Here is a 49616-nt window from a genome sequence, read left to right on the forward strand (position 1 = left end):
TGGAGAAGGACATTACCAACGTGCCATCGCTTTACCTAGCAGGCGCGCTCTCCCGCAGACGCAAGGGCCGGGAGGAAGAGGCCATGTCTTACCTCAAGAGCGCTTTTGATGAAGGAATTCGCCAGGACTTTATCCCCGAGAACCTTGTCTTTATCGCCAAAGAGGCTGCTCAACTCAACCCTGAAAAAGCTTTTGACTGGCTGACTCCAGTGGATGGGCCCTTCAATACCGATCACGGCCTCAAACTCCTCGAGGAACAGGCCAAGCAGCTATATGGAGATGAGGCACCCGCACCACGGGTCGTACGGGCGCTGCGGCATACCCGTCGGGTAGCCCGCACCGCAGAGGCTGCTATCCAGCAGCTGAAGCAGCCGGTTGTTGAGCTACTCTCCGGTTTTGATATTTTGCAGACAATGATGGGAGAGAACTATGTCCAAAGGTAGTAGACTCACCGATGTCGAGTACTTGGAGTCTCAGCTTCATGAGGTTGAAAATCGCTTGCAGGAAGCTGTTGGGCTGCTGGACGGCCTCAAGGCTATCCAGGAAAAGTTCAAGCACCTTGCCACCCTTACCCAGCAATTACAGGCTCACGGGGAGGAGGCGCAAGGGCGGCTTCAAGATGCCCAGTCGCGCTTCAAGTCGTTAGCAGACGATGTAAACAGCACCCTCAGCTACTTGCAGAGGAGCTTCGAGGAGCTTAAGGCTCAAAACGAAGCGCAGTGGATGGAATTCCGTGGCATCCTAGTTAAGGCACAAGAGGATCTGCACACCGCGCAGCGTAACCTGCGAACCGAGCTTGGGTTACAGGTCAATGAACTGCGCGGGGATGTGGAACAGCGCCTCGAGCAGTTCTCCCAGCGCCAGCAGAAGGCGCTCGAGGAAGTTAACCATAAGACCAAGGAAGTGGTTGATGAGGTTCACCGGCTGCTCGAAGAGCAAAACAGAGAGCTGAAGAACCAGCAGAAATTGCTAGCTCAACTTGCCAGCAACCAGGACATGCTCGAGGGTAAAGTGAGGCTGGCTAGCAACATTGCTATCGCGGCAGTTGCTATGGCAGTGGTTGCCATCATACTGACTTTCGTGCTAGGTCGTTGATAGGTACAGCAAAACGCCAGACAACGCCAGGTCGCTCCCAGGGAAAATTTTGGAAGGCATTCGCAGGTCGAACCAAGCCAGCGGTAGGGGAGCCGCTGGGCCTTATGTTCTTGTGTTCTTGCGATACCCAGCAAGGTGTGCAGACAGGTGCCTCCTATCGCAATATTCAAAGGAGTGGCGCCTGTGTTCTGCCGGCCGTCATCTCCTTGCGGGATGTGGCACAAGTATTGCGGTAGGGGTGATACCGGTTTCCCTTCTTCTCCTTTTAGTGCAATCAAATACGAATACGAAGGATTCAAGCTGACGAAAGGGGGTAGGAGTGCATTCCGATAGCATCGTTAATTTTTGAAAGCTAAACGAGACTGCTGGAATGTGTTCTAGAGGAATAGAACCTCTGGAGTTTTTCTATGAGCCCCTCGAGGCAAACCGCGCCCGCAGGGTTTTGAGCCGCTCGCGCACCCGCTCTTCCCAGCCCTCGCCGGTGGCCTGATAGAGCTCGAGGCCCTCCAACGCCTCGGGCAGATACCGCTGGGCGAAGCTGCCCTCGGGGTCGTCGTGGTAGTAAGCGTAGCCCCGGCCATAGCCCATCTGTTGCATGAGGGCGGTGGGGGCGTTGCGCAGGTGCAGGGGAATGGGGGCGGTAGGGTGTTCGCGGGCGGCCTTCTGGGCCTTATGCCAGGCTACATAGACGCTGTTGGACTTGGGGGCCAGGGCCAGGTAGACCACCAGCTCGGCCAGGGCCAGCTCGCCCTCGGGGCTACCTAAAAAATCGTAGGCTTCCTTGGCGGCCATGGCCAGGCGCAGGGCGTTGGGGTCGGCCAGGCCCACGTCCTCCACGGCCATGCGGGCCAGCCGGCGGGCCAGGTAGAGGGGGTCGGCGCCGCCCTCGAGCATGCGGGCCAGGTAGTAGAGTGCGGCGTCTACATGGTTGCCGCGCACCGACTTGTGCAGGGCCGAGATCAGGTCGTAGAAGTAATCGCCCCCTTTGTCGAAGCCCAGCACACCGCGGCCCAGCGCTTCGCGGGCTGCTGCCACGCTGACGTGCCCCTCGCCGAGGCTGGCGGCGAGCTCCAGCGCCGACAGGGCCCGCCGGGCGTCCCCCATGGCAGCCTGGGCGATCAGGTGCAGGGCTTCCGGGTCGGCCTGGGCTTGCAGGCCCTGGGGGTGCTGAAGTGCTCGCTCCAGAAGCCTGCGGGTGGCTGCCTCGTCCAGGGGCTCGAGCACGTAGACCCGGGCGCGGGAGCGCAGGGCCGGATTCACCTCGAAGGAGGGGTTCTCGGTGGTGGCCCCAATCAGGGTCAGGAGGCCCGACTCCACATGGGGCAGGAGTGCGTCTTGCTGGGCTTTGTTGAAGCGGTGAATCTCGTCCAGGAAAAGCACCAGGCCGCTCTGTTCCTGGGCCTGGGCCACAATCTCCTTGATGTCCTTCACGCCGGCACTGACCGCCGAAAGCGCCACCATCGCCCGCCCCACGCCCTGGGCCATCAGCCGGGCCAGGGTGGTTTTGCCGCTGCCGGGCGGCCCCCACAAAATGAAGGAGGAAAGCCGCCGGGTCTCCAGCATGCGCCGCAGGGGTTTTCCCGGCCCGGTGAGGTGTTCCTGGCCCACCACCTCGTCTAGGGTCTGGGGACGTACGCGCTCGGCCAGCGGGGCTATGTTCACAACAAAATCGTACCAGAGGGCGGGGGTTTGCCACCCCGGTTATTCTTGACGCAGCCTGGTGAGCTGTGATCGTATGCTAGGAGTTATGTGGTTGTCGCTGCTGCCCTGGGGCTTCGTCCTGTTGGGCCTGTTGCCGCTGTGGCTGTTTCCCCGGCAGGCGAGCCTTTATCCCGGTCTGGTATTCTTGCTAGCCGCTCTGATGCTGGCCGCCGCGGCCAGCCTGTATGCCCGCGTACCGTTGGGCCCACAGGCGCGTTTTTTTTGGGTGCTGGGGCTGGCTCTGATGAGCAGCGCTATAGCTGTAGCCGCCAGTCGCGACCTGGCCCAGGTTCCCGACGATGTAGCGGTCATGGCTTCGGTGGCGAGTTTGATGGGAGCCGGTGCCTTCTTGGTAGGATTGTTTTTCTTGCTTCGGCGCGAGGTGCCAGGTCTGCCACCCCCCACACAGATGGGTTTTCGCCATGAGGGGGGTGTTCTATCTCATACCGCTTTGCAAGCCCTGGCCCCCAGCCTCGAGACCCTCTCGGCGGTGCGGCCCGTTACGCTTTTGTTGCTGCACACCCGCACCGACCAGCCGGGAACCGAACTGCTGCAATACCTGCGCCAGCCCGACATGGTGTTTCAGCTTGGGCCGGGCCAGTTTCTGATTGTTTTGCAGGGGAGCAGCCTCGAGGGAGCCCAGGCCGTTTTCCGTCGCATCCGGCAGAACCTGGCGATTCTGGCTTATGGCTTCCTGCCTCTTCAAGGCATCAGCGTCCAGCAGGCCCTCGTGCAGCTCGAAGGCGAGCTCGAGCACTACTACCTGACCCAGCACTAGAGGGCCACCAGGCCCAGCCGCTCCTCGAAGGCCCGCTCGAGGCCGCCCTTGCCCAGCACCTCGCCCAGGGCCTTGAAGAACACCCGGTAGTGCTCGGGCCGCGCACTTTCGCCCATCAGGCCCAGCCGCAGCACCTTACCGGCAGTGGGGCCGATGCCCCCGGCCACCGAGACCCCCCGCGCATACAGCCCCTTGCGGATCTCGGCCTCGTGCAGGCCCTGGGGCGGGCGCACCACCAGCACCGTGGGCAGGCGGGCTCCTTCGGCGGCATAGGCACTAAAGCCCAGCTCTTCCAGGAGCGACAGCACCGTGGCGTATAAGCTTTCGGCGCGCTTCTGGCGGTTCTCCAGGCCTTCCTCGAGGGCCAGCTTGAGGGCTTCCTCGAGCGCGTAGTGCAGCAGCACCGGCGAGGTGCAGAAGTAGCCTTCCTGCTCCCAGTAGACCGCTACCCGCGACAGGTCGGAGTACCAGCCCCGTACCTGCCCCAGGCACTCGCGCCCGCGTTGGGAGAGGGCAAAGGGGGCCAGCCCGGGCGGGGCCGAAAGGCATTTCTGGCTACCGGTGAAGGCGTAGTCAATGCCCAGCTTCTGCATCGAGAGCGGCATCATGCCGGCGGTGGTCACCGCGTCCAGCATGAACAGCGCCCCGTGGGCCTGCACCAGCTTGGCAATCTCTTCTACCGGGTTGAGCACGCCGGTGCTGGTCTCGCCGTGCACCAGGGCCACCAGCTTGTAGGGGCGGTGGTTCAGCTCCTCGGCCACGGCCTGGGGGTCAATGGGATGGCCCGGCTCGGAGCGCAGCACCTTGTAGTCGAACTGGTAGGCGTGGGCAATCTCCACCATGCGCTCGCCGAAGGTGCCGCTCACCAGCAGCAGCACCGCGTCGCCCTCGTCGGCCAGGTTGGTGAGGCCGGCCTCCATCCCCAGGCTGCCCGAACCCGGCATGGCGGCCAGCAAAGCGCCAGGGCCGGGGTCGAACAGCTTACCGAGGTGCTCGCGAATGCGGCGGTTGGTGGCCAGCACCTCGGGGTCGAGGTGGCCGCGCATCTCCTTGCCGAGCGCGGTCTGTACCCTGGGGTGGATGGGGGTGGGGCCGGGGGTCAAGAGAACCATGCGTTTCCTCCAAACAAAAAGATTCTCCGCTGGGCAAACCCCTACGGCCTCTTCCGAAGAAGAGCGCCGTTAGAGGATAGCTCGAGCGGAGAATCGCATCTGGTTTGAATATACAGGGGTATATACGTTTTGTCAAAAAGCCGATGGGCTGGGCAGTACCGCCTCGTGTTTAAAACCACAAGAAAAATACCTAAGCCTGATAGACTAAACTTCGATGAACGACTACTACGCAACCCTGGGTGTGGACAGGAATGCCAGTGCCGACGAGATTAAGAGGGCCTACCGCAAACTGGCCCTGCAGTATCACCCCGACAAAAACCCCGGTAACAAAGAAGCCGAGGAGAAGTTCAAGCAGATCAACGAGGCCTACGCGGTGCTTTCCGACCCCGAAAAAAGGGCCAACTACGACCGCTACGGCACAGCCACGCCGGGCAGTGCGGGAGGCAATTTTGGCGACATCTTCGACCTGTTCGAGCAGGTGTTTGGCTTCCGTACGCCGGGGGGTGCGGGCCGTGCGCCGCGGGGGGAGGACCTCGAGGCCGAGGTCGAACTGGAGCTGGTAGACGTACTGTACGGTGTGCAGAAGGAGTTCGAGTACGACCGCCTGGTTCCCTGCGAAACCTGCCACGGACAGGGGGGTAAGCGCCAGACCTGCCGCTCGTGTGGGGGGCGGGGCACGCTCGAGCAAATCCAGCGCACCTTTTTTGGCAACATGGTGGCCCAGGTGCCCTGTACGGCCTGCCGGGGCCGGGGTTACACCCTTTCCGAGACCTGCTCAACCTGCAAAGGCCAGGGCCGGGTGCGGCGCAGGGAAAAGATACAGGTAAACATCCCCGCCGGTATAGACGAAAACCAGCTCCTGCGGGTCTCGGGGATGGGCAACCTGGGGCCGGGGGGGCCGGGCGACCTGTTCGTGCGCCCGCACATTCACCCCCACCCCCACCTCAAGCGCGAGGGCTCCAATCTGATTTACGAGCTACGGCTGGGGCTGGCCCAGGCCGCACTGGGGGCCAGGGTGCAGATTCCGGGCCTGGAGGGCGACCTCGAGCTCAGCATCCCCCCCGGCACCCACGATGGCGAGGTGTTCGAGCTCGAGGGCCAGGGTTTACCCCACCCCGGTAGCCGCAGCCGGGGTAAGCTGCAGGTGATCACCCAGATCGCCGTGCCGCACAACCTTTCCAAGAAAGCCCGCGAACTCCTGCGCCAGTACGCGCAGGAGGTGGGCGAAGAAGTTGCACCCGAGGGCTTCTGGGACAAGGTGAAGCGGGTGTTCAGGGGCTAGCGCACCTGCGGGAAGCCCAGATCCACCTTGCTGGTGCTGGGGTCGGGCCAGCGGCTGGTGACTACCTTGGCGCGGGTGTAGAACTGCACCCCTTCGGGGCCGTACATGTGCAGGTCGCCGAACAGGCTGGCCTTCCAGCCGCCAAAGCTGTAGTAGGCCACCGGTACCGGGATGGGTACATTGATGCCCACCATGCCGGCCTCCACGTCGAACTGGAACTGCCGGGCGGCCCCCCCGTCGCGGGTGAAGATGGCCGTGCCGTTGCCGTAGGGATGCTCGTTGATGAGCTTCAGGGCCTCGTCGTAGGTCTTGACCCGCACCACGCTGAGCACCGGGCCAAAAATCTCGTCGTCGTAGCACTTCATGCCGGGCTTAACGTGGTCGATCAGGCTGGTGCCCAGGAAAAAGCCCTCGGACTGGGCGATGGGATCCTGCCGGCCATCCACCACCACGGTGGCCCCTTCCTTGGGGGCGTTTTCGATGTAGGAGGCCACCTTGTCGCGGTGCTCGCGGGTAATCAGGGGGCCCATCTCCACGCCCTCCTCGAGGCCCGGCCCCACCTTGATTCTGGGCATCCGCTCCTTGATGGCGGCAATCAGGCTATCGGCTGTCTGATCGCCCACCGCCACCACCACCGAGATGGCCATGCAGCGCTCGCCCGCCGAACCATAGGCCGCGCTCACGGCGGCGTCGGCGGCCATGCCGATATCGGCGTCGGGCAGCACCACCATGTGGTTTTTGGCCCCGCCCAGGGCCTGCACCCGCTTGCCGTTTTTGGTGCCGGTCTCGTAGATGTACTTGGCGACCGGGGTAGAGCCCACAAAACTAACGGCCTTGATCTCGGGGTGCTCGAGAATGCGATCCACCGCCACCTTGTCGCCGTGCACCACGTTGAACACCCCATCGGGGAGCCCGGCTTGCTGCAGGAGCTCGGCCAGGAAGAGGCTGGGGGAGGGGTCTTTTTCCGAGGGCTTCAGGATGAAGGTGTTGCCGCAGGCGATGGCGTTGGCAAACATCCACATGGGCACCATGGCCGGAAAGTTGAAGGGGGTGATGCCCGCCACCACGCCCAGCGGCTGGCGAATCTGGTACACGTCCACCCCCCGGCTGGCCTGCTCGGAGAAGCCCCCCTTCAAGAGGTGGGGGATGCCGGTGGCGAACTCCACGTTTTCCAGGCCCCGCGCCACCTCGCCCAGGGCATCGGCCAGGGTCTTGCCGTGCTCGATGGTAATCAGCTCGGCAATTTTGCGGCGGTTCTGGTCTACCAGATCGCGGAACTTGAACATGATCTCGGCCCGGCGCGAGAGGGGGGTCTGCCGCCAGGTTTTGTAGGCTTCCTTGGCTACCGCCACCGCCGCATCGAGCTCCTCCACCGAGGCGAAGTCCACGGTGGCCTGCGGCTGCCCGGTGGCAGGGTTCCAGACCACGCCGCTCCGCCCAGACCTGCCCTCGACCGGCTTGCCGCCGATCCAGTGGGAAACGCGCTTCAGGGTGACTTGAGGTTCCTTGACTGCCATCTGCTACCTCCGTATGGGCTGGGCAATGAAACAGGGTTGAGGCCCGATAGGTTCATGGTAGGAGCCTGGGCCCTATAAGGCAATGGACAGTCTGTCTAATTACTTCGCGTACTCCACGGCCCGGCTTTCCCGCACCACCGTGACCTGCACCTGGCCGGGGTAGTTCATGTCGCGCTCGATGCGCCCGGCAATCTCGCGGGCCAGCAGGGTGGCCTTGGCGTCGGAGATGCGGTCGGGCTTCACAATCACCCGCACCTCGCGCCCGGCCTGCACCGCGAAGGCGTTGTCCACACCGGGGAACGACAGGGCGATGCGCTCGAGCTGCTCCAAGCGCTGAATGTACTCTTCCAGGCTCTCGCGGCGGGCGCCGGGACGGGCCGCGCTGATGGCGTCGGCGGCGGCGGCCAGCACCGAGTAGAGGGTCTCGCCGTTTTCCGGGTCGTGGTGGTGGGCGATGGCGTCAATTACCTCTTTGGGCTCGCCAAAGCGGGTGGCCAGGGTGATGCCAATTTCCACGTGGGTGCCCTCGATCTCGCGGTCTACCGACTTGCCCAGGTCGTGCAGCAGCCCGGCCCGGCGGCCCAGGGCGGCGTCCAGGCCCAGCTCGGCGGCCATGATGCCGGTCAGGTGGGCCACCTGCACCGAGTGCTTGAGCACGTTCTGGCCGTAGGAGGAGCGGAAGTGCAACCGGCCCAGCAACTGCACCAGGCCCGGCTTGAGGCCCACCACGCCCGCTTCCAGGGCGGCCTCCTCGCCGCGCTCGTAGATGAAGGTTTTCATCTCGTTTTTGGCCTTTTCCACCACCTCCTCGATGCGGCTGGGGTGAATGCGGCCGTCGGCCACGAGCTGCTCGAGGGCCATTTTGGCGATCTCGCGGCGCATGGGGTTGAAGCTGGAGAGCAGCACCGCCTCGGGGGTGTCGTCGATGATCAGATCTACCCCGGTAAGGGCCTCGAAGGTGCGGATATTGCGGCCCTCGCGCCCGATGATGCGGCCCTTCATGGCGTCGGAGGGGATGGGCACCACCGAGACGGCCAGGGCCGCGGCGGTCTCGGAGGCCTGGCGCTGGGCGGCCTGGGCTAAAAGCTTCTGGGCTTCGCGCTTGACCTCGAGCCGGATGCGCTCGAGGTTGGCCTTGACCCGCAGGGCTTTTTCTTCCTCCAGCTCGGCGTCCAGGCGCGACAAAAGCAGGCTCTGGGCCTCCTCCCGGCTCATCCCGGCCACCTCCTGGAGCTTGAGGTCTATCTGCCGTTCGCGCTGGGCCAGCTCGGCCTGGCGGGCCTCGAGGGCTTTCTCCAGGGCGTCCAGCTTTTCCTCCTGCTCGTCGAGCTTGGCCGCGCGGGCGTCGAGCTGCTCACCCCGCCTTGCCAGGCGCTCGGTCTCGCGCTTGAGCTCCTCCCGCTCGGCCCGGCTGGCCTGCAGGTCGGCCTGCAAACGTTCGCGCTCGGTCTGGATGGAGGCGCGCTCGCTTATGAGGGCCTCGCGCTCGGCCTGTAGGCTGGCCTGCAGGCGCTCGCGTTCCTCCCGGAGCTGCTGGCGCAGGCGCTCCTCGCCTTGCTGACGGAGGCGCTCGAGCTCGGCCTGGGCGCTTTGCCGCAGGTTTTGCACCTCGGTCTGGGCGCTCTGGCGCAGGCTCTGGGCTTCGCTGCGGGCGGCCTCGAGCAACGCCTGGGCCTGGCTCTGGGCCTGCTCGAGGGCGGTCTGGGCCTGGCGGCGGGCGGCTTCCAGGGTCTGCTGGGCCTCGCGGCGGGCGGCCTCGAGTTCGCTTTTGCTAACTTCGGTCTGGCGGTTGCTGCGCTGCAAAAGCACCACCACCACCACCGCCAGCACAATCACGATCAGGGTAAGTATCAAATCTAGGGGAGTAAAGGCCATCGGTACCTCCAAGGGTTGCATGGAGGTTCTCACAGTTTCTGATCGGCGTTTGGCTAAATACGTGTTCCAGTTTTCTCAGGCATACCCCTGCGCTGAACGGCTTTTGAAAACAGCCCGCGCACCCGGCGGGGTTGTTTTGAAAGACCCACCGCGCCCATCCTGCGGGGCACAGCGAGAACCGTAATCAGACTGGCCCAAGTCCGACGCCAAACCAGAAGTAGACCATTACCAAGCTCTACTGCGCACCACCCCCTGGCCCAAAGCGCCATTGGACGGATGCTGAGCATTTGGGTTGCCTGGCCTTTCATCCTGGGAGAACCCCACCTAACAAGCAGTCTATACCTCGGCAGCCACAGCGGAAGACTCTTCGTCCTCTCCGGAGGGTGCCAGTACCGATAGCTTACCAGCTTGGGCCAAAACTTTCTCGCGGATCTCCTGAACCAGCCGCGGCTCGCCCCTCAGAAACTCGGCGGCTTTCTCCTTGCCCTGGCCCAGCCGGGTGTCGCCATAGGAGAGCCAGGAACCCGATTTATCAATCACCTCGGTGGCGATGGCTACCGTCACCAGGTCGGCCAGGGGGTCAATGCCCTTGCCGAAGTACAGCTCAATCTCGTGCTCGCGGAAGGGCGGGGCCAGCTTGTTCTTGGTCACCTTGACCCGCACCCGGTTGCCCACTGCGTCGTTGCCCACCTTGATGGGCTGGCCCTGCTTGCGCACATCCAGCCGCACCGAGGCATAAAACTTGAGGGCCCGCCCGCCGGGGGTGGTCTCGGGGTTGCCGTACATCTGCCCCACCTTTTCCCGGATCTGGTTGATGAAGATGGCGGCGGTGTTGCTCTTGGAAAGCGCTGCCGTGAGCTTGCGCAGGGCCTGGCTCATCAGGCGGGCCTGAATGCCCACGAAGGCGTCGCCCATCTGCCCCTCGATCTCGGCCTGGGGCACCAGGGCCGCCACCGAGTCAATCACAATGACGTCTATCGCGCCGCTGCGGGTCAGAAGCTCCACGATTTCCAGGGCCTGTTCGCCGGTGTCGGGCTGGGAGACCAACAGGTCGTCAATGTTCACCCCCAGGCTTTTGGCGTAGATGGGGTCGAGGGCGTGCTCGGCGTCCACAAAAGCTGCCACCCCCCCGGCCTGCTGGGCCTGGGCGATGATGGAGAGGGCCAAGGTGGTCTTGCCACCGGACTCAGGCCCATAGATCTCGATGATCCGCCCTTTGGGAATCCCACCGATGCCCAGGGCCATATCCAGGCCCAGACTGCCGGTGGAGATGACATCTACCTGCTGCCTGGGGGCCTCGCCCAGGCGCATCACGGCCCCTTTGCCGAACTGCTTTTCGATGGACTTTAAGGCCCCTTCCAACGCTTTTTGCTTTTCTTTATCCATATACACTCCTGCTGTCAGAGACTATTTCAGAGGAAACTGCTCCAAAACCTGGTACTGCGAACCCGAACGCGCCAGCTTGGATTCCACCAAGCATACCGCTTTGGCCTGAAACCGGATATTCATCACCAACGGCCCGATGCGAGGGGCCGGGCCTTTTTTGCGGGCCAGGGTCAGGTGGGGCTTGAAGGGGGCCGCTTCAATGTCCGGCAGGGCTTGCTGCAGTCCCTGGGCGAGGGCCTCGAGCCCCTCCCCGCTGGCCTTGACGAACCAGACCCGGGGCCCGCCGGTGGGGGGAAAGTAGCCGGTACCGCCCAACGTCACCTCAAAAGCCTTGACGCAAGACGCCACCTCGCGCCCGATGCGGCGAAACTGCGGCAGGCGCTCGGGGGGCTGCTCCCCCAAAAAGAGCAGGGTGATGTGGAGCTGGTGGGGGGGGCTGGGCTTCCAGCCCCGGTAGCTGCGCACTCGAGCCTGGGCCTCGGCGAGGGCGGCCTGCACCTCGCGCGGGGGGAAGATGGCATAAAAAAGCCTCATTGCAGCTCACTCACCAGAAAAGCCAGGGCCGCGTGGGCTGCCCGCTGGCGTATCATCTCGCGGCTGGCCCCCGGCAGCCGGAAATGCCGGGAGCGAACCCCCCGGGGGCCGGCCAGGCCCACAAAGAGCGTGCCCACCGGCTGGCCCTCCAGGGGCTCGGGGCCGGCCACGCCGGTGGTGGCGAGGCCGTAGGTGGCCCCCAGCAGGCTGCGGGCTGCCACGGCCATGGCTTCGACAAAGGCCGCCGAGACCACCCCGTGCTGGGCCGCAACCTCGAGGGGGATGGGGAGCTGGGATTTGGCGAGGGGGCTGTAGGAGACCAGGCCCCCCAGGTAGCTTCTGGAAGCGCCCGGTACCCCCGTCAGGAGCGCGCCCAGCACCCCCCCGGTCATGGACTCGAGGGTAGCCAGGGTGGCTTTCTGGTCGTCCAGTCGCTGGAGGGCCAGCGCCGGGAGGGTGTCGCCGTCCTGGCCCCAGACCGCCTCGCCCAGCAGGGGCCGGATCTGCGCGGCCAGCGCTTCGACCGGGCCGGGCTCCCCCCGCACCACCACCGCCACCCCGTCCATCTTGGCGTAGGTGCCCACCTCCACCGCCCCGTTGCGCCGGAACAGATCGCCCAGCAGCTCCACGATGCGCGACTCGCCCAGGCCAAAGGTTTTGAAGGCCACCTGCCGGTAGGGTTTTGCGGGCAGCCCCAGCCTGGGCAGCAGCTCGGCCCACATCGGGCGCCACTCGGCGGGCGGGCCGGGCAAAGCGACCAGGTCTTTGTCTCCCCGGTGCACCCACCAGCCGGGCGCGGTGCCGCGGGGGTTGGCGATCCAGGTGGCCGAAGGAATCTTGAGGGCCTGTTTGCGGTTGGCCTCGGGCATCTTCCAGCCCCGATCCGCAAAAATGCCCTCCAGCCAGGCCAGCACCTGGGGGTCAATTTCCATGCGCTCGCCTAGGGCCGCTGCGATGGCCTCGCGGGTGATGTCGTCGGGGGTGGGGCCCAGCCCGCCCGAGAGCACCACCAGCCGGGCCTTCTGCCAGGCCTCGCGCACGGCCTCGGTCAGGGCCTCGAGGTGGTCGGCCACGCGCAGGGTGCGGCGGATCTCGAGGGCGTAGGGCTGGAGGCTCACGGCAATTTCGGCGGTGTTGGTATCCACCGTTTCGCCGTACAGCAGCTCATCCCCTACGCCGATTATTTCTGCTAAAAACATAATAGCTCCTATACATTACAACAACTTATTAAAAACGTCAAAGACCCGCACCTCTATCATACGGACTGGTCTCGAGGCCGCGGACGCTTTTACGGCATTGGCAGGCCCGAAACGGTGGCCGACCAGCCCTCGATGTGTACCTGGTCGCCGGGGGCCAGCTCCTTGCGCAGCAGGGCCAGGGCGATGGCCCCAAGCCGGGGCGACTCCACGGCGGTGCCCACCCGGCCGACACGCCTGCCCTCGCGGAAGATGTCGGCCCCGCTGGGGAGTTCCTTCTGACCCAGCAGGCCCATGAGCTGGTAGCGGGTGTTGCCCCGGGCCTCGAGCCGGGCCATTATTTCCTGCCCCAGGTAGCAGCCCTTCTTGTAGCTCACCCGGCCCTCCAGCCCCGCTTCCTGGGGCAGCTCACCCAGGGCCTCGGGCAGGTCGGGGATGCCGCGCTCGACCCGCCAGATGTGCCAGGCCTGGTGCCCTACCGGGCTGGCCCCGGCCTCCAGTATCGGCTGAACCAGGGTGTGCGCCTGGCTGGAGGGGGTCAGCAGCCACAGGCCGAATTCGTCGCGCGCCATTACCCATTGCGGGGTCTTCCCCAGGCCCCAGCGCGGGGGGAGGGGGGCCAGCTTTTGCGCCACCGCCTCGGCCTCCGGGCCGTGCAAGCGCAGCAACGACCAGGGCAGCGCTTCGATCTCGACCTGGTCGAAGACAATAAACTTGCGAAAGCGCTCGGCCAGGGCCCTGGCGCTGGGGGAGCTAACCCAGAAGGAGTTGCCCAGGTTGAACACCAGGCCCAGGTGCTCGATCTGGCCTCGGGCGTTCAGAAAGAGGGTCTCGAGCCAGCTATCCGGCAACATTGCGCGGATATTGGAGGTGCACTGGTTGTGCAGGAACTCGGTGCCATCGGGCCCTCTAAGCTCCAACAGACCATGGTTGGAGAAGTCCAGCAGGGCTGCGCCTTGCTGGAGGGCCTCGAGCTCGGCCTCCACATCACCGTAGTTCCACGGGATGCGAAATTCATCCTGGTCGCGCCAGCTAACCTTCAACGATTCGTGTAAGTCTTGCAGATGCACATTTTTAGTCTAAGGCCAGACCCGCTTGAGTTTCTGGAAGAGGGGTCAGGTTTTGCAACGTGCCAATAAAGGGGCGTAGCTTTCTGTGGGGTGCTCAGTTCACCTGTACCCGGTACACGAAATACCCACCCTGACCGGGCAGCAAGGCCGGGGCGCTGCCGCCACCAGGCTGTGGGGCGGTGGGTAGGGGGCAGAGCGCGGCCAGGTTCAGGCTGAGGCTGCTGGTGCTGCCCAGGTCGGGCCGTACCACCGCACCACCTGGACAGACCAGCTCCACCTCGCCGGTGCCGCCGTAGGCGTTCTGTACCAGGGTGCTGAAGAAGGGGATGGGGTCGTAGAGCACCACGTTAAAGATGGGCTGGCTGCCGATGTTCTGGTACTGGATGCGGTACTCCAGCACCTCGCCGGGGCGGCCCTGGGCGCTGGCGGCGAAAGCGGTGTTCTGGCTCACGTTGCGTACCTGCTTTTCCAGCCGCAGCTCCCCACCCCGTATAACAGTGGTGGTATCGGTCAGGCCCCGGGTTTCCTGGACGGCAGGGTTGTTGCCCCAGGCCAGGCCGGCGCTGAGGCTGGCGATATCCACCTGGCCGGCGCTCACCCCTGCGGGCACCAGTACCTGCACCTCGAGGGCACAGGCCGCCAGGCTGCCGTCCGGCTCCCGCGGCCAGCCAGAACCCACGCTAAAGCTCTGCGGCAGCCCCTGGAAGCCCTCGCCAGCGTCGTCGAAGTCGCCGTCGCAGTTCACATCGCGGCGGAGCTGGTAGCCGAACTGCGGGGTGTTGGCCAGGGCCAGACCAACCGTGCCCAGGGTGCCGGGCTTGAACTGGTGCAGGTAGCGCCCCACCCCGGGGCTGGTGGCCTGGCCCGACTGGTCGGGCCGGAAGAGCGAGTTGCGCACCACCCCAAAGTTGTGGGTAAGAATCGAGCCGGCCAGGCTGCTGGCCGAACCCAGGCTGACCACGGCGCCTGTGGAGGTGGGGCCTGTGGCATCGGCCCAGCTTCCCACCAGGGTGGCGGTGCTCCCGTTGTTCCAGCCGGTGGCCGGGCGCAGGGGGTGGGTAAGACTGACGCTGCCCCAGCCCGCGGGTACATACAGGGAATAAAACCCGCTGCCGTCGGTGCTGGCGCTGCGACTGGAAACGCCATCGCTGGCCGTGACCGTTGCACCGCCCACGCCGCGCTCCTGGCCGTCCTGCAGGGCGTTGTTGGCCGAGCCGCCGCCCTCGCCATCGTCGTAGAAGACCCGGCCCTCTACCTGTGCGCCGTGGAAGAGGCCGAAGTCCTGGTTCAGCAGGTTGCTGGCGGCCACGGTGATGGCCCGGCTTCCACCGGTTGGGCTAATAAAAAGCCAGCCAGCGGGGGGGGTTGGGGTGGTGTCGGCGGTGCTGTTGTTGTTGTCCAGCACCAGGCTGTAGCTGCCGGGGGCCACCCCGCTAAAGCTGTAGGCGCCGGTTCCGGGGCTCACGGTCTGGACGGCCAGAACCGTGCTGCCCAGCACCAGCTTGACGTAGACCGTCGTCCCGCTGCTCCAGTCCTCGCTGTTCCTGGCCCCGTTGGGCTCCTGGTCGTGGTAGACCTGGCCGCTCACGTTGACGCCTATCACGTTCAGCGTTGCGCTGGCCGGGCTCTGGTTGCTGCCGTGGTTGGTCTGGAGGGCGCCAGCGGCCAGGGTGTTGGTGTAGCTGCCCGGTGTGCTGGCGGTGACGCTCGCGCTTACAGTGCAGCTCCCGTTGGCCGGTATCTGGGCCCCGGCGGCCAGGGTTACGCTGCTGTTACCGGGGGTGGCGCTCACGCTGCCGCCGGTGCAGGTGGTGCTGGCGTTGGCCGGGCTGGCTACCACCACCCCAGCGGGCAGGTTATCCACCAGGGCCGCGCTCAGGGTGGCGGGGGTGGGGTTGGGGTTGGTAAGGGTGATGCTGAGGGTGCTGGTGCCGCCCGTAGGGATGCTGGCCGGGGAGAAGGCTTTGCTAAGGGAAGGCGGGCTGGAAACCTGGCTATTGGCCGAGACCTCGGCCGTCTGGCTGAAGCTGGTGCCCAGGGTCTGGCTGTTGTAGTTGATCTGGGCGGTGTTGATGATGGTTTGCCCGCCGGCGCTGGGCAGCACCTGTACCCGGAAGCGTACGCTGGCACCCTGACTCGGCAGGATGAGCCCGCCGCTCGAGGCGTTGGCCCCGGTGCCCAGGCGGAAAACCACCCGGTTGTTGGCGCTATCAAACTCGGCGATGTCGTCGCCGGCGGCATCGGTAAAGGTGCCGGTGGGGGCACCGACGGCGTTGGTGAGCACCTGCAAACTCCCCGGCACGTACTGGGTGCCGGCAGGGATGGGGTCGCGCACGACCACATTGGTGGCCCCATCCCCCCCAGTGTTGGAAAAACTCAGGGTGTACTCGAGGATATCGCCCGGCAGCAGGTTTCCCCCGTTGATGTCCTGTCCGGTTTTCGTGAAGGTAGTAGTAAGGTCGGGCACGAACACGTTGACGGCGAAGCTCAGCACCCCTGGTAGGTAAGCGTCCCCGGTGCTAACAAAACTTACGGTGGCAGAGGTTTGGTTGTTGCCGAGCAGCCCTGTGCTCTGAGTCCGATCCAGGTCGAAGCCGAGCTGGTCAATGTAGTTGGGGTTTTTCCCGCTAGCGTGAACACCCAGATCGCTGATGGTGGAGTTGAAGAAGTTGGTTGCAGGATTGTTTGCATCGGAGACATCCGCTCCATTCAAACGCAAACGGTCGCCCGTAATACCCCGGTCGCCCTCGTAAGCCAGAGCACCCAGCCGTGTGGTCACTGTGCCGATGGCAGGGGTCAAAAAACCGGAAACGGTTATATTGACGGTAGTGGTACCGCTGATGTTTGCAAACCCGTCAAAGACATTTAGGTGGCGTAGAGGCTCGCTACTGTGTTGGTAAACCACCACCAGACCCCATCCGGCATAGCGGTCGGAGTTGTTGGGGGAGCCCTGGACGTTGGCTACCCAGTAGGTGCCTGCACCGCCAGCTTGTACGAGTGCGGTCACCTCCACGAACCCTTGGTAGCGTACTCTATTTGGCGCCACGGTGAAGGAGTCGGTCTGGCTGGCGGTAAGGGTGGTATAAGTGGGAAGGGCTGGGGTGCGGAAGCGCACGGTGTTGGGGCTAGGTAGGCTGGGTGCTTCGGCGCCCCAGTAAAGGCCCGCCCAGAGTATGTTTGCCCCGCTGGGCAGCGTTAGATTGGCGCTGGAGGAGTTGAAGGTGCTGGGGTCGCTGTCGGCGTCCACGTAAATCATGGTGAAGTTGTTGTTGTAAAGCGATCCAGATCCATTTCGTGTGTTGACGCACTGGCTGCCGTTGGTACCGCTGGTGGAGCAGGTCATCAGGGTGTTGCCGATGAGCAGGATGTCGCCCTGGGTGTTGGTGCTGTAGCGGCTGGTAAAGTTACGCACCACCTGGGCCTGGGCCAGGCTCAGTGAAAGCATCAGGAAAAGGAGCAAAGTGCGTTTCATCGGCTACCTCCCAGGAAGTCGAGGCGCAGGTAGAAGCCGGGGGCGGTGTCGGGGGTGAGGCCGGTGAAGCCGCCGAAGGTGTAGCCCGCGTTGAGCCACAGGCCCTCTACGACCCGGAAGCTGGCCTCGAGCGAGAAAGCAGTAGCGCTGGTCTGGGTGCCCGGCTGGAACTGGTAGTAGAGAGCGGCCCCCAGGCCCAGCCAGTCGGTGAAGTAGTGGTTGCCGCCCAGGCCGAGCTGGTAGGTGTGGCCGGCGGGGTCGTCGAGCTTGAGGCGGTAGGCGCTGCTGGGGCGGAGCTGGAGGCTTGGGCTGGGGTGGTAGCTGGCGGCCAGGGCCCCCTCGAGGACAAGCTCACCCACGTTGCTCAGGCGGTGGTAGGTGAGCAGCGAGGCCTCGCGCCCGCGCAGGGCGTAGGCCAGGGTAAAGCGGCCCTCCGGGGTGGGTACCACCTGGTAGCTGGCATCCAGCGAGAGGGTCTGCTGCTCGTCGAGCTGCCCGCTGGCCCCGGCCCGCAACACCACCTTGGGCTGCCCGGCGCTCCAGGCGGTCTCGCCCCCCAGGGTGGCGGTGAAGCCCTGGGCCTGGTAGCGCAAGGCCAGGCCAAAGGCACTCTGGTCGGCGCCGGTGGCAAGGCTGCGCTCGTAGCCGGCGCTGGCGTTCAGGCTCCAGTTCTCGGACAGGGGGAGCGGGGCTTCCAGGCCAAAGCGGGCCCGGTTGCCCTCGCCCGCCGCGCCCGGCAGTTGGTAGGCCAGCGAGAGGTTGGCCCCGGCCAGTTTTTGCTTGAGGCCCACCACGCCGCTGAAGCCCAGGCCCCAGGTCTGCACCAGGTCGGCCTCGGCGGTGAGGTTGGCATCGAAGGCGTAGCTGCTGCGGAGGCGGGTGGAGGCGCTCTGGCTCAGGCTGAAGGGCTGGGCGTGGGTCAGCTCGGTGTTGAGCGGGCCGCTCCTGAAGCCCAGCCGCCCCAGGCCGGCCCAGGCCGCTTCCTCCCAGGTGTAGCCCAGCCCACCCCCCACCGAGAAGCTGGGGGAGAGGCGGCGGGTGTAGAGCAGGCCGGTGCGGTTGTTGTTGTCGGTCTGGTGCTCGAGGCTGAGGCGGTCGGCCTCGCTCAGGCTGTAGGCCACCTGGGCCTGGCCCTGCAGCCTGCCTTCGTAGGCCAGGTTGGCGTTCGACTCGAGGGGGCCGTTTTTGCCAGAGACCTCGAGGCCGTAGCGCTCGGCGCTGCCCCGGCTGTAGCTCACTTTTACGCCAAAACCGGGTAGCTGGTAGGCGGCCTCGGCCCCGTAGCGCCAGCCCTGGGTGGGCAGGTAGGCCGCCCCCAGGCCAAGGCTAAAGTCGCCGGCTTTCCAGCGAACCCCGGCCCCGTAACCCAGTGCGCGGTGGCCGCCCTGGGGGGCGTAGGTGACCTCGAGCAGAACCGGCTGGAAGTCGGGGTCGCTGGGCCAGAGCGGACGGCTCAGGGTGAGGAAGCCGGTATCGGCGTCCAGCACGTAGTCTTTGAGGCGCTCGAGGCGGCTCTGGCTGGAACCTATCCAGAGCACCACCTGCTCGCTGCCGGGCTCGGCCGGGCTGGACAGCCGGTAGTAGCGGGTGCCATCGGGTACGATGCGCTCGCTGCGGCTGCCGGCGGGCAGATACCCCACGAAGCCCTGCAGGGCCAGCTCGCCACCCGGTGCACCGGCGGAGCCCGTCCCGAGAGGGGATTGTCCGCCCGGTGCACTGGCGGAGCCAGTCCCGAGAGGGGATCGTCCGCGGGTTTCCAGGCGCAGAGCGGTGCCCTGGGGCAGCCCGTCCAGGCCAAACACCCCCAGCTTGTCGGCATAGTAGCCCAGGCTGAAGGCCTCCTGGTCGTAGCGCAGAGCAAAAGGCTCGTCCGAGCGCAGGGGCAGGCTGGCCTCCTGGCCGCTGCCGGTGAGGGGGAAGCGCCCGGTGGGGTCGGGCTGGTCGCGCAGGCCGGTTTGCAGCCGGGGCTGGCCCGCCTCAAAGCGCAGCGAGCCGTCCAGCGCGCCTTGCAGGAGGCCTGGGCCCAGGGGGCTTTCCAGATAGCCCCGGCCCAGTCCGAACACCTCAAGGCTATCCCCAAGGCGCACCCCCAGGCTCCCCTGAAGCTGCCACAGGGTGTTCTGGCGGCCCAGCACGAAGAACTCGGCCTGTTCTTGCAGCTCCCCGGTCGCCAGCCGCAGGCGCAGGGTGGTGGGGGTGGCGGTGGGCTTCAGGCGCAGCCGGGCCACCCCGTCCTTTAGCAGCACCTGGTACCCCGAGAGCAGCGGGAAGGCGTCCTCCTCCAGGGGCTCCTGGGAGGCTTCCACGTTGAGGGGGCCGAAGCCCGAGGCCAGGCCCAGCGCGTCCACGGCCCGCACCTCCAGCTCCAGCGGGGTGCGGCCATCGGCCAGCAGGCGCAGGGGGCGCACCTCCAGCCGCACGGGGCTACCGGCCAGGAAGACCTCTACCCGATCCGAGCCCAGAGGGGTTTGTACCTCGATCAGGTTGCGGCCCGGCTGAAGCGGCAGGCCGTAGTACTCCAGGCGCTGGAGGCCGAGGGCGCTGTCGTAGGTGGCCTGGCCCAGGAACTTAGAGTCTATGGGGGTTCCGTTCACGCTCAGGCGGGTCTCGAGGCCGTTGGGGGTTTGCAGCACCACCCGGGCTTTATCGCTGCGGAACACGCTGCCGGGCAGGGGCTCCTGGATGAAGCCGTCGCGGGTTTTAACCACGATGGGCTGGGCTTTTTCCAGGTCGGCCAGGCGCTGCTGGCCCTGCAGGTAGACCTCCCGGTCGCCTACCTGCGCGGTCAGGGTGGCTTCGGGTATGGGGCCCAGGGCCTCGCGGTGGCGGAGCTGGTAGGTGAGCTGGCCCTGGCGCTGGTAGGGCAGCTCGAAGTAGAGGCGGCCCTTCTCGTCCTGGCGGGGGTCGGGGATGGGGCGGCCGTCCAGCCGGGCCGAACCGGGCTCATAGGCGCTCTGGGCGGGGGGCTGGTGGGTGAGCAGCAGGCGCTCGAAGGGGGCGCTGCCCTCCACCTCAAAGTCCAGGGTGACGGTGGAAAGCCGCCGGGGCTCGAGGATGGGCAGGGCCAGCAGGGTGGCCCTGGCCGGGAGGGAGGCCGGGGTGCTGCCCACAAAGGCCGTGACCTGGTTGTCGAGCGGGCCAACCCGTTCGGCCCGGGCCTCCAGCTCCAGCTCGCGCACCTCGCCGGGCTGTAGGGTAAATTCCAGGCTTTCCGGCAGGGTCATCCGCAGGCCCTCGGCGGGCGACTCCTGCAGGCGCAGGCTGAGCGGGTGATCGGTGGGGTTGCCGAGCCGGATGGTGAAGCGAGCCTGGCCGCCCACCAGCGCCCGGCCCGGCTCGACGGTTTTCTCGAGCTGCACCAGCACCCGCTGGAGGGTGTCGGGCGCGCTGGGGTTGCCGCCGTTGGAGGAAAGTTGCGCCAGGAACGGGCCCTCGGCCGCCGGGCCAAAGCGCACCCGGGCGGTGTAGGAGTGGGTGGCGCTGGCCCCGGGGGCCAGTTCGCCGCTAAAGACCGGGGTCTGCGCCACCTCCAGCCACTCGGGGTGGCTGTCGCGCAGCTCGTAGTTTAGGGGGGCCTGGCCGGCGTTGCGCACCACCAGGCGCACCTCCACTTCCTCCCCCGGCACCACCCGGCGCTTGTCCTGCGTGCGCGAGAGCTCGGCTACCGGGCGCAGCACCCGCACCTCGGCCTGGGCTTCGCGGAGGGGTTGATTGCTTTCGCTGAGCAGGCGGGCGGTATTGACCACCACCGCAGGGGCCTCGGCGGTTACGCGGGCGCGCACCTCGAGCACGCGTTCGGCCCCGGCTGGAAGCTCGAGCACCTCGTCGAGGTTGGGGCCTTGCAGTCCGCTGGGCAGGCTGTCCTGGAGGCGCACCCGGCCCGCCTCGTCGCCGGTGTTCTGCACCCGCAGGCGGTACACCACCGTACCGCCCACCGGGGCCGTGGGCGATAGGGCCTCCTTCTGCAGGGTGAAGGTGGCCGGCTGGATGATTCTCAGTTGGGCGCTGGTTTTCTGCCCCCAGGGGCCCAGGGTGGCGCCAACCTGGGGCTCGCTCTTGCACAGGGCTTTTGCCCGCACCTGCAGCACGGCCTCCCGGCCCTGGGCGATGGGGGCCACCAGGCGGGGGGCCTCGAGGGCTTCCAGGCAGGGGGGCAGTTCAAGCTCGAGGTCGGCGGGCAGCAGGCGCGGGAAGGCGGTGCGGGCCCGGGCGGTTAGAAGGGTTTCTTCCCCTACGCGTAGGGTGGTGGGGGTTGCTTCCAGGCTCAGCCGAACCTCCGGATAAACCCGGAAGCGCACCTTCTGGGCCTGGCCGCCCTCCAGGGTGACGGCCTGGGGCCCCTCGATCCGGGCCCCGTCCAGTTGGGGCGCGAGGGGGTAGGTGCCCGGCGCCAGGCTCAGGCGGGCCCGGCCCTGCTCCAGCACCACGGGCTGGCCGTTCACCGCCAGCGGCAGGTCGAAGGGCTGCTCGTCTTCTGGCAGCACCAGTACCGCCTCGATTTCCAGGGTGGACGCGGGCGCGGCGGCGGGAATTGTCGCAGCCGGGGCTGGTTTTTCCACCACATAGCGCACCAGGCCACCTGCACAGCCGAAGCGGGCGGTCTGAGCATCCAGGGCCTCCCCGCCTTCCACCTCCATCCGCACCAGGCGGTAGCCTTCGGGCAGGGCCGGCAGCCGAAGGATGCGAATTTTGTCGCCCTCCACGGCAGGGGTGATATCGAGCGGCTGGCCGCTGCTGTCCTGCACCAAGGCCTGCACCGGGCGTGGGGGCACCACCCGGAAGGCCGTTGGCTCCACCTCCATACAGGCGTCCACCCGGAAGCCGATGGTGTTGGAGTACTGGGTGGCGGCCGTGGGCTGGCGGAAGCCGAAGGTAATCAGGCCGGACTGTTGAATCTCGTAGTAGGCCCAGCTCCGGTCGCCGGAGACGGGGCGGCGCTCCTGGGTTCCGTCGGGCAGGCGCACCCGGCCCTCCATCTCCTTCTCGCCGTCCTCGTCGTAGAAGCCCACGCGCAAGGGCAGCACCTCGGGGCTCACCTTGAGCACGAAGGGCTCGAGCCAGTCCTGCCCCCGGATGGTGGCCACCGAAAGCGGGTTCACTGCCTGAAAAGGCCGCACGTCGTAGAGCTGTAGGGTGGGGTCAATGAGCAGCTCGGCGGCCTCCGGCACGCTGGTCTGGATGCGGTAGCGGAAGGCGTTTTTGCCCAGCCCGGCCAGGCGGCTCTTGAGCAGGTATACCCCCGGCTCCACCGGTCCCCGGAAGAACAGCACCCAGCGGTGCGGCTCCACGCTAAAGTTCTCCTGGGCCAGCACTTTTCCATCCCGAATCAGCACAAACTCGGCCAGTATCTGACCTTGTCCTTTGTCATAGCGCTCGTCACCCAGCTCTTCCTGGCCCTTCAAGGCCCGGCGGTAGTCGGTGGGGTCGAAGCCAGGGGAGTAGATCTGAAGGTTCAGGATGGTGGGTTTGCTGACCACCACGCTGGCCCGCAGCTCCTGGATTTCCCAGCCCAGCGCGTCCCCCGGCGCGACGCCCTTGAGGTCGGTGCGGGCCTGGCCCAGCGCCACCGAAGCAAACAGAAAGAAAAGCCAGAAAAGCCCGCGATGGATGCCCGCTAGGGTGTCTTGGGTTCTTCCAAACATCACGGATACCTCCAGCGCACCTGCGGATCGGTCAGGTGAGGGGCTAAGGGGCCGTCCAGGTCGTAGGTCAGGGTCTGCCGGCCCTGGAATTGGGCAAACTGGAAGACCCGCTCACCGCCGCCGGGGAGGGGGTCGGTGAGGGTCAGGTCGTTGAGGGACTCGGCGGATTCCAGTACCAGTACCACCCGGAAGCCCTCCGGCAGCGGAAGCAGTTGCTTGCTGAGCCGCAGGGGGCCAAACTCCAGCACGGTCTGGCGCTGGGCGCGGGCCAGGCCTGCGGGGCGCTCGAGGGGGAAGTCGCTCACGGTCAGGCCCTCCACCCGCACCCGGTGGCGGTAGCCCGCTCCCTGGGCCTCGGGGTGGGGGAGGGGCGGGAAGGGGGCCGAGGCCGGCTCGAGCATCACCTCCCACACCCCGCCCGTCAGGTTGCGGAAGCTGTAGCGGCCTTCGGCATCGGTCAGGGCCTGCCAGCCGTTGCCGAGGACGACCCGGGCCCCCGGCAGCGGCACATCCAGGCCGGCGGTGTACAGGCCGTCGCGGTTGGTATCCAGAAAGACCCGGCCCAAGAGCAGATGGGGTGCAGCCAGCGCACCCGGCTCGACCTGTACCGCAGCCGAGGCCACCGCGCTGGCTACCGCAGTTCCGCCTGCACTATCCCCGGTGGCCTGCACGGTGTTTTTCAGCTCACTGCCGGCCCCCGCCAGCACCCGCATGCGGTAGCGAACCTCCACCCGAGCCCCCGGGGCCAGGGTAAGGTTTTCCCAGACCAGGCGGCCGTTTTGCCGAACGGGTTCTGCGGGGCTGGCGCTACCGGCCTGGTATTGCAGGTGGGGGTCGGGGGTGTCCTCGAGGCGCACCGTGAGGGGAACCTGCCCCACATTGACCGCGGTCAGGGTGTAGGTGAGCAGGTCACCCACCCTCACCTTTCTGGGCTCCACCCGCTTTTCCAGAAGCAGGGCCGCCGCCTGCACCCGCAAGGTGACGCTGTTGGATACCAGGGGGTTGCCAATTTCGGGGGAGCGCAGGCTAAAGCGGTTCACGATGGTCGCATTGTCGGGCGCAGCGGCGCTGACCCGCACCCGCAGGCGCAGGGTGAGGGTGCTCTGGGCCGCCAGTGTCAGGTTCCAGTGCACGGTGCGGGTTCCGGGGTCGAAGACCCCCCCATCGGAGGCCGAGAGGAACTCGAGGTGGCTGTCCAGCACATCTTCAACCTGCACGTTGGGTACTGCGAAAGGCAAGGGATTCTCGACCTGCAGGCTATATTCCACCCCCTGCCCAGGACTCACGGCGGGCCCGCTTGAGCTGCTTTTGAACAGGACAATCTGAGAGAGATCCCAGACCCGCGCGACGCGATCCACGGTGGGGTCGGTGTTGCCGGTGCTTCCGGAGCGGGCCAGCAGCCTGAACTCAAAAGCAGGTGTACCGGCGGGCAGGGCCGATATACAGGCCTGGAAGTCCAGGGTGTTTCCCGGAGCCAGCGTGATGGGGGTGGACAGGCCGCCTCCGCTCATGGTGCGGTAGGTCAGGTTCACGCCGCTGGGCAGCCCAAGGGCTTCCAGGGTGTAGGTGTCGGGGGCGTTGCCGCTGTTGAGCAGGGTATGGCGAAAGCAGTAGGGCTGCCCGGCCAGCGCCTCGGCCTCCTGCCGATCGGCGGTGCCTGCGGCCTGTGGGTTGCCGATGGGCCCCAGGGCGTGGGCGTACTCGGCGGCAACTTGCAACGAAACCTGGGTCTGGGCGCTGCTCTCGCTGGAGGTGGCACGGGCCAGGTTAATCCGCTCGCCCGGTGCGGCATCGGCTTCCACCTGCATACGGAAGCTAAAGACCGCCTCCTCCCCCACCTCGAGGCCGTCCAGCACCAGCCGGAGGCCGCGCACGCTGGCGGGCTCGAGGCTGCTCCAGTTGGCCCCGTCGAAGTACTCCAGGCGGCCTTTGGCTGCACTGGCAGAGCCAGCCAGATACACCAGGCCACTCAGCTCGGGTATATCCAGCCGATCCTCTACGTAGATTGACCCGGCGGCCCGCGCACTGCCCAGGTTCTGTACCCGTAGGGTGAAACCCACGGCCTGGTTTTGGCGAACCGGGTTCGCATCCACCGACTTAACCAGGCTCAAAGCCGGCCCGGTGCCGATGCGAATCGAGCTAAAGTTGTTCTCATCGCGGGTACCGTCGGGGCAGGCGGCCACGGGGCTAATCAGCAGCTCATCACTGGCCGAAGGCGGGGTTTGCACGGCCATAATCAGGCGAGCTTCCTGTCCCATATCCAGACGGAGGCTGTTCACCTCCGGTTCACCGGGGTCAAGCTGGGCGTTGGCGTTGGCATCCAGATAAAAACGTACGGCGCTGGGCGTCCAGGAAGCCCCGTTCTGTAGCCAGCTTAGGCTGAACGAAAAACTTTGGTTGCCAAGGTTTTGCAGGCGATAAGCAAAATAGGCGGTTCCGCTGGCCGGGGTGGTGGTGCGCTGGCCGGGGCTGACAAGGCTCCCATTGGGGGTCATGGCCGGAACGCACACTGCCTGTACCAGGGTTTCTACTTCGTTGGATAAATACACCTGACCGTTGACAATCGCCGCAGCCTGGTTGCGAATTACCGTTCCGGCGGGCGCGGCCCAGGCTATACTCATCCAAAACAGCACCCATACCAAGCCGACCCATAGGCTGGCCCTTCCAAAAAACACACAGTTTCGGACGGTATCCAACCCCAGGGTGTAGTGGGCGGCTTGTGCGGATGCAGGTATTTGCATAGATTCTTCTTCATTTGTGCCCTGCGAGGGCGGATAGCCCTCGCAGGGGGGTGGTGAAAACTTACTGCACCTGTACGCGGAAGCTGAGGGTGATGGTGGCCCCTGGTGGCATGGTGTCGGCGCTGGTAATGGTGTTGTCGCCGTTGGTATCTACGGCCACGTAGATCGACTGACCCGCCGACAGCGTAGTTGGAGCGGTTGCGCTCCAGGTGCTACCGTCGGTCGAGTAGAGCACGGTGCCGCTGAAGCCGCTAATGCTGGCACTCACGCTTACGAAGCTGGTGTAGCTGGGCAGCGGATCGCTCACCACCACCTGGGCCAGGTTGCCCGTACCGATGTTCTGGGCGACCACGGTGTAGAGAATCTGATCGCCGGGCAGGGCGACCGCCGCATTAGCATCCCGGACGGTGGCGCTGCTGCCCACGTAGCTCACCGCGCTCTTGGTCAGGCGCAGGTCGCCGCCCACCACGGTGGTGGTTTCTGAGGCCGTGGCGGTGGCCGTAGTGCTGGCAACGGTGCAGCTTGCGGTCAGGGTATTGACGTCAGTTCGTCCGATGGGCTCGCCTGCGGGGGTCAGGATTCGTACATACACGGTCTGGCTACCGCCGTTGGCGGCTACCGCGACGCCACTCAGGCTGGGTGCCCAGGTGCTGCCATCCAGCGAGTACTGGTAGGTCCAGCCGAAGCTCCCGCCGCTACCGGAGATGCTGCAGGTCGCACCGCTGTTGGAGTTGTTGGTCAGGGTGTGGGTGTACTGGATGGTGCCGGGGCTGGTGACGGTTCCACTGCGGTCGGGCGTCAGGCTCACCTGGGCTACCAGGTTCACATCCACTGCGCCGGCAATGGTGTCGCTTACGCCGGGCAGGGTGGTGCTGGTAATGGTCAACTGCACGTTGTCGCTGCTACCGGCGGTCGCATCCACTGGAGCTGCGCCGGCGGGCACCTGTACGGCTGCGATGAAGCATGCGGTGGTCCCCGCATTTACCAGGCTGCTGTTGCTGACCGGAGCCGGGGTAGGGGTGTCCATCACGCCGTCGCAGTTCGTATCGGGATAAAAGACCGCCGTCCAACCCGCAGGCAGGCTGGCCGTGAGGTTATAGGTATCCGGGTTGGCGCCCGTGTTGCTGACCTCGAAGGGGAAGTAGGCCACGCCACCAGGGTTGACCGCAGGGTTGTAACCGGGGCGGGTGTCGTTGGCGGGGTCGGGACCTTCGCCGCCGGAAGCCCCGTTGGTGTTATGGGCGACATCCAGGCTGTAGCCCGAGACCACCGTGGTCACGGCCAGGGTGGTTGCATCCACTCCGTCCAGCAGGGCGCCCACGCTACCGCTGGGGTTGTTCACCGAGGTTGCAGTCAGGGTGACGCTGCCGCCCGTGGTCTGGCTGGCCGGAATGGCGCAGCGCACCACCACGGTGTAGGTCGCACCGGCCGCCAGCGGGCCCACCGAGCCGGAAAGCGGGGTTACACCGTCGGACTGCAGGATGGTGCAGGCGCCCAGGGTGCTGCTGCCCAGGCTGAGGGTGAAGCTATCGGGGGCATTGCCGGTGTTTTGCAGGGTGGAGTTGAAGGTCACTGTGCTGCCGGAGTTGGCGCTTGCGATGGTCTGGGTATCGGCCCCGTCTATAGCGCTGGCCCCGGTGCCGCCGATGGCCACGCTGTAGCGGCTGGCGGCGGTGTTGTTGGTGGTGTTGGAGGTGGTGGTCTGGTTGGCAGTTCCGTCGTTATAGGCAACGGTGGCGGTGTTGGGATACGCGGTGCCAGCTGGGGCACTGGCGGGTACGGTGGCCTGGAAGCTGAAGGTGTACGAGGCGGTCTGGGGGAAGAAGGCCCCGCTGCCGCTAATGAACATTCCTACCCGGTTGGAGCCGTTGCCCACGAAGGGGAAGGTGGGGGCGGTGGTGCTCCAGGCGGTGCCGCCGTCGGTGCTGTAGACGATCTGGACAGTGCCAGCCCCAGCTGTGCCGGTGGGGGCAGCGGGTACGCTCAGGCCGGTGGGGATGGTGTCGGAGATCAGGATGCCGGTGCCGGTGAGGCCGCTCACGCTCACGCCGCTGGCGGCACTGCCGCCGGTGTTGGCGCCGGAGATGGTGTAGGTGATGGTGCTGCCGGGGGCGACGGGGCCTGCCGGGCTGGCCGACTTGGTGGCGGTGAGGATAGCTGCGGTGGTGGCGACAGCGCGGGCCCAGTTGTTGGTGTCGGTGGTGCTGGGGCTGCCCGCCGAGGTGCCCTCCAGGTTTAGGTTGCCAAACTGGCCGCTGGTAGCCGAGGCGGGAATAGTGCCAGCCACAATCACGCAGGCGCTGGCGCCCGGGGTGCCCTGGCGGGTCAGGGTGACGCTGGTGATGGGGGTGGTTTCGCCTGAGTCGAGCGTACCGTTACAGTTGGCGTCCAGGTAGATGTTGGTTCCGCTCAGGTCGAAGCTGTCGCCCGCGTCTTGCGCCAGGGTCAGGTTGATGGTATCTGTGCCGTTACCAGTATTACTGACCGTGTAGCTAAAGTAAACCGGGGCGCCAGCCAGGGCGGTGCGGGTCTGACCTGGAGTGGTGGTACTGCCGTCGGGAGTGATGCTAAAGCTGTAAACCTGCTGTACTACCGTGATGACCTGGTTGGAGGTGGTAGTTCGGGGCTGGCCAGCGGAGTCGATGTAGCTGGCCGAGGCCTGGTTGGAGATGTTGGTGCCAGCAGGCGTCTGCTGGGCCAGGGCCAGGCCCAGCAGCATCAGCGCTGCAAGCACGATGGGGTAGATTCTCTTCATGTATTTTCCTCCTATTTATCGCACGACAACGCGAAGCGTAAGGGTAAGGGCTTGTTTAGGTTCCATCTGTGGTATTACCCAGCGGGCGTGGGTGTATTCTTCGGGCTTAACTTCTACTTCCTTCTCTACCTCCTTGCCGTTCTCCACAACTTTGAGCTTTCGCTTGAGGGGGGGGCGACCATAGCTTTTCCCTCCGTCAAAGCTAAACTCAGGAACAATCAGGGTATCTCCCAGGCGCAAAGGCAGGGCGCTTTGGGCCTGGTAGGTGGTGGTGGGGGGGATGGGTATCACCAGGGCTACCTGGCGGAGCGGGCTGGTGAGGGTGTTCAGGGCGGTGAGCTGATACTCGATAACCTGGCCCGGCTTTGCATCCAGAGCGGGCTCGAGCCGCTCGACGGTACGGTTTTGCTCCTGCACGCTCACGACCCGGAAGGCCTTAAGGTCGAGCCGTACATCGCTTGCGGCTTGCGCCAGCACCAGACCGACCAGACCTAGCAAGACTGCTCCTAATCGCCACCCGAAGTGTTGAATCATTCCTGTTCTCCTCAAAAAAAACGACGACCGACCTATGAGCCGGTCGCGCCACTGGCTCACTCCAGCCCCTGGGCGCCCGTGTGGGGTACTGGAGATCAACGCCTCTCAGAGTTTGATTCTAAATGTAGCCTTTGAAAGGCTTGTGCAAAATAAACATAATTTTTTGCTGAGTGGGAGATAAATGTCTGGAACTATTTTTTTGATTGATAAAAGGAAATACCCTACACGGGTATCTCAATAAACGCGTAGATATAGATAGCGAAGCAGCACATCATTTCTAGATCAGCTAGGCCAGACTGGGGTATACCTGGTACACCTTGTACGGGTATTGGTATAACCAGAGCCATGGTAACCGGAGCCGAACCGATATCATACCAGTTTCGCTTGAATCCTTTACCGCCAGGCGCAGTCAGAGTGAAGGATTCAAGCTGATCGAAGGGAGTAGAAAAGCACTTCGGTATTGTTTAGGCTTGCCAAAGAGAACGATACTACCGAAATGCGCATCAAATCCAGTACCTGCTAGCTGTTGCTGGCTAGAAGTGAGCTCCCAAAGGCCAGCGCAGTTTGGTGACTTATCAAAAGACAAAATGAGTCATCTATTTTTTTCTTTGATAACCACACGATACCCTTGTCCAAATACCGTTTCGATGTAACGGGGTGTTTTGGGGTCATCGCCCAGCTTGCGCCGCAGCAGCGCCACATAGCTATCAACCACCCGCTCATCTACAGTGCTACCACGCTCGGCTCCCCAGACCCTTTGCAAGAGGCGCTCGCGGCTCCAGACCTCGCCGGGGTTCTGGGCCAAGGTTAGTAGCAGATCGAGCTCGGTTGGAGAGAGCTCGAGTAGTTTTTCGCCCTGGAAAACCTGACGGCGCTTGAGTACGATGCGCAAATCCTGAAGGGTGATTTCTTGTTCGGGTCGGCTGCGCCGTAGCAAGGCCCTAACCCGGGCCACCATCTCGCGCACGCTCATAGGCTTGGTCAGATAATCGTCGGCGCCGAGCTCGAGCGCACGTATGCGAATTTCTTCGGTGCCCTGGGCGCTTATAACCAGGATGGGCAGGCTCCAATCGGCCTCGCGCAGCTCGCGGATGACCTCGAGGCCCCCCAGGCCCGGCAAGCCCAGGTCAAGAATCATCAGGTCGGCTTGCGGCGCTATCTGCACTGCATCCAGCCCGTTGGTTGCCAGCAGGGCAGTGTAACCCTCGTGTTCCAGCGCAGTGATTACCAGATGAGCTAGCTGTGGATCATCTTCAACAACCAATACACGTTCCATAAGCCCATTACAAACTATACCGGTACCATGCCAGGTTTTTGGGTCAAAATGTCAAGCTCGGTTCAAGCTGCACGATCCCCTACTTCTTGGAGGCTACTGCTCGAGGCTATCAAAACAACTGGAAACAAAAAATGTAGGTGCTTGCAAGCACAAGCACCCATGAACCTGATAAGAGGCCTTTTACTTGATGAGCCCCAACTGCAGCACCGCGTCGCGCTCGTCGGCCAGCTCCTTGGCGGTAGCATCCATTTTGCTGCGGCTGAACTCGTTGATCTCCAGGCCCTGCACGATTTCAAAGTCGCCGTCTTTGCAGACGCAGGGGTAGCTGTACACCAGCCCTTCGGGGATGCCGTAGGAACCGTCGGAGGGAACGGCCATGCTGACCCAGTCGCCGGCCGGGGTGCCCAGGGCCCAGTCGCGCATGTGGTCAATGGCCGCACTGGCCGCCGAGGCCGCCGAAGAGGCCCCACGGGCCTCGATAATCTCGGCACCGCGCTTGGCTACTTTGGGGATGTAGGTATTGACATACCAGTCGTGGTCGCCCACCAGCTCGTAGGCGCTTTTGCCGCCCACCTCGCAGTGGAACAGGTCGGGGTATTGGGTGACGGAGTGGTTGCCCCAGATGGTCATTTTCTTGATCTCGGTGACCGGCACCTTGAGCCGGGCGGCCAACTGTGAGATGGCCCGGTTGTGGTCGAGGCGGGTCATGGCGTGAATCTGACGGGGCGAGAGGTTGGGGGCGTTTTTGTAGGTGATGAGGGCGTTGGTGTTGGCGGGGTTGCCCACCACCAGCACCTTGACGTGCTTGCGGGCGTTCTCGGAGAGGGCCCGACCCTGGGCGGTGAAGATGGCGCCGTTGGCCTGGAGCAGGTCGGCGCGCTCCATGCCCTGTTTGCGGGGCATGGCCCCTACCAGCAGGGCATAATCGGCATCGGCAAAAGCGACGTTGGGGTCGTCGGTGGGGACGATGCCAGCCAGGGTAGGGAAAGCGCAGTCCTCGAGCTCCATAATTACCCCATTGAGGGCCTTGAGGGCCGGGGTAATCTCCAGCAGTTGCAGAATCACCGGCTGGTCTTTGCCGAGCATCTCACCCGCGGCAATGCGGAACAACAGGCTATAGCCAATCTGACCGGCAGCGCCGGTAACCGCCACACGTACAGGGGATTTCATCTGAAAACTCCTTTCGTTGGGCCGTAGCCCATCTTTACCGCTCACGATAATAACGCGGCAAAAGCCGAATGTCGAAGGACAAAGGTTGGGGGTAGTTACACCGGTTGGGGAAGGGGTTTTATACCGGTTCCGCTCGAACCCTTCACCTTTGGGTGTAATCAGTAGGTAAAGGGCTCGAGCCGACCGAAGGGAGTAGGAGTGCGTATAACCAATACAACGCTCTAGACCACAAATACCCTATGGGCGTAACATTGCCTACATGACCGTTAGCCGCTACTACGACGTGAAACGTGATGAGCGAGGCAAGCGCTACCTGGAGCCTTTTATCGAGGGTTCGCTTCTGTTGGGGCTGCCCCTGCTGAACAAGGGCACCGCTTTCACCCACGAAGAACGCAAAGCCCTCAAGCTCGAGGGCCTTTTGCCGCCCCACGTGACCAGCCTCGAGGAGCAGAAGCAGCGCAACTACCGGCGCTACTGCCTGATTGAAAACGACCTGGAAAAGCACATCTTTTTGCGCAACCTACAAGACCGCAACGAGGTGCTTTTCTTCGCCCTTTTCGCCGACCATATGAGCGAGATGCTGCCCATCCTCTACACCCCCACGGTGGGCGAGGCGGTCAAGCAGTTCTCGCACATCTACCGTTACCCGCGGGGCTTTACCGCCTCCACCGACAACATCCACGAGATCGATCAGGCCCTGGCCAACGTACCCCTCAACGATGTGCGCCTGGCCGTGGCCACCGACTCCTCGGCCATTCTGGGCATTGGCGACCAGGGTTTTGGGGGCATGGCCATCTCCATCGGCAAGCTCTCCATCTACACCGCTGCGGGCGGCCTGGGCCCCGACAAGGCCCTGCCCATCGAGCTGGACGTGGGCACCAACCGTGCCGACCTCATCAACGACCCGCTTTACCTGGGAGTGCGCCACCGCCGGCTCTCGGGCGAGGAGTACTACGCCTTTATGGATCGCTTTGTGGAGGCTTTTTGCAAGCGCTACCCCAACGCGGTCATGCAGTGGGAAGACTTCGGCAAGGACACGGCTTTTGCGGTGCTCGAGCGCTACCGCAAGGTGCTCCCTTCCTTCAACGACGACATCCAGGGCACCGGGGCGGTCACGCTGGCGGGGGTGCTCTCGGCCTGCCGTATCAAGGGCCAGAACCTTTCCGACCAGCGTATTCTGGTCTATGGGGCCGGGGCCGGGGGCATCGGGGTGGCCCAGGCCCTGCTCGATGGCCTGATGCGCGAGGGTCTGACCGAGGCCCAGGCCCTGGAACGCCTGTTTGTGCTGGACTCCAAGGGCTTGCTGCTCAGTAACCGCAGCATGGAAGCCTACAAGCAAAAGTTTGCCAAAGACCCGGCCACAGTCCAGGACTGGCTCATTGCGGGCGACGCCCCCAACCTGTACGAGACTGTGGTGCACGCAAAGATTACCGTTTTGCTGGGGCTTTCGGGCCAGGCGGGCTCGTTTACCGAACCCATCGTGCAGGCGGTACAGGCCAACGCCGAGCGTCCGGTCATCTTCCCACTCTCCAACCCCACCAGCTCTTCAGAGGCGATCCCCGAGGAAATTTTGCGCTGGACAGGCGGCAAGGCTCTGGTGGCCGCCGGAAGTCCCTTTGCGCCGGTGGAGCTGGGCGGCCAGGTTTACCCAATCGGCCAGGGGAACAACGCCTTTGTGTTCCCTGGGCTGGGCTTCGGTACGGTGCTTGCTAAAGCTAAAGAAGTTTCCGATGCCATGGTGCTCGAGGCGGCCTACGCCCTCTACGACTACACCCGCCAGCACCACCCCGACCGCATATACCCCCCCACCTCGGAACTGCGCGAGGTGAGCCAGTTGGTAGCCTCGAGGGTGATCCGCCAGGCCATGAAGGAGGGTCTGGCTCGCGAGGAGCGCCTGAAGGGGCTGGGTATGGAGGCCATCCAGGCCTATGTGGCCGAGCGCTTCTGGCAGCCCCGGTATCTGCCCTACAAACCTACTGCCGACAACATATAATACGCATTTCGGCAGTATCGTTCACTTTGGCAAGTTTAAACGATACTACCGAAATGCTTTTCTACTCCCTTCGGTCGGCTTGAATCCTCCACCTCTGACTGCGTCCAACGGTGAAGGATTCAAGCGGAAAGGGTATTAGAGACTGTCTTAATAGCCTCCCTCATGCTATAGTCACGCATGGAACTCAGACAAAGCCGCTACCCCAGCGATCTGACCGACCAGGAGTGGGCTATTCTGGCACCCCTGATGCCCCAGCCCTCCGCCGCCCCCCATCGCCCCCGGGAGAATCCCTGGCGGGAAATCCTGAACGGCATCTTCTACATCACCCGCGCCGGCTGCGCCTGGCGCATGATGCCCTATGACCTGCCCCACTGGAAAACCGTCTATCACTACTTCCGTTTGTGGCGCAAATCGGGTTTTCTGGAACAGATACATACCACCCTGCGCGAGAAAACCCGCCGTAAAGCAGGACGCCTGCCCGAACCCAGCGCGGGGATTCTGGATAGCCAGAGCGTGAAGACCTCGGGAAAAGGGGGGTCAGGGGGTATGACGCGGGCAAGAAGGTAAAGGGGCGCAAACGGCATCTGCTGGTGGATACACAAGGGCTGGTGTTGGGAGTCAAGGTGCTGCCCGCCCACCTCACGGATGCGGAGGGCGGGCGAGAGGTGCTGGAGGGGGCCAGGGGGCTGTCGAAGCGGTTGTCGCATCTGTTTGTGGATGGGGGGTACAAGCGCAGGTTTGAGGAATGGGTTCGGCGCACCTTGGGCTGGACGGTGGAGGTGGTGCGCAGGCCGGATGCCAACTTCCGGGGTATTTGGTGGCCTAAAGACCAGCCTCTTCCGGAGGACTTGGAGGAGGAAGTGCGGAAGAGGACGCGGGGGCATCGGGGGTTTGTGGTGATTCCCCGCAGATGGGTGGTGGAGCGGACGTTTGCCTGGCTGAGCTTCAATCGGAGGCTGAACCGGGACTATGAGCTTCTACCTGAGAGCTCAGAGACCTTCATCCACACAGCGATGATTCGGCTTATGGTCAGAAGATTGGCCTCCTAGAAAGTATTAAGACAGTCTCTCAGATAGTTTGGCTTTGCCCTCGAGGTGCGAATGCCAGTGAGTCCCGACAGAGAATTGCCCACTGACGAACAGCCTTGCCAGCTCACCATCCTTGCGATTACCGGGGTGCGGTCGGCCAAATGCGTATTGGCCTATCATCTTTTTGTTTGGTTTTTTGCCCAGGTGGCTAGGGCCTCGAGGGCCGGTTGCAGCGCTTGGCCCGGGGAAGTAAGAGCATACTCGACACGAGGCGGCACTTCTTGATACTCGCTTCGGCTAATTAGACCCAGCTCCTCCAGCTCTTTTAAACGCAACGACAGGCTTCTTGGCGGTAAAGCGGTGGTCTGCTGCAACGCACCAAACCGCAATGCGCCTTGCTGTAGCGAACGCAAGATGGTATACACCCCGCGTTGACCCAATACTTCCAGTATTTCCTCGAGGGTTTGTGCTTGGGCTTTTACCATAGTTATAACGTACCCAAAACACTTCCGAGCCAAGTACCCCAGCACTACAAAGCAACTATACGGTCAGTTTGGAAAAAAATCCAGAAAATGTAAGGGAGAAAAAATCCAACTTGACCGGCATTCCCAACAATGAACCGCCTCAATTTCCGGCCGGCTTGGGCAGATACTGCCGCCCCCAGCGATCTATAGCTTCTATGACGGCCTGCAAGGCCTGCCCGGCTTCTGTCAGGGCATAGCTGGTACGCGGGGGCATGGTGGAGTGAACAGTTTTGGAGATGATGCCTAGGTGCTCGAGCTTCTCGACGCGCTGGGCCAGAGTTGCTGGATTGCAACCACCGACGGCCCTGGATAATTCGTTAAAACCCTTGGGGCCGTCCAAGAGGCTGCGAATGATATGCAGCGTCCACTTTTCCTGTAACACGTTGATGGCCTCGTATACAGGGCAAAAGCTGTGATCACCCTCGACAGCCTCTGGCGCAATAACCTTAGCCATACCAAGCTCATAGTAGCACACCTTTGCTTTCTTTGCTCAAATGCTTGACAATACAAAACGCTATATAATATTATGCGCTTGCTGATCCAAAGTTGATGCTTGGATCAACGTAGAGGAGAGCTATATGAACTGGAATATAGATAGTAGCCACACCACCGTTGCTTTTGCCGTAAAACACATGGGTTTTTTTACTGTGCGCGGCCAGTTCAAAAAAGTTGCTGGAACCATTTTGACCAACGAACAAGGTGTTCCAAACAAAATTGAAGCCTCAATTGAGGCTGCCAGCATTGAAACCGGCGACCCCCAGCGCGATGCCCATTTGCGCTCCCCCGATTTTCTAGATGCCGAGCAGTACCCCGAAATACGCTTTTTAAGCGACGCAATTGAAGCTATTGATGAGAATAAATATAAAATCTACGGCAGTCTCACCATTCGCAACATCAGCAAGCCAGTGGTGCTCGAGGCCGAGGTAAGCCCAGCCATCAAAGATCCCTGGGGCCTGACCCGCGCTGGCGCTACTGCAACCGGGGTGCTCAACCGCAAAGACTGGGGGTTGACCTGGAACCAAGTGCTGGAGTTCGGCGCTTTGCTGGTAGGAGAAGAGGTGAAATTCAATATCGAAGTCGAGGCGATTGCGGCCCAGACAGAAGCCGCAGCCTGAGCAAAGAAATCAAAGCTTCCTAAGCACCTGCCAAAGCGATTACCGCGCCCAGTACAGCGTTTTGCTGTACTGGGTTAAATGCGATCGGAATTCACGGGTGCGAGTGGTGCTGGGCTACTCCTACCGAAGCTATCTGCTATAAACCCTTTCGGTGAGCCCCGCTATGCCAGGCTAGGTGCTCGGCGATACGGGGGAATAATCGGGCCAGGAGGTCGAAGGCATAGAGCTGCCAGGGCACGAACATCATCCGGGCCTCGCGCTCGATGGCCCGTACAATGCCTAAGGCGGCTTGTCGAGAGGTAATTTCAGGAATAAAACGTCCTACCTTAGGTATTCGATTTTCGGTGTCGGTGTTGCGGGTGAAGTATTCGCTGTCGCTAATTTTTCCTGGAAAAAAGGCACACACCCGTAGATTGCTACGGTATAAGTCAGCTCTCAGGGCCTCAGTCAGGCCGTTCAGGGCCCAGCGGGCGGCGATATAACCGGTTGCGCCCGGCCAGACCAGCCGGCTGGCCGGAGAGCAGACCGAGAGAATAAAGCCCCGGTTTTGCTCGAGCATCGCAGGTAAAAAAACCCGTGTAAGGTAAGCAGCAGCAAAGTAAGGGGTGTTCATCAGACGCTGCAAGTCTTCGATTGGGGTTTCGTCCAAAAAGCGCCACTCACCTGCTCCGGCACTGTGAATCAGGATGTCAGGGGGGCCGAGTTGGCCCAGCACCAGCTCACCCAGGCGAACTGCCTCCTGGGGCTTGCTGAGGTCGGTGGGGAAGGCCCAGGCTTGAGCGCCAGTGGAGCGAATTTGACTGCAGACTTCCTCCAGTGCCTGTGCGCGTCGGGCTACCAGTACTACCCGGCCCCCACGGGCAGCAAGCTCGAGGGCTGTGGCTTTGCCAATTCCGCTGCTGGCCCCACTGACTACGCATAGACTGCCGGCAATCTTCATAGTTCGATCAGCGTGTACTCGAAGGCATTGATAACCCGGACGCCTTCGGGGCTGGTGTACTCCCGCTTGGGCTGGGCCTCGTAGAGATGAATATGGCCGTGAACGTGAATCTTGGGCCGGTACAGTCGGTGGAATAGACCCAGTGCTGTGCTACCACGGTGAGCAAAGTCGGTGCCGGCATGAGGCCCCGGAGGCGGGGCATGGCTAAGCAGGATGTCTACCCCGTGCCCTGTACGCCATCGGCGCTGCATCAGCACTGGGTACCAGGACAAAAACCGAATCGTGGCATCTACTTCGCTGTACTGGCCGATATTACGGTCATTGTAGCGTGGGCATCCCCCCCAGCCTGCAATCCTGATCCCTGCCACACTTACAATGCGCCCATGGGCCTTGATCGCCCCTCCTGGAGGCGTGAGGTTGCCCAGGTAATCCTGGACATACTCCTCCTTGTGATTCCCGTGCACATATACCACCGGAACCCTGACCTTGGTCGCGATAAACTCGATATAGCTGCCCGGAAGGTCTCCGGCCAATAGCACCAAATCAAAAGAAGGCAGATTGTGAGGAAAGCGCTCCTGGTAGATAAAGGGATGAATCTGGTCGGAGAGCGCTAGGATTCGCATGACGTACTATTCCAGGGGTGGATGCCCAAATGCAACCCAACTACCCGGCCCAGGTTTAGTCTAATACCAAAATATGCCTGCAAGGCCGCTGTTAGCGTCGCTCACTGACCACATTCAGGGCTTTGGCAGTGCTGGTGTGGAACCGCGCTCGTAATTTTGCTTAGTCCACTACCTTATAGTGATTTACCTAGTTGGTGCATTTGGCATGGGGGCTAGGTTTATCGGGTTTTAGTATCGAAGGTATGAAGCAGTCGGTATCGGTGGTTGACCTCGAGGCCCAGCCGGTGTCCCGCGTATGGGGCGGGACTCGCATCGCCGAGCGACTTGGCCTGCAAACCGTAGAACCCATTGGAGAACTCTGGCTGGCTTATGACCAGAACCGCATTCGCTCAGGGCGGTGGGCAGGCCGAACTCTGGCCGAGGTGTTGCCCCAGCTTGGAGCCGATTTTATCGGCAGGACGCCTTATAGCAAGTATGGCCTCGAGCTCCCCCTGCTCATCAAATTCCTCGATACGGCCGAGTGGCTCTCGGTGCAGGTACACCCCGACGACACCTATGCCCACACCGTGGAGGCGGCCAGTGGTTTTCATGGCAAAACCGAGGCCTGGTACATCCTCGAGGGCGAGGGTGAAATTGTCTATGGCCTGCTCGAGCCGATGGCGCGCGAAAGCCTGGCCAAAGCAGCCCAGGAGGGCTCCATCTGGAACTGCCTGCGGCGGGAATGGGTGGTATCGGAGCAGGTGATTCCGGTTCCTGCAGGCACTATTCATGCCCTGGGGCCCGGACTTCTGCTCTACGAAGTACAGCAGCGCTCCGACCTGACCTACCGCCTCTACGACTACGGACGGCCCCGTGAGCTGCATCTGGAGAAAGGTCTGGATGTCGCCAGGCTCGAGCCCACCCCACTGCCACACCTTGCCCCGCTGCCGGCCTGCAATAAAGAAATCCTGCTGGCCAGCGAGGCTTTTGTGCTCGAGCGCCACCACCTGCGGGGTAGGCTGACCCTCCAGGCACCCCAGGACAGTTTCTTGCTCCTGACGCTCGTTGCGGGAGGCGCGGAATGGCTGGAAGGGTCGCTCTCCTGGGGCGATACCTTGCTGATTGGGGCAGGGGAGGCCATCGAACTCTCGGGTCAGGCCCAGTTTCTGGGTGCGTTTGTGCCCTCATCGGACTGGCTGGGCTGGTATCCGAACTCGGTTCGGATGATTCCATAAGCACCCATTATTTCTCGGGGTACGAAGTCTGCTAGCATTAAACCATGCTGCAGTACGACCAACTGCCTTTGGGTGCAGGCTTGATCGATGCGGAGCTGCCCGATCTTTCGGGCCAGATGGTTCGGCTTTCGGCCTTTAGCGAGCCGTTTTTGGCGGTTATCTTCATCTGCAACCACTGCCCTTACGTCAAGGGCTCTATCCAGGAAATCGTGGCTCTGGCTGAGAAGTACCGGGGCAAGGTGGCTTTTTTGGGTATCAACGCCAACGATTACGAGCGCTACCCCGAGGACGCGCCGGAGGGCATGCGGGCCTTCGCCAGAATGCACAATTTCAACTTTCCCTACCTCCTGGACGAAACGCAGGCCACTGCAAAAGCCTATAAAGCCCTGCGTACGCCGGAAGTTTTTGTCTTCGATCAGAACCGCAAACTCCGCTACCATGGCCGGGTCAACGATTCCCCCAAAAACCCTTCTGGCGTGCAGGAACACACCCTGGATCTGGTGCTATCGGCCCTGACACAGGGGCAGGAGCCTCCTTTTACCGAGGCCAACGCCATTGGCTGCACCATCAAGTGGAAGCCCGGCAACGAGCCTACTGTGACCATCGGTTGATGACAGCACGAAAAACGGCGGGACGGGCCCGCCGTGTGTTTCTATTTCCGAATTACTCGTGGGGCAGGTCGTAGGTCTCGAGGGCCTCGCCCCAGGCCTTGCTCATGCGGAAGCCGTCCCAGATAGCCTTAACTGAGCTTTTGGCGGGGGGACGGCCAAGAATCAGACGGGCAGGGCGGGTCAGATGGCTCGAGCTCGAATACTGCCGCAGCGGGCTGCTGTTAGTCTCCATCAGGGTGGTCTCCATGCTACTCCCTCCTTGGACTAAGGATAGATCGAGTGGTGTTATTTTGGATAATCCAAATGTCAGAACATTTACACGATTGCTAAAATATACACACTTAATACCACACTATATTTATTGTAGAGATATCTAACTTACACAAATGAAAACCCCAAATGGTGTAAGCAGACCACACACTACTCGAAAAGCTGCCGTATCCTTGTCGGGTGTACTCCAGTTGTATGCCAGCTTGCCCGTCTTGATCCGCTCCAGCCAGTGAATAGCCCACAGGTCAGTGTGGGGTCATTGGCCACGGAGCCAGAGGTGCGATACGCATTTCGGCAGTATCGTTCACTTCGGCAAGCCTAAACGATACTACCGAAATGCTTTTCTACTCCCTTCGGTTGGCTTGAATTCTTCACCTCTGACTGCGTCCAACGGTGAAGGATTCAAGCGGAAACGGTACAAGCCGAGTGTTATACCAGATTCGGTTGGTTCGCCTCCGAACGATGGCGAACTAACCCGACCGAAGTTAAGTGTCTCCATAGTTGAAATGCGAGATCCGATCCCCAACGGTTAGTGGGGAATTGCGTCGGGTACACCTTGCCGATTCCGCTGGTTTTGCCAATCTGCCCTGGCGCAACTTAGGATTCAAAAAAGATAGCCGCCAGGGTTTTTGTTAGAAGACTATCTTTTTGAATCCGGTATTATGCCATCTGCTTGCCGAAGCGCTTTTGAATGTACTCCTCCACCATGCCCATAAACTCCTCGGCGATGCGATCGCCCTTGAGGGTGGTGGCGAGCTGCCCGTTAATGTAAACCGGGGCGCGGGGGGCCTCGCCGGTGCCGGGCAGGGAAATGCCAATGTCGGCGTGCTTGGACTCGCCAGGGCCGTTAACCACGCACCCCATAACAGCGACCTTCAGGTTTTCGACACCGGGGTACTGAGTTTTCCAGACCGGCATCTGGGCATTTAGGCGGGTAGAGACCTGCTGGGCCAGTTCCTGAAAGAAGGTGCTGGTGGTGCGCCCACAGCCAGGGCAACTGGCCACGCTGGGGGTAAACTGCCGCACCCCAATGGATTGCAGGATTTCCAGGGCGACCTCCACCTCCTTGGTGCGGGGCTCTCCGGGAGCTGGGGTGATGGAGACCCGGATGGTGTCGCCAATCCCCTCGGACAGCAGGGGTACCAGGCCCGCGGTGCTGGCAACGATGCCGCTCACGCCCATACCGGCCTCGGTGAGCCCCAGGTGCAGCGGCGCAGTGGTGCGCCGGGCCAGCTCGCGGTAGACCCACCACAGATCGGGGGCATTGGAAATCTTGGCCGAGAGGATAATTTTATCCTCGGTCAGGCCATATTTGAGGGCCCACTCGTAACTACGCACCGCCGACTCCACGATGGTCTCCAGGGTAACCTGGTGGGCGTCTTTGGGCTCGGGGCGGGCCGCGTTGGCCTCCATCATCTCGTCGAGCAGTCCCGCGTCCAGTGAGCCCCAGTTCACCCCAATGCGCACCGGTTTGCCGTACTCCACGGCCACCTCACACATGGTGCGGAAGTTGGGATCCTGCTGCTTGCCCTTGCCTACCGTGCCGGGGTTGATGCGGTACTTGTCCAGGGCCAGCGCCATCTCGGGATATTTGCGCAACAGGATATGGCCGTTGAAGTGAAAATCGCCCACCAGGGGCACATCCACCCCCAGGTCGGCCAGGCGGCGCTTGATCTCCGGTACAGCCTTGGCAGCTTCATCGTTGTTGACGGTCATGCGCACGACTTCGGAGCCGGCACGGGCCAGGGCCCAGACCTGCCCCACCGTGGCCTCGATGTCGGCGGTATCGGTGTTGGTCATGGACTGTACCACCACCGGGTGGTCGCCCCCTTTGGGGACTTTGCCCACCCAGACGGTTGGAGTTTTGCGACGCTTCACTGTCATACCAACGAGTCTAATATCCTTTGGCCAGGTAGATAGTAGATTAGGGCAGGGGTCGGGTGCCCAACCAAATTAAAGTCCTTTATCCTGGGGCCTCGCTGGGGGTGCAGCTAGGGGACATCTCTACCCGAGAAAACACTCTTTTGGTAACTTTGGGTAGGTTATGGCGATACAAGTTGGCGACTTCCTACCGGATGTGACCGTCTACAACACCGCTGCCGAGGCCTTGCGACTGCCCCAACTGGCGCAGGGCAAGCCCCTGGTGCTGCTGTTTTTCCCGGCGGCCCATACCCGAGTTTGTGAGCGCGAACTCTGCACCTTCCGGGATGGTCTGGCCGCATACAACGAACTGGGAGCCCTGGTGTACGGCCTGAGTGTGGACACCCCCTGGACCCTGGGGGCTTATGCAAAAGCCCTTAGTCTGGCTTTCCCGCTCATCTCCGACTATGGCAAAGAAGCGACCCGGGCCTTTGGTCTGGAGATTAGCCTGCGGGGTCTGCCCGGTTTTTCGCAGCGGGCGGCCTATGTGGTGGATGGCACGGGCCGGATTGTCTGGGCCTGGGTGGCTGAGGTTCCTGCGCAGGAGCCGCCCTACGATGAAGTGGCGGCAGCCGTAAAGGCACTGACCGCTGCCGCCTAGAGCAGCTCGAGCCTGGGCCAGCCCATCAGCAGCTCCTGCTCAGTGAGGGCTTCGCCGCTGGCCTCGGGCGTCCAGGCTACGTAGGCGGCCAGGGTGTTGGTAGGGCTCGAGGAGGCCAGGGCCATCAGGGCCTGACGCGCACCCTCGCGACGCAAGGGGGTTGGTATGGAGGGTAGGCTGCCACTTACAGCCAGCAGGAGCGTTACCAGGATGTAGCGTCCATCGGGCTCGGCCTTGGGCTGATAGCCGGCCTGAACCACCTCTTTACCTTCGAAGTGCCGGTACGTTTCGACAAACTCGGAGCGGGTCTCGGTCATCCAGGCATCGAACTGCCCCTCGGCCTTTTGAAGGCTGCCTGTCCAGACCTCGTACATACCAAAGCGCCACCCAGCCTGCTCGCGTAACAGCAGTACCGCGGTGTTGTCCATGAGGTCGGCCAGCCCCCGCACACTCTCGGTATCGGCTGCTTCGGCGGTCTGGCGTAAGCTGGCCTGCAACTCGGGGTTGTAAAGGATGGCCAGCCGAAGCCGGGCTACAGTGCTTTCGGGCTCGTCACCGACTCCGGTACCACTTCCAGCCCGCTGCAAACCCCGTATCATTGAGAAGCTGACTATAACAATGCCGACAATGAATATTAGTGCGATTAGGTCAATGCCATAGCCCGCACCTGGAGTTACATAAATCGGTGGACGGCTGGAGGGGTAGCTAGGGCTGCTGGGGGGATAGTAGTCGCGGGGATAGGTGGGGTAGCTGGGGTAGCTGCGGGGGGTTGGCAGCGGCAGAGAAGGGGAGGGAGAGGGATTGACCCTGGGGATTGAAGGGCTCGAGCGTGGCGTAGAAAAGCCGCCCCGACCTCCCACCCCGCCCCCACTGCGTTGTGCTGCTGCCAAACTCCAGTCCAGGCTGCTTCCGGTGATACTACTAGGCCAGGCTGCTATGGCCCAGAGGAATAGAAAAACCCAAACCCAGATAAATCGCATCCACCCCAGCATACGGTATTGTGTAGGAGATTCTTATTGCTATTGATATAATCACTAAACTTGATAATAATAGACTCAGGATATAGGCCCAACGACTAAGAAGTACCACTTGCGATAGATAGGGAGTGCACTATGAGCGACAAAACCGAAAAAAACAATTCCCACCTTCCCGAGAGACTCCCGGTCTGTCCGGTGCGTGGCTCGGTAATTTACCCCAGCATGGTGATGCCCATTGATGCTGGGCGACCTATCTCCATACGGGCTATCGAAGCAGCCCTGTCACAGGAGCGGGTGATCCTGATCGTAAGCCAGAGGGACAAGGACGTAGAAGAACCCGGCGCAAACGACCTGTACGAGGTGGGTACCGCATGCAACATACTACGGATGCGGAAAAACGCCGACGGTTCTGTGCAGATGCTGGTTCAGGCTTTTGCTCGAGTGCGGGTGCAACAGTACTACCCTGCGGACGGCTATCTGGAAGCCAGCGTGGTGCGACTGCCCGAGGTTGAAGGCAAAGCCACCGAGGTAACCGCCTTATTCCGGGAGGTTAAGGAGCGTTTTGAGAACCTGCTGCGGGAGGGCAAATACGTCTCGCCCGAAGTGGCCCAGTTTGTGCTCAACCTGGAAGACCCCTCGCAACTGGCCGATTACATTGCTTTCCACCTCGATTTCAAACTGGAAGACAAGCAGCAAATTCTGGCCACGCCTTCGGTGGTGGATCGGCTCAAGCGCATTGCCATACTGCTGGACGCCGAGCTGGACTTGGTAGAGACCCAGCGGCGCATTCAGCAGCAGGTAAAAGAGGAAATAGATAAAAACCAGCGGGAGTTTTATCTGCGCGAGCAGATGAAGGCCATCCAGCGCGAGCTTCACGGCGAGGAGGGCGAGATGGAGGTGGAGGAGTTCCGCCAGAAGATTGCGGCCCTGAACCTGCCCCCAAACGTCTTGCCCGAAGTAGAGCGGGAGCTTTCGCGCTTTGCCCGCATGCATCCCGACTCCGCCGAGGCCAGCGTGGTGCGCACCTACCTGGACTGGATTATCAACCTGCCCTGGAACACCCGCACCGAAGACCAGATTGACCTTCAGGAAGCCAAGAAGATTCTGGACGAAGACCACTACGGCTTGGATAAGGTCAAGGATCGGGTGCTGGAGTATCTGGCGGTGCGCAAACTGAAGCTCGAGCGCCAGAAAAAGGGCGAGATTCCCCCTGAGGAGGTTTCCAAAGGCCCCATCCTGCTGTTTGTGGGGCCGCCAGGGGTGGGCAAGACCTCCATTGCCAAGTCCATTGCCAAGAGCCTGGGCCGCAAATACCACCGCATCTCGCTGGGGGGTGCCCGCGACGAGTCCGACATTCGCGGCCACCGCCGTACCTACATTGGGGCCATGCCGGGCCGTATTATCCAGGGCATGCGCCAGGCTGGTAGCAAGAACCCCGTTATCCTGCTGGACGAGGTGGACAAGCTGGGGGTTTCCTACCAGGGCGACCCTGCGGCGGCTTTGCTCGAGCTGCTCGACCCGGCGCAGAACAAAGAGTTCACCGATCACTACCTGGGGGTTCCCTTCGACATGAGCGAGGTGCTGTTCATCTGCACCGCCAACTTCCCGGAGAACATCCCAGGCCCCCTGTTCGACCGCATGGAGCTGATCGAGTTTACCAGCTACATCGAGCAGGAGAAGCTCGAGATCGCCAAGCGGTATCTGCTGCCCCGGCAGATGAGCGAGAACGGGCTCAAGGAAAACCAGGTGCACATCACCGAGGCGGCCCTGATGCGCCTGATTACCCACTACACCCGCGAGGCGGGGGTGCGCAACCTCGAGCGCGAGATTGGCACTTTGCTGCGCAAGGCGGCCCGCGCCATCTTGGAAGGCGGGAAAAAGCGGGTGCGGATTGGCGAGGGCGATCTGGAAAAATACCTGGGCCCGGCCCGCTTCCAGCCCGAGTCCGAGGCCAGAGCGCCCCAGATTGGGGTGGCTACGGGGATGTTCTACACCCCGGTGGGGGGCGACATCATGTTCATCGAGGTCTCGGTGATGCCGGGCAAGGGTAACCTGATCCTGACCGGGCAGCTTGGGGACGTAATGAAGGAATCGGCCCGGGCGGCGCTTTCTTACGCCAAGAAAAACGCGACGCGCTTTGGCATCCCCCTCGAGCGCTTCGATAATTCGGACGTACACATTCACGTTCCCGCCGGGGCCGTGCCCAAAGAAGGCCCCTCGGCAGGCATTGCCATTACCGCTGCCCTGGTCTCGGCCCTGGCCGAAGTCCCCGTGCGCAATGATGTGGCCATGACCGGTGAAATTACCCTTACCGGGCGGGTATTGCCCATTGGCGGGGTCAAGGAAAAGGTGCTGGGGGCTCGGCGAGCTGGCATTCGCGAGGTGATTCTGCCCAAGCGGAACCAGCCCGACCTCTCAGATATTCCAGCCTATCTGCGTCAAAACCTGCGGTTTCACTTCGCCGAGTCGCTGGATGAGGTGCTGAACTGGGCCCTGGTGGGCGGCCTAGCAGCCCTCGAGCGCAAAGCGCCGGCTCCCGCTAAGAAAACTCGGCGGGCTAAAGAACAGCCTGTGGCAAGAGCGTAGAGCAATTGCCATATGCCCAGTGCAATCGAAAGGTTGCACTGGGTGAATTATGACTGCTCGAGCATCCGACCGGCCAGCGAATGGAAGGCTTCCTCTACGGCTTTGCCGGTTTTGGCGCTGGTGTAACGTACCTCCCAGCCTTTTGCCCTTAATTGGCTTACCTGCGCTTCGCTCACCTGCCAGGGCAGGTCATGCTTGTTGATCAGCAGGATGAAGGGAACTGATCCCAGCACCTCTTGGGCGCGTTCCTGCAGGCTTTGGGCAGCCTCGAGGGTCTCGGGGCGGGTTCCATCGGCCACCAATAAATAGCCTGAGCTGCCCCGTATATAGAAGGATTGTACCCGCTGGAACTGATCTTCACCGTACAGATCCCACAAGACCAGGCCTACTTCTTGTCCGCCAACCGTGACCACCTTTTTGTCGATCTTGACACCGACGGTGGTCTGATACTTTTCGGAAAAGATGCCATGGACATACCGCGCGACTAAGCTGGTTTTGCCTACTCCAAAGGCCCCCAGCATGCAGATTTTCTTTTGTATCACCTAGCAGCCCCCTGATACTGCACCGTAATTCCCACCAGCGAGCCTGGTGCCATCATAGATGGCAGTCTAAGGCTGGAGTCGTCATGGGTGCAAGTGGAGAAGCGGGTAAATTTCCTTATGGCGTCTCGAGTACCAGCTCGCGGGTATCGAGCTGCTCCACCCCCAGCAAAGGAGCCAGGTTGCGGAGGCGACTGAGCCAGGCCTGTGTGGCACGTCCGTTGACCACCAGTACCCCATCACGCCAGGTTAACCGTACTGTGGCAGGGGTGTCCATACGCTGCTGGACGCGCTTTAGCACGATCTCGGGCTCGAGCGACTGATAGGGCTGCCAGTTTGCCCGGAGCCGCTCGGCGCGAATAGGTAAGCCTGCCAGCAGGCTCGAAGGATCGGGGGCCAGGGGATCACGCAGACCGCGCACCTCGTAGCGGTGGGGGGCTTCCGTAACTACCAGGCCAGGGGTATTGGAAAGGCGCTCGAGGTACGCATTCCAAGCCCGGTTGGCCTGGAAATTGCTCCAACCCCACCCGCCCAGCCCCAACAGAAGTAAGCCCAGAATGACCAGCACCGCATAAGGACGGCGGTTTTCCGGGCGCTTGTACTCGGCCTCCAGCAGGGAATCCAAGAGTGGATGGGCTTCGACAAAAGCCGCACTATCGCCGTTGTAGCTCCTAAGCTTGTCGGAAAAACGGGTTTGGATTTCCCCAAGAACGTCCAGCAGTCGTTCCTGCAAGACCTGTGGAGGTGTGCCTCGCACCACTGCGGCCAGCACAGCCTGGGGGCCTTGCTCAACCACCAGTACCCGCTCACCGAAATTCACTGCATTGAGCCCTGCCTCCGGGTCGAAGGAGTCCCGCACAAAGTCGCCAATGGCTGTTAGCATTCCCGAGACCAGGGTGCCATCCTGCACGCTGACCCCTTCGGCGACCCGATGAGCCAGCAGCAAGCCGCTGGTGCGCTCTATCAGTAAGATCTGCTCAACCCGGTATAGCAGGGTATGCGAGAGCACCACCTCGGCAAAGGATTTACCGGTGGTGAGGGCCTCGAGGCGCCACCGCAGCCCCTGCAGACTGAAAACCTGGTCGAGGGTTTGGTTCAGGCTTTGTGTGAGCGAGGCAAATAGGTTCACCACCACCCGTCGAATAGCTGGTAACAATACGGGAAACAGAATGTCTACCAGCAGCTTCGGATTACGCTGTGCCAGCCTCACGAAAGCTTCTTCGATGATGGGGTTAAGTACATACAGCAAAGCCTTGTCGCTCTGCACACGGCGAAGCAAAGCCTCCGGCAGCACCCGTGCGACCCATTCTTCCCAGCGGGCCGGGTCTTGCAGGGCCTGGAGCGCCTGCTGCTCAGGCTCGAGCAATAACCGCCGCAGGGCCTCGAGGTCGCCTTGTGGGGGGGGTGGTGGTGTGGGATGGGCCATGACTAAAGTACGCGAGGAAACTCGGAATCGGGGAGTATAACCACGGATTATCTCGCTAATCTTTTTGCAGGCTATCGGCCATGCTTGCCAGCAGGTTGGCTAAAACCTTCCGATCGGTTTTGTGCAGGCGCAACTCTTCGATAGCGGCTTGCAGGCTCGAGGCTACCTGGTCGAGCTTTTTATTTAGCTCCCTGCCCTGATCCTTCAACTCGGCCCGAATTTCTTTCGTTTCCGAGGCTAGCTTATCCTCCAGGTTGTCTACCGCAGTGTCCAGGCTGCCCTGGAGGGCTTGGTCGGCAATTTGCCGCTCCTCGGCCTCTTGGCGTAAAAGCCCGGCCAGTCGGTCTTCCAGGCTAGCAATGCGATCCAGGAGTTCTTGATTGAGTTCGGTGGTTCGCTGCTCCAAGCCCTGTAGCTTTTGCTCGATGGTCAGCATTTGCTGCCCGAACAGAATGGTTCGAATCTGCTCGAGGTGAGCTTCGGGGTTCTCGTGCGTTTGGGTCTTGCTTTCTTCTATAAAGACACGCTTAGCCATTTCATCACCTTATCACAAGATAAGCTTCAAACCCGGATAAATGCAGCAACATCTGGGTTTTGACGCAAAAGTTGCAAATCTTCTGACCCTGGCAGCTCGGGTCGGTCGCGCTCGCTATTTACCAGGCATAAGAAGCCCAGCGGCTCGTTCAGGGTGGCGCGGAACTGGTGCCAGGTGAGGGGGGGTACATGAATAAGATCGTGTAGCTCGATTGAAAATACCTCGGTTCCCACCAAGCAGGCCCCCCGTCCCCGGATGACCATTACCGCGTGCACGTGCTGGTGGCGCTCGAGGGTGGTATGGCCGTCTGGGGCTACCTCGAAATAGCGCCACTGAGCTGCCAGGTGAGGGTCATCAAACAGCACCTGACGGGTTACATCCTTGAAGGGGGCCGTTCCTTCCGATTTGTAGGTCAGTACCTCCACGTCTTCCCAGGTATACTGCCGTGCAGCTCGCTTGGCTTTGATTTTGGTCGAAGTCATATGGCGGTATTCTAACGGCTGGTTTTTCCCCCACTAACTACTACTTTCTGTACAAACTCGCGGGTGCGTTCCAGCAGGTTGTCTTTGGCGGCCAAGAGGTTGCCGCCAATCAAGAGCATGGTGTCAGATCCATACAGCTCCAGCAGCTCTTCCACCCGCTCGACTGTCATGCCCCCCGCCGGTACTGGCAGGGCCGGGCGGATGTGGCTCCAGGGGGCTCGAGCGGCCTGGGCCAGCGCCAGGCAGGCTTGCTGGCTGTAAGCAAAGCGCCCACCCTGGTTAGGAAAGATTACTGCGTCGGCGCCCAGAAGCCTAAAGAGCTTGCCAAACATTAGTGGCGGGCTAATACGAAGGCCTGCAAAGGCCGGATGACCCAACACCGCCAGGCCCAGATCTTCGACCACCTCCTGAAAAGTTGGCAACCCAAGCAACATGGGTGCTGTAAGTATGATCTTGACCCCAGCTTGCCGGGCGATATTCAGGTGGTGGTGCAGGGTTTTAGGACTGCCGGCCAGCATAGGTGCGTATAGAGTGTGGCCGCCGGTCTCGGCGTTGGCCCGGGCAATGGCCTCCTGAATAACCCCCACCCGCTCGGCGAAAGGGGCGGTGGGCTGGTTGGTGAGGCCGTGGTCGTCCTTGACGATGTCAATGCCCCCCAAGGCAAAGGTATAGGCCAGTTCGGCGAGCTGGGTGGGGGAGAGGCCCTGGGGCTTGAGGGCGGTGCAGGTTAGGGGTCGGCCTTCCACCTGAGCCAGTTGGCGCAGTCCGGCGATGCCAAAGCGCGGCCCTGCAAACACCGAGAGCAAACTGGGTGGCAGCTTCAGGTCTAGCAGCTCGACATCTTCCTGTAAGGCACAGTTTCCAAAAAGCACGTTGAGCAGACCGGTTGTCTCGAATGCCGTGGTCTCTTCGGCAAAATGCAGCACAACCCGGAAATACCCCGCTCCGTCCTCCTGGATGGAGACCACCCGCGCCAGCACCTTTTGCAGCAGCTCGGGCTGGCGCACGGCGGTGGGGGGCATCTCGATGCTTTGCTCGACGGCCAGAGCCTGGGCCCTGGCTTCGATCTGTGCTTCGGTGGATTTGATGCGGTAGG

38 protein-coding genes and 1 riboswitch (2 of these 39 cut by a window edge) are annotated in these 49616 nt (G+C 62.6%); of the genes, 11 read left to right on the forward strand and 27 right to left on the reverse strand.

Annotation, left to right across the window (positions count from 1 at the left end; genetic code table 11):
* A protein-coding gene (locus Q0X18_RS02110; protein ID WP_297557896.1) for a RecQ family zinc-binding domain-containing protein crosses the window boundary here: on the forward strand, nucleotides 1-443 show its 3' end. The gene continues 1189 nt to the left of window position 1, outside the view; the window shows 443 of its 1632 coding nt (coding positions 1190-1632); its start codon lies beyond the left edge, outside the window; its stop codon occupies nucleotides 441-443.
* Nucleotides 430-1095, forward strand: a complete 666-nt coding sequence (locus tag Q0X18_RS02115; RefSeq protein WP_297557898.1) for a hypothetical protein — start codon at nucleotides 430-432, stop codon at nucleotides 1093-1095. The genes Q0X18_RS02110 and Q0X18_RS02115 overlap by 14 nt, the downstream gene beginning before the upstream one ends.
* A 405-nt stretch (nucleotides 1096-1500) precedes the next feature.
* Here the strand turns inward: Q0X18_RS02115 and Q0X18_RS02120 are convergent, their stop codons facing one another.
* A complete protein-coding gene (locus Q0X18_RS02120; protein WP_297562915.1) occupies nucleotides 1501-2751 on the reverse strand; it encodes a replication-associated recombination protein A in 1251 nt (416 codons plus the stop codon).
* A 91-nt stretch (nucleotides 2752-2842) separates the two neighbouring features.
* Here Q0X18_RS02120 and Q0X18_RS02125 point away from each other — a divergent pair, with 91 nt between their 5' ends.
* Entirely contained in the window at nucleotides 2843-3574 is a 732-nt protein-coding gene (locus Q0X18_RS02125; protein WP_297557900.1) for a diguanylate cyclase, read from the forward strand.
* Here Q0X18_RS02125 and Q0X18_RS02130 read toward each other — a convergent pair.
* Nucleotides 3571-4686: an alanine--glyoxylate aminotransferase family protein gene (locus Q0X18_RS02130; protein ID WP_297557902.1), complete on the reverse strand. Its 1116-nt coding sequence runs from the start codon at nucleotides 4684-4686 to the stop codon at nucleotides 3571-3573. The genes Q0X18_RS02125 and Q0X18_RS02130 overlap by 4 nt on opposite strands.
* Nucleotides 4687-4900: 214 nt before the next feature.
* Here Q0X18_RS02130 and dnaJ point away from each other — a divergent pair, with 214 nt between their 5' ends.
* Nucleotides 4901-5968 carry a molecular chaperone DnaJ gene (dnaJ, locus tag Q0X18_RS02135; protein WP_297557904.1) on the forward strand — a complete coding sequence of 356 codons (1068 nt, stop codon included), beginning with the start codon at nucleotides 4901-4903 and terminating at the stop codon, nucleotides 5966-5968.
* Here dnaJ and Q0X18_RS02140 read toward each other — a convergent pair.
* The 13 genes from Q0X18_RS02140 to Q0X18_RS02200 all read right to left on the reverse strand — a co-directional run bounded on the left by Q0X18_RS02140 (nucleotide 5965) and on the right by Q0X18_RS02200 (nucleotide 31136).
* Nucleotides 5965-7485, reverse strand: a complete 1521-nt coding sequence (locus Q0X18_RS02140) for a CoA-acylating methylmalonate-semialdehyde dehydrogenase (protein WP_297557906.1) — start codon at nucleotides 7483-7485, stop codon at nucleotides 5965-5967. The genes dnaJ and Q0X18_RS02140 overlap by 4 nt on opposite strands.
* Before the next feature lie 99 nt (nucleotides 7486-7584).
* Complete coding sequence (gene rny / locus Q0X18_RS02145; protein WP_297557908.1) at nucleotides 7585-9360, reverse strand: ribonuclease Y; 1776 nt, start codon at nucleotides 9358-9360, stop codon at nucleotides 7585-7587.
* Nucleotides 9361-9696: 336 nt separating this feature from the next.
* Nucleotides 9697-10746, reverse strand: coding sequence for a recombinase RecA (gene recA / locus Q0X18_RS02150; protein WP_297557910.1), 1050 nt, complete (start codon nucleotides 10744-10746; stop codon nucleotides 9697-9699).
* A 21-nt stretch (nucleotides 10747-10767) separates the two neighbouring features.
* Nucleotides 10768-11280, reverse strand: coding sequence for an RNA 2',3'-cyclic phosphodiesterase (thpR, locus tag Q0X18_RS02155; RefSeq protein ID WP_297557912.1), 513 nt, complete (start codon nucleotides 11278-11280; stop codon nucleotides 10768-10770).
* Nucleotides 11277-12479 (reverse strand): CinA family nicotinamide mononucleotide deamidase-related protein, encoded by a 1203-nt coding sequence (locus Q0X18_RS02160; RefSeq protein WP_297557915.1) that lies wholly within the window; start codon nucleotides 12477-12479, stop codon nucleotides 11277-11279. The genes thpR and Q0X18_RS02160 overlap by 4 nt, the downstream gene beginning before the upstream one ends.
* 89 nt (nucleotides 12480-12568) lie before the next feature.
* Nucleotides 12569-13546 carry a folate-binding protein YgfZ gene (locus Q0X18_RS02165; protein WP_297557918.1) on the reverse strand — a complete coding sequence of 326 codons (978 nt, stop codon included), beginning with the start codon at nucleotides 13544-13546 and terminating at the stop codon, nucleotides 12569-12571.
* 94 nt (nucleotides 13547-13640) lie between these two features.
* Entirely contained in the window at nucleotides 13641-17018 is a 3378-nt protein-coding gene (locus tag Q0X18_RS02170) for a hypothetical protein (RefSeq protein ID WP_297557920.1), read from the reverse strand.
* A complete protein-coding gene (locus Q0X18_RS02175; RefSeq protein ID WP_297557922.1) occupies nucleotides 17015-22660 on the reverse strand; it encodes a hypothetical protein in 5646 nt (1881 codons plus the stop codon). The genes Q0X18_RS02170 and Q0X18_RS02175 overlap by 4 nt, the downstream gene beginning before the upstream one ends.
* On the reverse strand, nucleotides 22660-25281 hold the full coding sequence (locus tag Q0X18_RS02180) for a hypothetical protein (protein ID WP_297557928.1): 2622 nt from the start codon (nucleotides 25279-25281) through the stop codon (nucleotides 22660-22662). Before Q0X18_RS02180 ends, Q0X18_RS02175 begins: the two co-directional genes overlap by 1 nt.
* Before the next feature lie 181 nt (nucleotides 25282-25462).
* Complete coding sequence (locus Q0X18_RS02185) at nucleotides 25463-28156, reverse strand: S-layer family protein (protein WP_297557930.1); 2694 nt, start codon at nucleotides 28154-28156, stop codon at nucleotides 25463-25465.
* A gap of 15 nt (nucleotides 28157-28171) precedes the next feature.
* Nucleotides 28172-28690 carry a hypothetical protein gene (locus Q0X18_RS02190; protein ID WP_297557932.1) on the reverse strand — a complete coding sequence of 173 codons (519 nt, stop codon included), beginning with the start codon at nucleotides 28688-28690 and terminating at the stop codon, nucleotides 28172-28174.
* 28 nt (nucleotides 28691-28718) lie between these two features.
* Nucleotides 28719-28805, reverse strand: a riboswitch (cyclic di-GMP riboswitch).
* A gap of 477 nt (nucleotides 28806-29282) precedes the next feature.
* Nucleotides 29283-29966, reverse strand: coding sequence for a response regulator transcription factor (locus tag Q0X18_RS02195; protein ID WP_297557934.1), 684 nt, complete (start codon nucleotides 29964-29966; stop codon nucleotides 29283-29285).
* Between the two features lie 180 nt (nucleotides 29967-30146).
* Nucleotides 30147-31136, reverse strand: a complete 990-nt coding sequence (locus Q0X18_RS02200; RefSeq protein WP_297557936.1) for a malate dehydrogenase — start codon at nucleotides 31134-31136, stop codon at nucleotides 30147-30149.
* A 259-nt stretch (nucleotides 31137-31395) separates the two neighbouring features.
* Here Q0X18_RS02200 and Q0X18_RS02205 point away from each other — a divergent pair, with 259 nt between their 5' ends.
* Entirely contained in the window at nucleotides 31396-33129 is a 1734-nt protein-coding gene (locus tag Q0X18_RS02205) for an NAD-dependent malic enzyme (RefSeq protein ID WP_297557941.1), read from the forward strand.
* A gap of 177 nt (nucleotides 33130-33306) precedes the next feature.
* Nucleotides 33307-34178, forward strand: a protein-coding gene (locus Q0X18_RS02210) for an IS5 family transposase (protein ID WP_297557946.1) whose coding sequence is annotated in 2 segments (ribosomal slippage) — nucleotides 33307-33655 and nucleotides 33655-34178 — 873 coding nt in all. Because the reading frame shifts where the segments join, the coding sequence is not laid out codon by codon here.
* A 155-nt stretch (nucleotides 34179-34333) separates the two neighbouring features.
* On the opposite strand, the gene Q0X18_RS02215 is transcribed toward Q0X18_RS02210, so the two are convergent.
* Both Q0X18_RS02215 and Q0X18_RS02220 read right to left on the reverse strand, forming a co-directional pair.
* Nucleotides 34334-34642 (reverse strand): helix-turn-helix domain-containing protein, encoded by a 309-nt coding sequence (locus Q0X18_RS02215; protein ID WP_297557949.1) that lies wholly within the window; start codon nucleotides 34640-34642, stop codon nucleotides 34334-34336.
* Between the two features lie 139 nt (nucleotides 34643-34781).
* Complete coding sequence (locus Q0X18_RS02220; RefSeq protein ID WP_297557959.1) at nucleotides 34782-35135, reverse strand: helix-turn-helix domain-containing protein; 354 nt, start codon at nucleotides 35133-35135, stop codon at nucleotides 34782-34784.
* A 124-nt stretch (nucleotides 35136-35259) separates the two neighbouring features.
* On the opposite strand from Q0X18_RS02220, the gene Q0X18_RS02225 reads away from it, so the two are divergent.
* Nucleotides 35260-35796 carry a YceI family protein gene (locus Q0X18_RS02225; RefSeq protein WP_297557971.1) on the forward strand — a complete coding sequence of 179 codons (537 nt, stop codon included), beginning with the start codon at nucleotides 35260-35262 and terminating at the stop codon, nucleotides 35794-35796.
* A gap of 136 nt (nucleotides 35797-35932) precedes the next feature.
* Here Q0X18_RS02225 and Q0X18_RS02230 read toward each other — a convergent pair whose 3' ends face one another.
* Together Q0X18_RS02230 and Q0X18_RS02235 are read right to left on the reverse strand one after the other, a co-directional pair.
* Nucleotides 35933-36736 carry an SDR family oxidoreductase gene (locus Q0X18_RS02230; protein WP_297557983.1) on the reverse strand — a complete coding sequence of 268 codons (804 nt, stop codon included), beginning with the start codon at nucleotides 36734-36736 and terminating at the stop codon, nucleotides 35933-35935.
* On the reverse strand, nucleotides 36733-37359 hold the full coding sequence (locus Q0X18_RS02235; protein ID WP_297557986.1) for a metallophosphoesterase: 627 nt from the start codon (nucleotides 37357-37359) through the stop codon (nucleotides 36733-36735). Before Q0X18_RS02235 ends, Q0X18_RS02230 begins: the two co-directional genes overlap by 4 nt.
* Nucleotides 37360-37601: 242 nt before the next feature.
* Here Q0X18_RS02235 and Q0X18_RS02240 point away from each other — a divergent pair, with 242 nt between their 5' ends.
* Nucleotides 37602-38573, forward strand: a complete 972-nt coding sequence (locus tag Q0X18_RS02240) for a type I phosphomannose isomerase catalytic subunit (RefSeq protein WP_297557990.1) — start codon at nucleotides 37602-37604, stop codon at nucleotides 38571-38573.
* A gap of 44 nt (nucleotides 38574-38617) precedes the next feature.
* A complete protein-coding gene (locus Q0X18_RS02245) occupies nucleotides 38618-39184 on the forward strand; it encodes a thioredoxin family protein (RefSeq protein ID WP_297557994.1) in 567 nt (188 codons plus the stop codon).
* 52 nt (nucleotides 39185-39236) lie between these two features.
* On the opposite strand, the gene Q0X18_RS02250 is transcribed toward Q0X18_RS02245, so the two are convergent.
* On the reverse strand, nucleotides 39237-39431 hold the full coding sequence (locus Q0X18_RS02250) for a hypothetical protein (RefSeq protein ID WP_297557997.1): 195 nt from the start codon (nucleotides 39429-39431) through the stop codon (nucleotides 39237-39239).
* Nucleotides 39432-40114: 683 nt separating this feature from the next.
* Nucleotides 40115-41338, reverse strand: coding sequence for a flavodoxin-dependent (E)-4-hydroxy-3-methylbut-2-enyl-diphosphate synthase (gene ispG, locus Q0X18_RS02255; protein WP_297557999.1), 1224 nt, complete (start codon nucleotides 41336-41338; stop codon nucleotides 40115-40117).
* Between the two features lie 160 nt (nucleotides 41339-41498).
* Here ispG and Q0X18_RS02260 point away from each other — a divergent pair, with 160 nt between their 5' ends.
* Nucleotides 41499-41975, forward strand: a complete 477-nt coding sequence (locus tag Q0X18_RS02260; RefSeq protein ID WP_297558001.1) for a redoxin domain-containing protein — start codon at nucleotides 41499-41501, stop codon at nucleotides 41973-41975.
* Here the strand turns inward: Q0X18_RS02260 and Q0X18_RS02265 are convergent.
* Complete coding sequence (locus Q0X18_RS02265; RefSeq protein ID WP_297558003.1) at nucleotides 41972-42955, reverse strand: DUF1517 domain-containing protein; 984 nt, start codon at nucleotides 42953-42955, stop codon at nucleotides 41972-41974. The two genes, Q0X18_RS02260 and Q0X18_RS02265, sit on opposite strands and share 4 nt — an antisense overlap.
* 132 nt (nucleotides 42956-43087) lie before the next feature.
* Between Q0X18_RS02265 and lon the strand changes: the two genes are divergently transcribed.
* Complete coding sequence (gene lon, locus Q0X18_RS02270; RefSeq protein WP_297558005.1) at nucleotides 43088-45538, forward strand: endopeptidase La; 2451 nt, start codon at nucleotides 43088-43090, stop codon at nucleotides 45536-45538.
* 47 nt (nucleotides 45539-45585) lie between these two features.
* Here lon and Q0X18_RS02275 read toward each other — a convergent pair whose 3' ends face one another.
* The 5 genes from Q0X18_RS02275 to Q0X18_RS02295 form a co-directional block, all read right to left on the reverse strand.
* Nucleotides 45586-46080, reverse strand: a complete 495-nt coding sequence (locus Q0X18_RS02275; protein WP_297558007.1) for a Rab family GTPase — start codon at nucleotides 46078-46080, stop codon at nucleotides 45586-45588.
* Nucleotides 46081-46195: 115 nt separating this feature from the next.
* Nucleotides 46196-47503 (reverse strand): hypothetical protein, encoded by a 1308-nt coding sequence (locus Q0X18_RS02280; RefSeq protein ID WP_297558009.1) that lies wholly within the window; start codon nucleotides 47501-47503, stop codon nucleotides 46196-46198.
* Nucleotides 47504-47558: 55 nt separating this feature from the next.
* Nucleotides 47559-48038, reverse strand: coding sequence for a hypothetical protein (locus Q0X18_RS02285; RefSeq protein ID WP_297558011.1), 480 nt, complete (start codon nucleotides 48036-48038; stop codon nucleotides 47559-47561).
* A gap of 26 nt (nucleotides 48039-48064) precedes the next feature.
* Complete coding sequence (locus tag Q0X18_RS02290) at nucleotides 48065-48520, reverse strand: cupin domain-containing protein (protein ID WP_297558013.1); 456 nt, start codon at nucleotides 48518-48520, stop codon at nucleotides 48065-48067.
* Nucleotides 48521-48531: 11 nt separating this feature from the next.
* Nucleotides 48532-49616 carry the 3' portion of a RuBisCO large subunit C-terminal-like domain-containing protein gene (locus Q0X18_RS02295; RefSeq protein WP_297558015.1) on the reverse strand. Its footprint extends 19 nt past the window's final position, so only the last 1085 of its 1104 coding nucleotides appear in the window; its start codon lies beyond the right edge, outside the window; the stop codon is at nucleotides 48532-48534.

Origin of the sequence: Meiothermus sp., assembly GCF_026004075.1 — a bacterium.
GTDB lineage: Bacteria > Deinococcota > Deinococci > Deinococcales > Thermaceae > Meiothermus.

Bases quoted from the DNA above. Each gene is read 5' to 3' on its own strand.
- Q0X18_RS02175 (WP_297557922.1), bottom strand. From the start codon at position 22,660: ATGTTTGGAAGAACCCAAGACACCCTAGCGGGCATCCATCGCGGGCTT.
- Q0X18_RS02215 (WP_297557949.1), bottom strand. From the start codon at position 34,642: ATGGTAAAAGCCCAAGCACAAACCCTCGAGGAAATACTGGAAGTATTG.
- Q0X18_RS02200 (WP_297557936.1), bottom strand. From the start codon at position 31,136: ATGAAATCCCCTGTACGTGTGGCGGTTACCGGCGCTGCCGGTCAGATT.
- Q0X18_RS02140 (WP_297557906.1), bottom strand. From the start codon at position 7,485: ATGGCAGTCAAGGAACCTCAAGTCACCCTGAAGCGCGTTTCCCACTGG.
- Q0X18_RS02290 (WP_297558013.1), bottom strand. From the start codon at position 48,520: ATGACTTCGACCAAAATCAAAGCCAAGCGAGCTGCACGGCAGTATACC.
- ispG (WP_297557999.1), bottom strand. From the start codon at position 41,338: ATGACAGTGAAGCGTCGCAAAACTCCAACCGTCTGGGTGGGCAAAGTC.
- recA (WP_297557910.1), bottom strand. From the start codon at position 10,746: ATGGATAAAGAAAAGCAAAAAGCGTTGGAAGGGGCCTTAAAGTCCATC.
- Q0X18_RS02235 (WP_297557986.1), bottom strand. From the start codon at position 37,359: ATGCGAATCCTAGCGCTCTCCGACCAGATTCATCCCTTTATCTACCAG.
- Q0X18_RS02125 (WP_297557900.1), top strand. From the start codon at position 2,843: ATGTGGTTGTCGCTGCTGCCCTGGGGCTTCGTCCTGTTGGGCCTGTTG.
- dnaJ (WP_297557904.1), top strand. From the start codon at position 4,901: ATGAACGACTACTACGCAACCCTGGGTGTGGACAGGAATGCCAGTGCC.
- Q0X18_RS02170 (WP_297557920.1), bottom strand. From the start codon at position 17,018: ATGAAACGCACTTTGCTCCTTTTCCTGATGCTTTCACTGAGCCTGGCC.
- Q0X18_RS02115 (WP_297557898.1), top strand. From the start codon at position 430: ATGTCCAAAGGTAGTAGACTCACCGATGTCGAGTACTTGGAGTCTCAG.
- Q0X18_RS02285 (WP_297558011.1), bottom strand. From the start codon at position 48,038: ATGGCTAAGCGTGTCTTTATAGAAGAAAGCAAGACCCAAACGCACGAG.
- Q0X18_RS02245 (WP_297557994.1), top strand. From the start codon at position 38,618: ATGCTGCAGTACGACCAACTGCCTTTGGGTGCAGGCTTGATCGATGCG.
- Q0X18_RS02265 (WP_297558003.1), bottom strand. From the start codon at position 42,955: ATGCGATTTATCTGGGTTTGGGTTTTTCTATTCCTCTGGGCCATAGCA.
- Q0X18_RS02185 (WP_297557930.1), bottom strand. From the start codon at position 28,156: ATGAAGAGAATCTACCCCATCGTGCTTGCAGCGCTGATGCTGCTGGGC.
- Q0X18_RS02280 (WP_297558009.1), bottom strand. From the start codon at position 47,503: ATGGCCCATCCCACACCACCACCCCCCCCACAAGGCGACCTCGAGGCC.
- rny (WP_297557908.1), bottom strand. From the start codon at position 9,360: ATGGCCTTTACTCCCCTAGATTTGATACTTACCCTGATCGTGATTGTG.
- thpR (WP_297557912.1), bottom strand. From the start codon at position 11,280: ATGAGGCTTTTTTATGCCATCTTCCCCCCGCGCGAGGTGCAGGCCGCC.
- Q0X18_RS02130 (WP_297557902.1), bottom strand. From the start codon at position 4,686: ATGGTTCTCTTGACCCCCGGCCCCACCCCCATCCACCCCAGGGTACAG.
- Q0X18_RS02230 (WP_297557983.1), bottom strand. From the start codon at position 36,736: ATGAAGATTGCCGGCAGTCTATGCGTAGTCAGTGGGGCCAGCAGCGGA.
- Q0X18_RS02240 (WP_297557990.1), top strand. From the start codon at position 37,602: ATGAAGCAGTCGGTATCGGTGGTTGACCTCGAGGCCCAGCCGGTGTCC.
- Q0X18_RS02260 (WP_297558001.1), top strand. From the start codon at position 41,499: ATGGCGATACAAGTTGGCGACTTCCTACCGGATGTGACCGTCTACAAC.
- Q0X18_RS02220 (WP_297557959.1), bottom strand. From the start codon at position 35,135: ATGGCTAAGGTTATTGCGCCAGAGGCTGTCGAGGGTGATCACAGCTTT.
- lon (WP_297558005.1), top strand. From the start codon at position 43,088: ATGAGCGACAAAACCGAAAAAAACAATTCCCACCTTCCCGAGAGACTC.
- Q0X18_RS02180 (WP_297557928.1), bottom strand. From the start codon at position 25,281: ATGAGTATAGCCTGGGCCGCGCCCGCCGGAACGGTAATTCGCAACCAG.
- Q0X18_RS02195 (WP_297557934.1), bottom strand. From the start codon at position 29,966: ATGGAACGTGTATTGGTTGTTGAAGATGATCCACAGCTAGCTCATCTG.
- Q0X18_RS02205 (WP_297557941.1), top strand. From the start codon at position 31,396: ATGACCGTTAGCCGCTACTACGACGTGAAACGTGATGAGCGAGGCAAG.
- Q0X18_RS02190 (WP_297557932.1), bottom strand. From the start codon at position 28,690: ATGATTCAACACTTCGGGTGGCGATTAGGAGCAGTCTTGCTAGGTCTG.
- Q0X18_RS02225 (WP_297557971.1), top strand. From the start codon at position 35,260: ATGAACTGGAATATAGATAGTAGCCACACCACCGTTGCTTTTGCCGTA.
- Q0X18_RS02160 (WP_297557915.1), bottom strand. From the start codon at position 12,479: ATGTTTTTAGCAGAAATAATCGGCGTAGGGGATGAGCTGCTGTACGGC.
- Q0X18_RS02250 (WP_297557997.1), bottom strand. From the start codon at position 39,431: ATGGAGACCACCCTGATGGAGACTAACAGCAGCCCGCTGCGGCAGTAT.